Source organism: Micromonospora sp. NBC_00362 (assembly GCF_026342155.1).
Classification (GTDB): Bacteria; Actinomycetota; Actinomycetes; order Mycobacteriales; family Micromonosporaceae; genus Micromonospora; species Micromonospora hortensis.
This window is the reverse complement of the sequence record NZ_JAPENH010000001.1, coordinates 3,208,777-3,265,595: the sequence shown is the minus strand read 5'-3', so window position 1 is coordinate 3,265,595 and position 56,819 is coordinate 3,208,777. Positions and strand designations below refer to the sequence as shown.

Below are 56,819 nucleotides of genomic sequence, written 5' to 3'. Positions count from 1 at the left end.
CTGCTGGTGGGGCCGGCGCTGGTGCTCGCCGCGCTCTGGCCACGACGGCTCTCCCGGCGGGGGCCGACCCGGCTGGCCTGGACCGGCCTCGGTCTGGTGGCCGTCGCCACCCTCGCCGACCTGTGGTTGCAGGTGCCCTACACGGCCGGTGGTGGTCTCTTCGACGTCACCGGCGAGGGGTTCGGCAGTGTGTTCGGCAGCGCCTTCGGCGCCGCCCACCTGGTCCGACTCGGCCTGCTGGCGGCGTCCGTCTTCCTGCTCCGCCCGCTGCTGGCCCGGCCCGCCGGCCGCGCGGACGCGATCATCCTGGCCGTGCTCGGCGTCGCCGCCCTGCTGACCTGGCCGCTGGCCGGGCACCCGGCGGCGTCCCCGGCCCCGGCGGTCTCGGTGGTGGTCGACGCCGTCCACCTGGGCAGCATGGCGGTCTGGCTGGGCGGTCTGCTCATGCTCGCCGTCTTCCTGCTGCGCCAGGCCGACGAGCGGGAGTTGGGCGCGATCCTGCCGATCTGGTCACGCTGGGCGGCGCTCGCCGTCTCGGCGTTGCTGCTGGCCGGCACCGTCCAGGCGCTGATCGAGGTGGCCACCCCGCAGGCACTCTTCGACACCACGTACGGGCGCTTGCTGCTCGCCAAGATCGGGTTGTTCGCGCTGGTCATCGCCGTGGCCGCGTACTCCCGCAAGTTGGTGCGCAGCCGTGTCGCGGCGCAACGCCCGGCACCGGTGCGCCGGGCGGTCCTGGTGGAGTTGGCCGTCACCGTCGTGGTGCTGGCCGTGTCCGCCACGCTCGTGCAGACCACGCCGGCGCGCACCGCCGGAGCCGCCCCATCCGCCGGGGCCGAGGCCGGCCTCTTCAGCACCAGGCTCTCCAGCCCGCTCCTCTCCGTCGAGGTCGAGGTGAGCCCGGCCGAGCGGGGCAACAACTCGGTGCACCTCTACGCGTACGACAAGGCCAACCAGCCACTGCTGGTCGCGGAGTGGAAGGCGACAGTCGCGCTGCCCTCGGCCGGGATCGAGCCGATCGAGGTGCCGTTGCTGCGGTTGACGGACAGTCACGCCTACGGCGACATCAGCCTGCCGACCCCCGGCGAGTGGCAATTGAAGATCACCGCCCGAACGACCGACATCGACCAGGCCACGGTGACCGCCACCGTGCCCATCCGTTAGAAAGGCTCGCGAAACCCATGACCCGATTCCGGCGTACCGCAACCGCCGCTGCCGCCCTGGCGTTCACCGCCGCCGCCACCGCTGTGCTCGGCTTCGCCGGACCGGCGTCCGCGCACGTCACGGTGAACCCGAAGGAGGCGACCCAGGGTGGCTACGCCCGGGTGGCGTTCCGGGTGCCCAACGAGAGCGACACCGCGTCGACCACCAAGCTCGAGGTGGTGCTGCCGGAGAACGCCCCGGTCGGCTCGGTGTCGACGATGCCGGTGCCCGGCTGGACGGTCACCACGGAGAAGCGCAAGGTGGACCCGCCGATCGAGGTGCACGGCAGTCAGCTCACCGAGGCGGTCTCCAAGATCACCTGGACGGCCTCCGGCGACGCGGGGGTGAAGCCGGGTCAGTTCCAGGAGTTCCCCGTCTCGATGGGGCCTCTGCCGCAGGTCGACTCGATGGTGTTCAAGACCCTGCAGACCTACTCGGACGGCAACATCTCGCGGTGGATCGACGACCCGGCGCCGGGTGCCGAGGAGCCGGAGCACCCGGCCCCGGTGCTCACCCTGGCCGCCGCCGCCGCGGCGCCGTCGGGTTCGGCCTCGCCGGCCGCAGCCGTCGCCTCGCCCGACGACGATGACGACGACGACGGCAACGGGCTCGCGGTCGGCCTCGGCGTGGCCGGTCTCGTTGCCGGTCTGGCCGGTCTGGTGCTGGGTGGGCTGGCGTTCACGCGTACCCGCCGGGAGCCGATCGCCAAGGCCTGATCCTGTTCCACCCGCTGGCCCGCCGGATCTTCCGGCGGGCCAGCGTGCTTTCCGGAGCCGATGCCGACCGTGCCGTGGATATCCCCTGATCAGGCGGTGTACGTCGGTAAGGTCGGCCGGGTATTTGGCTACGGAGGGGGACGGTGCGGATGCGGTTCGTGCGGGTGATCGCCGGAGTGCTGCTGTTGGTAGTGGGAATTCCGGCGCTGTTCGCCGGTGGCGGGCTGTGGCTGGTGACCCGACACGCCGACCCCGGCGGGTCCTTCGCCGCCCGCTTCGAGACGGTTCGCACGCCCGGTCACGCGATCGTCGTCACCGACCTCGACCGGTTGCTGCGGCAGGAGGCGCCCTTCGCGCGTACCGCGCAGACCCGGCTGCGCCTGGACGCCCGGACCACGGGTGGGCCGGCCTTCGTCGGACTGGCGCCCACCGCCGAGGTGCGTGGCTGGCTGGAGGCGGTGCCGCACGCCACGGTCCGTCGCGTGGCGCTGGCCCGTGGTCCGCTGCCGGTCCGGCTCGATCCGGCCGGACCGGCCGCCGACACCCCGGGCGTCGCGCCGGCCGACGGGCTGGTCACGCCGCTGGGCCGGCCCTTCTGGGTACGAGAGGGAATCGGCTCGCTGGAGTGGAGCGCGGACGACCTCGCCGGCGAACCCGTGAGCCTGGTGGTGATGCGCCCCGACGGCGAGGACGACCTGGCCCTGGACCTGCACGCCGAGTTGCGGGTCGGGTGGACCGGCCCGGCCACCTGGGGTCTGCTGACCGTCGGCGTGCTGCTGGTGGTGTGCGCGGCGCTGCTCCTGCTACGGCCACTACGGCCACGCGAGGTGATCTTCGTGGTCGAGCCGGATCAGGTGCCGGTGCTCGCCGGCCGGCTCGGGGTCACCTCGCTGAGTGGCCTGGGCCCTCGCCAACCCGATCCGACCTCACCGTTGCCGGCACGACAACTCGCCCCGGTCGGCTCCGGAGCCCCGGAACCCGCGCGGTCGGCGATTGGCGCGGCCCGTGCGGCCACCCTCGCCGACCTGGACGAACCGGTCCGGCTGCCCCGTCCACCGGAGGTGACGCTGAGTCTCGCCTGGCCGCCGGCCGACGTGGACGAGCCGACGGCCGGGCCGGTGGCGGCCGCACCGGGCGACGATCCGGCCCGTGGTGGCCCGGTCGGGTGACTGCCCGGCCGGTGGTGGTGGGTGAGACGGCGAGCGGCCCTCCGCGCTGCCGACGCGGAGGGCCACCCTCACCGGGGGATCGGTGCTACCCGAGCGACGCTTGAGGTAGATGAGGACAGATTAGCGCCGAACATGGCTACTCGGGAGGTCTGTCCAATTGGTGCGATTTTCCGCACCGAGCCCGGAGCGCACCGGCAACGCCACCAGCAGCAGCAGGCTGAGCAGCACATAGGTGTTCTGCACGACGAAGTCCACCGGGTCGTGAGTGCGGACCGGTCCCGCGCCCCAGGCCTGGAACGTCACCACGCCGTAGATGGTCACGGCGGTGATGCCCAGCGCGAGCCCGGCCAGCCACCGACGCCGGCGTGCCTCCTCCGGGCGGTCCGCGCTCAACGCCGCGTCGGCGAGCAGCACCACCGCCGGCACGAACCAGTAGATGTGGTGGGTCCAGGTGATCGGGCTCGCCAGGGAACCGACCAGCCCGGTCAACGTCAGGCCGGCCACCGCGTCGCCGGCCCGCGCCGCACGGGCGGCCCGCCACAGCCCGTAGCCGGCCACCGCGGCGACCAGCAGCAGCCAGAGCAGCCGGTCCGGCTTCTCCGGCTCGGTGAACCGGCTGAGCAGGCCGAACAGCGACTGGTTGCCGACGATGTCGGTGCGTCCCACCCGCTCGGTGGTCCACAGCTCGTGCGTCCAGAACCGCCACGAGTCACGAGGGGCGATCGCCGCCGCGAGCAGGGTCGCCGCCGCCGCTGTCGCGCTTGCCACGGCCGCCGCCCGCCACCGCCGGGTGGCCAGCAGGTACACGATGAAGATGCCGGGGAAGAGCTTGAGTGCCGTCGCCAGCCCCACGCCCACCCCGGCCCAGCGTCGCGCCTGCGGCACCGCGAACAGTAGATCGGCCAGGATCAGCACGACCAGCAACATGTTGATCTGGCCGAAGGTGATCGTCTCGCGGATGCTCTCCACCGCCAGCACCAGCAGTACGGCGGCGATCAGTGTGAACGTTCGGGGCAGGTCGTGTCGGGCGATCACCGGAGTCACCAGCCACCGGGTGGTCAGCACCACGGCCAGCACGGTGAGCGCCGTGAAGATCGCCACGGTGGCGCCGAGCCGCAACAGACCGAACGGCCACAGCAGCAGCGCGCTGAACGGTGGGTAGGTGAAGTACAACTCGCCCTGCACCCGGTCGGGCTGGACGTAGTCGTAGAGCGGGTGGCCGACGCGCCACCAGTCCATCGCGGACATGTAGATCTTGAGATCGAAGAAATCGTGCACGAGGCCGGGCAGGTAGAGCGCTGGCAGCACAGCGCCGAGGGCCACCACCGTGACCAGACGGCGGACCGTACGGCCGCCGGGATCGTCTTCGGTGACGGCGGGCGGTGCGACGGGTTCTGCTGGCACCCCGAAACCCTAGCGGTCCGGTCGGCCGAGAGCGCGCAGCCGCGGGGCGTGGGCTGCGCGTAGGCTGTCCCGGTGGCTGATCTCCTCGTCTGGATCGACTGTGAGATGACTGGGTTGGACCTCGGCAGGGACAAACTGATCGAGGTTGCGGCACTGGTCACCGATCCCGACCTCAACGTGCTGGGTGACGGTGTCGACGTGGTGATCCACGCCGACGAGGCGGCGCTGGAGGGGATGCCGGAGATCGTGCAGACCATGCACGCCAAGTCCGGCCTTACCGAGGAGGTCCGCCGTTCGGCGGTCACCCTCGCCGAGGCCGAAGACCTGGTCCTGGACTACGTCCGCACCTTCGTCAAGGATCCGCGGACGGCGCCGCTCTGCGGCAACTCGATCGCCACCGACCGGGGCTTCATCGCCCGGGACATGCCCCGCCTCGACGCCCACCTGCACTACCGGATGATCGACGTGTCGTCGATCAAGGAACTCTGTCGTCGCTGGTACCCCCGGGTTTACTTCGGTCAGCCGCAGAAGGGTCTGGCGCACCGGGCGCTGGCCGACATCCGGGAGAGCATCCGGGAGCTGGAGTACTACCGGCGCACCGTCTTCGTTCCGCTGCCCGGCCCGGATGTCGAGACCGCCAAGGCCATCGCCGCCGAACTCTGACCGCGCCGGCTCGTCCCGGGGAGCAGGGAACCCGCTGGACGAGGTGCGTCGTGGTGTGGCTATTATTGGTCCGCACCCCGCCCGGAGCGATCGACCGGGCGACGGCGGCATGGTGGCTGTAGCTCAGTTGGCAGAGCACCGGGTTGTGGTCCCGGTTGTCGGGGGTTCAATTCCCCTCAGTCACCCCACTGGTTTCACCGACTCAGGCCCCCTCCTCGGAGGGGGCCTGAGTCGTTGTCGGGGCGAGACAGGGCCTACGCGAAAGCCCCCTCCGAGGAGGGGGCTTTCGTCGGCTGGCTCAGGAGGTCGGCGTGGGGGACGGGGCGCCCGTCCCGTCCGGGGTCGGCGTGGCGTCCGGGTCGGCCGGAGGCTCGTACGGGAGGGCGCTGCCCTTCACGTACTCGTCCCAGCTCATGTTCCAGTCGGTCCAGCCGTTGCCGTTCTGCAGCTTGCGCTCGGTGCCCTTCACCGTGATCGGGTCGCCGATCTGGGTGTTCTTGAAGAGCCAGTCGCCGTTGGCCATCGACACGTTCACGCAGCCGTGCGACACGTTAGTGGTGCCCTGCTGGCCTTCGGACCAGGGTGCCGCGTGAATGAACTCCCCGCCCCAGGTGAGGCGCTGCGCGAAGTCAATCTTGGTGCGGTAACCCTCCTCCGGGCCCAGCTCCTCGAATGTGTCGAAGACCGTCTTGCGCAGCTTCTCGATGACGACCATGGTGCCGCTGGACGACGGGGTGCTCTTCTTGCCCAGGCTCACCGGGATGGTCTTGATCACAGAGCCGTTGCGGGTCACCGTCATCCGCTTGGTCTTGTTGTCCACAGTCATGACCACCGCCGCGCCGATCTTGACGTCCACCGAGAGGTCGGCGCGGCCGTACCAACCCGCGCCCATCGGCAGGCCACCCGCCTGGACCCGGTAGGAGACCTTGCTGCCGGTCTTCCAGAACTCCTTCGGCCGGAACCGGATCTCGGTGGGGCTGACCCAGTGCCAGATCCCCGCCTGCGCCGGCGTCGAGGTGACAGTCATCCGGCGCTGCACGTCGTCGCGGTAGTCCTCCGGGATGCCCCGGCTGAACTTCACGATCAGCGGCATGCCCACACCGACCACCTGGTTGTCGCCGAGGAAGCTGCTCACCCGTACCTGGTTGCCGGGCTTGGCCATCGTGGTGAAGGTGCTCGTCGCGGTGGCCGGGCGTCCGTCGTCGCCCTTGGCGGTAACGGTGGCCGTGTAGCTCGTGCCGTAGGCCAGCGCGCCGGTCGGCAGCCACGACTTGCCGTCCTTGGCGAGGGCGCCCTCGACCACCTTGCCGGCGGCGTCCTTCAGCTCGACAGCGGTCTCCACGGCGTCCTTCGTGGTGAAGGTGACGCCGGTGGACGCCGGCACGTCCTTGGCGTCGGCCGCCGGCTCGCTGATCGTCGCGGCGGCCTTCGGCGCCGGGTTCTCGCCGCCGCCGTGCCACGAGGACGGCTTGCCGCCGTCGCCGTCGGTGCAGGCCGAGGTGAAGGCCAGCGCCACGGCGAGAAGCCCCGCCGCGAACACGCGGCGTCGCCCACCGGGCCTGATCAGCTGGTCCTGGCTAGCTCGCATGAATTCCCTCACAGTTGTGGTCGCTGCCCCATCGTCTCTTACTGACGCGCCAGAGCCGGCCCCGGTTGCCGAGGGTGAACCGAAACACGCCATCAATAGTGCCCGAATCCTGCTACTATCCGGCGTTTCGTGAGCCTGGTTCGTCTCCGTGTCGGGAGCGCGGGGGTCGCCGCGCTGTCATCGAGCGGCGGGAGTGCAAGGGTACGCCGGCCCGGCCAACGGCCGAGCCGGCGCAACGAGGCCGACGGCTCAGACCGCCGGACCGGCCCCACCACTGGGCACCGGCAACGCGCTGCCCTTGACGAACTCCGACCAGCTCAGGCTCCACGCCGTCCAACCGTTACCGGCGGCGATCCTGCGCTCGGTGCCCTTGATCGTGATCGGGTCACCGATCCGGGTCTTGCCGAACAACCACCTGGCGTTCGCCATCGACACGTTCACGCAGCCGTGCGAGACGTTCTGCCGCCCCTGCACGTGCTCCGACCAGGGCGCGGCGTGGATGTACTCGCCACCCCAGGTCAGCCGTTGGGCGAACTGGATGTCGGTCACGTAGCGGTTGGCCGGATCCGGGTCGTCGCGGGTGTCGAAGACAGTGGCTTCCTTCTTCTCCATCACCACCATCGTGCCGCTCGACGACGGTGTGCTCTTCTTGCCCAGGCTCACCGGAATGGTGCGTACCGGCGCGCCGTTCTCGTACACCGTCATCTTCTTGTTGGCGTTGTCGACCTTCATCTCGAACGACCGGCCGATCTTGGCGGTGGCCTTGCGGTCGATGTCGCCGTACTTGCCGTTGCTCAACGGCACCCCCGCCAGCGCGATCCGCACGGTGATGGTGGTGCCCGGCTTCCAGTACTCCGGGGCCCGGTAGTAGGCCTGCGTGCCATTGCTGACCCAGTGCCACGCGCCCGGCTGAGGCGGGTCGGTCCGGACGAACATCCGCTTCTGCACCGCAGCCCGGTCCTTCTTCGGGATGCCCGGGTGGAACTCGGTGACCACCGGCATGGCCACCCCGTAACTCTTGTCGTCGAAGAGGTACAGGCCCGAACCGATTGTCGACTTCGGCTTGGCCATCGTGGTGAAGCTGCTGGTGCCCTGGCTGCTCGTGCCGTCCGACGCGCTCGCCGTCACAGTGGCCGTGTAGCGCGTACCCCACTTCAGCGGAGCTGACGGCACCCAGGACGAACCATCGCTACGCAGTTTGCCCTCGATCGAGCCGCCGCCGTCCGCCGTCAGGGTGACAGCGGACACCTTCCCGCCGTCCGGGAGCTTGGCGCTGATCTCCGTGCTCACCGGCCGATTCTTGGTGCCGTTCGCCGGGCTCAGCGTGAGCGCCGGCCCACTCGGTGTGCTCGGTGTCGAAGGTGCGGCTGAGCCAGGGGTGGCGCTCACGTCCGAGGACGCCCCGCCAACGAATTCCGGCTTCTTCTCGCCGCCGCCGCATCCGGTCAGTGCCAGCGACGCCGCCAGAGTCAGGGCGCCCACCACCGCCCCGGCTCGCGTGAACCGTGCCATGCCCACCTCTGTTCTCGCGTACCTGGCGGACATCGTGCCGCATCACCGCCGCAACCCACGCCCCGATCTTGGCGGCGGTGGTCGGTTTGGGGCTTTTTGCCGGCAAAGCTCGACCGAAGGGGGGACCCGGGGAACCAAATTGGAGCCCGTGTTGGAGGGGTGCTAATGTTCTCTCCGTTGCCGATGAGCGCCGCTAGCTCAACTGGCAGAGCAGCGGACTCTTAATCCGCGGGTTCGGGGTTCGAGTCCCTGGCGGCGCACCAACGATGAAGGTCCTGACCTGGCAGATGTCTGCCGGTCAGGGCCTTTTTCGCGTACGCCAGTGCGACGGGGTACGACGCCGGTGGCTCGACACAGGCGTGGCAGGTCAGCTGGAGGACCGCCTCGGCAGCAACAGCTCCTCGTGATCGAGTTCACGTTCCAGAACACGGAGCTCCTCGTCCGGCAGTCGGCCGGAGTCGCGCCAGCGCACGAGTTCCTCGCGCTGCGCGTCGATGGCTGTCCGCCGGATACGAAGCGCCGCCTCGTACGCCGGCGAGGTGGGCAGCTCGGATGATCCGCTCTGCTCCAGAAGGTCCAGCCGTCCGCGGTAGCGCGCCAGTCGGGCCAGCAGCTGCGTACGAGTGGTGTTGACGGCCACCGCGCTGTCCGGCTCCACCGCGGCAACCTCGTCGAGGCGAGCCAGGGCGGCCTCGACCGCCGCCGAGCGGGCCTCGTTGCGTACGCGGGCCTGGTCGGCTTCGTTGGCGCGCAGGCCCAGCATCCGCACGAGCGGCGCGAACGTCAGGCCCTGCCCGACGAGTGTCACCAGGACGACCACGAAGGTGCAGAACAGCAGGAGGTCACGGTCGGGAAAGGGCGCGCCGCTGTTAGTGGTCAGCGGCAGGGTGAAGATCGCGGCCAGACTGATCACCCCACGGGTGCCGGACCAGCTCAGTGCCACCACCTCGCGGGAGGTGAGTCGGCGGGCGTTGCGGTCGGCACGCTCGATCTGCCGGGCGGTCCCGGGTTCGTCGGGGTCGTCCTGCTCGGAAATGCCGCCCAGCCGGGTGTGCAGCGACCGGGGGAGGGACTGGGTCATCACCAGCCACGCGGGACGCAGCAGGAGCACCACGCCCACGGACACCGCGACCGCGATGACGATGGTCGACGTGTCGTACTGACGCAGGCCCTTGACTACCTCGGGAAGCTGCTGGCCGATGAGCAGGAAGACGAAGCCTTCGAGGAGGAAGTCGACCAACCGCCACACCGCGCTGGTCTGCAGCCGGGCGGCGCCCGAGGTGAGCTGAGGCGTCTTGTGGCCAACGATCAGCCCGGCGATCACCACGGCGAGCACCCCGGAGACGTGCAGTTCCTCGCCCAACAGGTAGGCCACGAACGGTGTCGCGAGCGAGATGGCATTCGACAACAGCGGGTCCGCGGTGAACGGTCGGGCCAGACGTACCAGCCAGGCCACTGCCGCTCCCACGGCGACCCCGCCGACCGCCGCCAACACGAACTGACCAATCGCGGACGGGAACGAGAACTCACCACCCACCGCGGCGGCCACCGCGACGCTGAGCATCGTCAGCGCGGTGGCGTCGTTGAGCAGCCCCTCGCCCTGGATGATCGTGACCATCTTCGGTGGCAGGTTCACTCGGCGGCCCACCGCCAGGGCAGCCACCGGGTCGGGCGGCGCGATGGCGGCGCCAACAGCGATCCCGGCGGCGAGCGTCGCCCCGGCGACGAACAGGTGAAACCCGATACCGACCAGTACCCCGGTGAGGAGCACCAGCAGCACGGACAGGCTGACCACGATGCGGAGGTTCCGGCGGATGTCCAACAGCGAGGAGTCCAGTGCGGCGCTGTAGAGCAACGGTGGCAGCACGATCATGAGCACAAGCTCGGGATCCAGGCCGACGTTGGGGCCGGGGAGCAGCGCGTACGCGATGCCGATGAGCGGTAGAAGCGCCGCGGCCGGCAGACCGGTGCGGGCCGCCACCCACCGCACGACGACGATGACCGCGACAGCGGCGAGCACGAACAACAACATCGAATGGGTGCTCACCTGGCTACTTCCCCCTGGAGCGGCGCGAGGTTCCTCGGATCCACCGCGGGCTCGCGGCCGAGCCGGCCGTTCGGCGCCGTTGACGCCGGTCAGCGCGGCAGGTAGCGGTAACGAGCAAACCCGCTTGATCAACCGGACCTGGCCGACCGCAGCATCCACGGCGTTGGCGTCGGCGCTGCCGTCAAGCCGGCCTCGTCACTGTGGAACCCGGTACGACCACAACTCTAAGCCTGACCCGGGTTTGCCTGCACGTCGGTGAGCACGTCCGACCCGGTGACGCCGCGCTCGGTGGCCGCCTTGGGGAACCGTCCGGCCTGCTGCTAACGTCTCGTCCCGTTGTCAGCGAGCGCCGCTAGCTCAACTGGCAGAGCAGCGGACTCTTAATCCGCGGGTTCGGGGTTCGAGTCCCTGGCGGCGCACCAGCAATATTCAGGGGGCATGACCAATTGGTCATACCCCCTGAATTGCGTCGTCCAGCGGGGCGGTGCGGAGCACGAGTGGACCACGACGTCCGAGCGCCCACACGATGAGCGCGAAGCAGCAGAGCGCCGCCCCCGCGATGGTGACCGCTGTCCAGCCGCCCGCGGTCCAGAGCGCGGTCGCGGCGGCGGAGCCGATGGCGGCGCCGACGAAGTTGCAGGTGGCCAGCGCGGTGTTGAGCCGGCTCCGGGCCTCGTGAGAGAGGGCGAAAAGGCGCGCCCGGTTGAGCAGGGCCTGCGTCTGGAGGGCGACGTCGAGCATGACGATCACGATGATGACGAGGACGACGGACCGTACGGCGAACGCCGCGACGACGAACGCGGTGAGGGCCAGTACCCAGGCCGCGCCGGTGGCCGGGACCGACCAACCGCGATCGTGTAGCCGTCCGCCGCGCAGGCCGGAGAGGACGCCGGCGAGGCCGGCCAACCCGAACAACCCGATCACCGCCACCGGGTACCGGAACGGCGGGCCGCTGAGGAGGAACGTCAGCGCCGTCCAGAACAGCGAGAACGCGGCGAATCCGGTGGCGGCCAGGACCAGCGTCCACCTGACCGCCCGCTCGCGTACGACGACCGCGCCGACCGAGGCGATGAGTTGCGCGTAGGGCATGCGCGTCCGCGGCGCCTGCGGGGGGATCGCGCGGTAGAGCACGATCGCGAGCAGGATGGCGAGAACCGCGGCGAGGGCGAAGATCGTCCGCCACCCGGCGGCGTCGGCGACGAGGCCGCTGATCGTGCGGGAGGCCAGGATGCCGGTGAGGGTCCCCGATCCGACGACGCCGACGATCCGACCCCGCTGGGCGTCGCCGGCAAGGTCTCCGGCGAGCGGGGTGAGGATCTGCCCGGAGATCGTCGTCACGCCGAGCACGCCGAGTGCGAGGAGGAGTACGCCGATCGACGGCGCCAGCGCACACATCAGCAGTGCGGCGGCCGAGGTCAGCAGCATGATCGGGACGAACCGGCGGCGGTCCAGGACGTCACCGAGCGGTACCAGCAGCAGCACGCCGACGGCGTACCCGAGCTGCGTCGCGGTGACCAGCCAGCCGGCCGTCGCGGTCGTGACGCGTAGATCGCCCGCGATGAAGCCGAGCAGTGGCTGGGCCCAGTACAGGTTGCCGACTGCCACTCCCGCCGCCAACGCGAAAAGGAACGTCAGCCGGCGGCTCATCCCTGACGGCGGTGCCATGCGGGGTGCTGCCACCCCGCCACGCTACGGCGGGTCGGGCTTGGCATCAGCGTTGACGTCAGTCTTCAGCCGGACACCGGAACCGACCCCCGCGCTGCGCACCGCCGTCCTGCCCGGCGACACGTCGGCGCGACCGGCCTGACGGCCGGCCGGCAGCGGCGAACGCCGGCCGGCCGTCCTCCGTCACGCCACAATGTCCCAGGTCGTTCGACACTTCTCGTCGGAGCCGCCAGCGCCTTTGCGTTCACAGGCTTCGACATAGACCCTCGTGCCCGGCAGCAGTCTGACGTAGTAAGGCTCGGAGCAGGTGCCACTGCCGTTCGCCGCGTGGAGCGTGACCTTGGCGTAGACGGGCTCCCACCAAATGCGGCCAATGGTACGGCGACCGTCGGCTGCGCCCTCGTCGCAGGCTCTGAACGCCGAATCAATTCCGGAGTTGGTGTAGATGGCGAAGCCGTTGCCGGCGGAGTACGGGTCGGCCGAATACACGATCACGGGGTACCCCGCCGAAGCGGTGCTCGGGGTGGCCACGAGCCCGGTGACCGTGAGCGCCATCGCCATCAGCGTGGCACCGAACCAGCGTGAATTCTTGCGGATCATCGGCAATCTCCTACCGTCGAGAAACGACCGGTGTGGTCGTCACGACCGATGATGGGCGCGATCCGTCGATGCATGACAGACGCGCGGACAGGTCCGAACAGGTCCGAACACTCCGAACACCTCCGGTGCACCTCAGGCGCCGTGGACGGGGACTGTGCGGGACGGTCGTGCGGCGGAACGAGGCTGAGGTCGGCGGAGCGGGGAACGGGCGGACTTAGCCGCCTGCGTTACGCGGCGCGTACATGATCAGGGCGACGCCGATCAGGCAGATGCCGGCGCCGATGACGTCCCACCGGTCGGGCCGGAACTTGTCGACGATCACGCCCCAGGCGAGGGATCCGGCGACGAACACGCCGCCGTAGGCGGCGAGGATGCGCCCGAAGTTCGGGTCGGGTTGGAAGGTGGCGACGAATCCGTACGCGCCGAGGGCGATGACTCCGGCGGCGATCCACCACAGGCCGCGGTGCTCGCGCCAGCCCTGCCAGATCAGCCAGGCCCCGCCGATCTCGAACAGGGCGGCGACGACGAACAGCAGGACAGAGCGGACGACTGTCATCCGTGGACCGTACCGATGTGCCCTCGGACCCCGATCATGCCGGTGACCCGGTCGAACAGGTGCCTCCTGGAGCGATGGTGGCGAAGGCGAGTTCGGCCAGCCGCAGCGGCCGTTGCCCGCTCGGCAGGGTGCACGACTCGAGCAAGCTTGCTGGTCGCGACGTGCCGGATCGGCACCCGGACGGCCAGCGCCAGAGCTAGCGAGCGGCCCTGTCACCGATGGGTCGCGAGTGCCGGAAGGCGGTCAGCAGGGCCGAGACCACCGCAGCCAACAGCAGGACCCTCGCCACGTTGAACAGCACCGTGTCGCCGGTGGAGTGGGGCGGGAAGATGTCCTTGGCGAGCCAGCCGACGCCCGTCCCCAGCCCCAGGCATACGTGCATCATTGCCCGCAGGCGCGGCTGGGGCTGAGGGCGGCCGAAGATCCGGGGCGCCGTCGTGCCGCCACGGCTCTTGTGGAACAGCACAGTGGCGAAAGCCAGGTTGGCTGCGGCGGCGATGACCGCCAAGACCACGTCCACGGATCCCATGGCCCGAACGCTAACTGAACCTGACACCAAGCGTTGCCGGCGTCCGCAGACGCCGGCAACGCGAGTGGATCAGTTGGCGTGGGTCAGGCGCGTGGTGATGCGCAAGCCCAGAAGGGTGTCGTTCATCCACGGCACCCGCTCGCGGTGCAGGCCGGCGGTCATCTGGTCCGCCCAGACCTCGTACCGCTGCATCAGCGTGTTGGCGCGGGACCGCGCGCTGGTGATCAGACAGTCGCCCAGTGGGTCACCGGGCAGGTGGGACGAGTCGACAGCGGGCTCGCAGGGCACCTTGAGGCTGACCTGGTCGCGCAGCGGGCGGCTGGAGTCGGGCGAGCACGGCGTGGGCCCGCAGAGGGCGTAGTTCCCGCTCGCCCTGGCATAGGCGTTACCGATCTTGGCGTCCGTCGGCATGTTCACCGGGATCTGGTACTGCCCGAACAGGTTCGCGGACAACACGTCGTCCGAGTCGAGGGCGTTGGGCAGACCCAACCGGGTGTACGCCTGGAGCAGCCGCGCCGCCGTGTTCAGCTTCTTCAGGGCGGTGGGCACCGGCCCGCTGACCTGGGTGCTCTGGTCCCGTAGCCGGTCGTACATGGACTTCTGCCGTGCCTGGAGGAAACCGCGCAGGGTCGGCGTCAGCGTGGCGTCCAGCGCCGTGTTGTTCACGGCCGTCGCGCCGCCCTCGAAGGCGTACCGTCCGGACGGCCACTTCTGGGTCAGTCCCTGCTCGGGCGTGGTCTCGCTGTCACAGTTGAAGAACTCGCAGTCGACCTGGTAGACCTGCTCGTTCGGCCAGGTGTAGTCGGCGGTGCGCGAGTTCTGCCAGGCCGTGTTCGAGTTCAGCCGGAATCGGCTGTGGATCTGCAACCGCAGCTTGCCGTAGTGGCGGATCACCCCGCTGCCGTAGCCCGTCGTACGCGTGTAGACCCAGCTCGGCGTGTAGCAGTAGCCGACCTCGGGCAACTCCCGTACCCCGGCGGGCGGCTCGTCGTGGCGCGGTGTGTACGCGTACTGGATTGCCCGCACCATGTTCGACGTCAGCTCGTGGCGAACGTTGCTCGGCCGGTCGATCTGCCTGCTGCCCTCGCACGCGGGCACCGTCGCCTCGTCGGCCTTCGCCGGCGCCGCGGCGAGCGGCTTGTCGGTGTCCCAGAACAGGTCGTAGCTCTTGGGCGTCTTCACCTGTACGCCGTTGGCGTCCGGCTCGTAGCGGACCTGGACGTCGTTGGTCCGGAAGGCGGCCAGCGCTGTCGACAGCTCGTTGGTGGCGGCGACGTAGTCGTTGACCAGCCCGGTGATCAGGACGTTGGCGTTGCCGTTGACCGGCCGACCGAAGCTGGCCGCGAGGTCGGCGATCCGGGTGCCCTCCGCCTCGATCTGCGCCGCGCGGCCGGTGCTGACCTGGGCGGCGTACGTCGGGTTCTGCAGCATCAACATGGCGTACGCCTGCGCGCCGAGGTTCCACACCGTCGGGTTGCCGACCGGCGTCGACGGTTCGACCATCGAGGGGTCACGTCCGTTGGCGACCCGAGCCAGGTAGTTGATCGATCGGGCCTCGCCGAAGCTGTTGAGCACCGTGGTCGGGTCGACCGCCGGGTTGTCGGCGTCGGTCCGGGGCACCACGAACGCGGCGCCGCTGGCCAGCTGTGTCGAGGTCAGGTGGAACTCGTTTTCCGGGCCGACGAACTCGCCGTACGTCGGGATCGGTTGACCGAAGTTCTCCAGGTAGCCGACGTACCTGTTGATGTCGGCGCGGGCGTCGTGCAGTGTGGCGTCGCCGATCGCGGCCAGCACCGTGGCGGCGATGTCCTCCAGGCGCAGACCGAGCTGGGCGACCTGCTGCTGGACGAGGGTGATCTGCGCGGTGTTGCCGGCGATCGCGGCGTTCAACTTGTCGAACTGGGCCATCATGTTCGCGTACACCGTGTTGATCTGGGCCTCGACCCGCGCGAAGCTGGCCCGCATCTCGTCGCCGAGGGCCCGCACCTCGTCGCGGAGGGCCTTCACCTGGGCCAGGATCTGTGCGTCCAGCGACGGTCCGCTGCTGCCGAAGAGCCCGACGATCGACATCACCGCACCGAAGACGTTGCCGGTCATCGCCAACGTCGCGGTGCTGAAGATCGAGCCCGCGAGGCCGCGGCCGGTGATCGCCGCCGCGTACTTGGAGATCGCGCTGATCGTGGTGAGGACCGCCTCCCCGATCACCTTGGACTTCTTGCCGGCGGCGGGGTCGGCGAACCCGATGATGGTGGAGACCATGCCCACCCCGGCCTTGATGTCGGAGATCGTCTGCTGTCGAGCCTTGTCCCGGTCCTCGGCGGCCTTCTTGGCCGCCGCGGTGCACGCGGCGCTCGGCGGCCCCTCCGGCGGACACTTCTGGTTGTTCTCGCCGATCTCGAGGCGGATCTCCAGGCTCAGGCCGAGCAGCTCCGCGTGCAGGGAGGCCAGCTGCTGCTTGGCGGCCGCTACGTACGCCGTCGAATCGTCCCGCAGCGCCAGGATCGCGTCGAGGTCGACATGCGTTAGGCCGGGATCCTGCTGGAGCTCCTCGTAGGTGCTGGTGATGTCCACCCCGACCGGCTCACCGAGGACGGCGTTCCAGGCGGTGGCGACGGGCGCGCTGGCGGCCCCCGCCTGCCGGGTCGCGGACCACACCGCGGCGAGAGCGTCATCGCGGCCGCGCAGCCACTGGGCGGTCCGCAGCGCGCCGGAGGCGAGTTCCTCGCGGGTGTCCCACGGTTCGACAGTCTTGCCGATCACGGCCCCGACCAGGCCGGTGATCTCCGGCGAGGTCCGGGTGTCGCCGCCGGGCGCGCCGAGCAGGATGTCGACGGACTTGAGCAGCAGGTCCTGTTCGGGAAGCAGGAGGTCGAACGTGGTCAGCGACTCGTCGAGCACCTGGTGGCGTGTGGTGAGCTGGGCCTGCGCCTGTGCGGCTGTGGCGTTGGGGTGCAGCCGGTGCCACTGGACGAACTCGGCCGACAGCACGACGGTGGTGATCCGAGCGGCGCCCTGGAGATGGAGTTCGGCGACCTGGCCGAAGGCCCGGTCGGTGAGCGCTGCCTGAGGGACGGGGACGGGGACGGGATCGGCCGACGCGGGTTCGCCGAAGAGCACGCTTGCCGCCGTGACCGCGATCATCGCCAGCACGGCGGTCCCGCGCCTGGTGCGCGTGGAACGTTTGACTGTCATGCCGCGAACGTATTGAGCGCCCGGAAAGGGCGCTGAAACCGCGCTGACTCGCGCTCAGCCGGCGGCGGGTGACGCGGCGGGCGCGTCGAGGGCCGGTGCCACGACGGCGAACGCCTGGTCCATCAGCTCGGCCAGGTGCTGCTCGTCGTCGCCCGGCTGCCACCGCTGGAGCACGGTGTCGAGTGCCAGCAGTGCCATCCCGGCGGCCATCCGTGGGTAGGGGTCGGTGTGCGGGTCGAGGCGACGGCGGTTGGCTACCTCTGCGGCCAGCTCGGCGCGCCACTCGATCTGGCGTTCCAGCCAGCGGGCGTGCAGGGCGGGGGTGTCCAGGATCAGGCGGACGACGACCCGGGCTCGCTCGGAGTGCTCCGGGTGGTCGTTGCAGGCGGCGAGCGGCACCCAGAGAGCGTGGCGCAGCGCGACCGACGGTGGCTCGGCGGGCGGCCGGGCGGCGAGTTCGGTGATGATGTCTTCGCTGGTGTCGGCAAGGAACCGAACGACCACGTCCTCTTTCGACGCGAAGTAGCGGAAGAAGGTGCGTCGCGACATGCCGGCCGCCGCCACGATGTCGTCGACGGTCACCACGTCGAAACCCTTTGTGGCGAGCAGCATCAGGGCGGCGTCACGCAGCTCGTCGGCAACGAGCTGGCGTTTGCGGTCGGCCAGGCTGTTGTCCGCACGAGATCTCATCCGCCGATGCTACGTCACCTGCTGCCACACCATGCCCATGTTGGCATCTCGTGCACTTCTTGACACTGAGTGCCACAGATAGCACAGTGGGTCGCATGACCGTCAATGGCTGGTCCACCGAACGGATCCCCGACCTCAGTGGCCGTACCTTCGTCGTCACCGGTGCCACAGCGGGCCTGGGCCTGGCCACGACCAGGGCGCTCGCCGCTCGCGGTGCGCGCGTCGTGCTGGCCGTCCGCGACGAGGAGCGGGGTCGCCGGGTGGCGGCCGACATCACCGCGGCCCGACCCGGCGTCGACCTGGAAGTCCGGCGGATCGACCTCGCCGACCTCGACTCGGTCCGGACGTTCGCCGACGGGATGCACGCCGACCACCGTCGGGTGGACGTGCTGATCAACAACGCGGGGGTGATGGCAGTGCCGCGTACCCTCAGCCCGCAGGGTCACGAGATGCAGTTCGCCACCAACCACCTCGGGCACTTCGCACTCACCGGGCTCCTGCTCGACCTCCTGCTGGCCGGCCGGGATCCACGGGTGGTCACTGTCACCTCGGTCAACCACCGGCAGGCGAAGATGCGCTTCGCCGACCCGACCGGCGAGCGGGCCTACTCCCCGATGGGCTTCTACAACACGTCCAAGCTGGCCAACGCCATCTTCGGCTACGAGCTGCACCGGCGGCTCAGTGCCGTGGCGAGCCCGCTGGGCAGCTTCCTCGCCCACCCCGGCTACACCGCGACGAACTTGCAGACCAGTGCCACCACGCCGGTCTGGCGGCTGCTGCTGGGCCGGATCGGCAACCCACTCCTCGCCCAGCCGGTCGATCGCGGCGTCTGGTCGCAGCTGTTCGCCGCCACCGACCCCGGGGCGCAGCCGGGCCAACTCGTCGCCCCGGGTGGGCCGGGTGAACTGCGCGGTCACCCCGCGCCGGCGAAGCTCTCCACCGCCGCGACCGACCCCGAGCACGGCCGCCGTCTGTGGGAACTGTCCGAACAGGCCACCGGCGTACGGTTCGGCGCGCTGGGACAAACGAGCTGATCGCGGCGCATCCAGCCGTCACATTCCGCAGCGCCAGATCGTCCAGGGGGGCGAGCAACCACGACGGAGGAACAATGTTCGCTGCCTATGTCGCTGTCACCATTCTCGCGTCGGTCTTCACCGGCTTCGCCGCCGTCACCTACCTGATCGGCCACGACTATCCGAAGGCACAGGCGGACATGAAGCGCGTGCCACGGTCGTGGGTGCCGCGGTTGGGCGTGGCGCTGGCGGCAGGCTCGTTGGGGTTGCTGGCCGGCTTCGCCGTACCGCTGCTGGGCACCCTCGCGGCCGCTGGGCTGGTGCTGTATTTCATCGGCGCGCTCATCGCCCATCTGCGCGTCGGCTCCCGTCAGCTGGTGGGATGGGCCGTATTCTTCGTCACCGTGGTGGCCGCACTGGTGGTGAATGTGCTCCACCACTGGTGATCCGTCAGCTACGACGTCAGGCACCCGTCCCGCATCTGGACGGCTCGGTCGCAACGCGCGGCGATAGCGGCGTCATGGGTGGCCATGATGAGAGTCGTGCCCTGCTCGTCGCGCAGCCTCAGCAACAGGTCGACGATCGCGGTGCCGGTCTGACTGTCGAGATTGCCGGTGGGTTCGTCGGCCAGCAACAGGGCAGGTTGGTTGATCAGCGCGCGGGCGATGGCGACCCGTTGCTGCTGCCCCCCGGAGAGCCGCGACGGCAGGGCGGCGGCCCGGTCGGCGAGCCCCACCATCGCCAGCAGCTCATGGGCACGAGCGACCTTGTCGAAGTCGGTGCGGAACGGAATCAGGGGTGCCACGACGTTGTCCACTGCGGTGAGCGTGGGCAGCAGGTGGAACCGTTGGAACACGAAGCCGACCCGTCGCCGGTAGGCGGCCAACCCCCGGCCGGCCAAGCCGGTCACCTCCTGGCTGCCGACCTCGATGGTGCCACCGTCACTTCGTTCGATGGCACCGATGAGGTGCAGGAGCGTCGACTTGCCCGAGCCGCTCGGCCCGGTCAACGCGATCGCGGTGCCGGCGTCGATCGCCAGGCTGACGTCGTTCACAGCGACCAGCGGTGCGCCGTCGGGCAGCGGAAAGGACTTCCGTACCCGGGTGAGACACACCAGCGGCATGGTCACAGTGCTCGACGGCGCAGCTGACGTCTGTTCCATCGGACCTACTCCTTTGCCGCTCACCCCTCGGCGAGCAGGTGGGCGGTGGGCAGTCGGCGGAGCACGGCGATCGGCACCACCACGGACAGGGCGGAGACGGCGACGCCGAACACCAGGGCGGCTGCGGAACACCAGAGGATCGCAGCGGTGACGCCCCCGGCGAAGGCCGCCGCCGCGCCCAGGCCGGCAGCGGCGCCGAGCGTGCCGCCGATGGCACCCATGCCGATGGCCTCGATGATGACCAGCCGGTTCAGCATGGCGTCGGTCCAGCCGACGGCTGCGAACAGGGCGAACTCGGCGGCGCGCTCGGAGATGTTGAGATAGAGCACGTCAGCGACCGACACGATGCCCAGCACGATCGTGACCGCCACGGCGATGTGATCGACGGTGCGGGCCTGGAGGGTGACGGCATCACCGAGCAGGGTGCCGGTGATCGCACCACGGAACGCGAACGTGATCGCCAACAACATGGTCAGCGCGGCCACCCCGATCGTCAGACTCAGCGCGCCGAGCGCGGTCCGACCGGGGGTGCGGGCAAGGTTGGCCAGCGCGAGAGTGCCCAACCGGCGCGGCGCCTGCCGGCGGAGGGCGAAACCCGAGACGGCGGGCCTGATGATCTCGCCGGGATCCGGCCGGGCGGCCCGCCAGGCCGGCCAGCCGCCGGCGAGCAGGGCCAGGGCCACCGCCGCGGGTACGGCGAGCAGTGTGTGGCTCCACGCGATGTTCAGCCCGAGACCGAACGCGATCCCGAGCGCCAGCCCGGTGCCCGCGACGCCTGCGGCGAGGCCGATGCCGACGATCTCGATGAACATCAGTTGGAGGAGGTGCCGGCGGCCCCAGCCGAGGCAGGTGAGGATGCCGAACTCGGTGCGTCTGGCGCGGATGGCGGCGGTGTTGGCGTTGAGCACTGCCAGCGCGCACACCGCGAGCACCAGGAGGGACAGCAGTACGCTCTTGCGGTCGGCCGCGCGGACCAGCACGGACGCGACGCCCTTCTGGACCCAGGGCTCGGCCACGGCGAGGTCGGGCCGGCCGTAGTTGCCCGCCGGGTAGTGCACAGTCATCGCGGTGGGCGACGACCCCAGGGTGATGTCGACCTGGAGGCCGGTGCGTTGCGCGATCTCCTCGGCGATCACCCGTACCCGCTCCCGGGAGACCGGGTCGATGCCGACGTCTCCGGCCAGCCGAACTCGCACCACGCTGATCGGCGCGGTGGTGTTGAGCTGGTACTCCGGGTAGCTGGGCTCGGTGCTGTACGCGCCGGGGTCGAAGATGGCGGGCAGGGCCGCCATGGTGGTGAGCATCAACGGAGGTTGGCTGAGCAGGCCGGTGACGTTCGAATTCGGGGTCAGCCGTCGGCCGCCCAGTGCCTGCCGTGACGCTTCGTCGGCACCCTCGGCGCCCGGGTTGAAGTACGTGTCCATGGGCACCGCTGACAGCGCGCTGCCCAGCGAAACCTTGGCGGGGTCGAAGGTGCCCACCGCGCCCAGCGCGGCGTCGGGCATGCTCACGTCCCCCGGTTGCTCCTCGTAACCGTGCGCCAGGTTCCGATGGACGGCCACCTCGCTGCGCACGCTGGTGTCGGCGAACTCCATCGGCACGTGCCGGGACGACCCACCGTCGTCGGCGCCCTGACCCCAGATCTTCAGGTCGTAGGGATCTGGCTGGGCCCGCAGACCGTCCCCGGCCCGTACCCTCTTCGGCGGTCCGACGGTCCAGAACTGGTCGAGCCACCTGGTGTTCGACGTTGCCAGGTCGTATTCGACACCGAGGTCGTCGGGGCGGAGCATCCGGTCGAGCAGGTTCTGGTACGGCTCTTCGAACGACATCGCCCGTGTGGCGACCGGCGTGCCGGACTCGTTGACCAGAGCGGCGCGGAGCCGCTGGTCGTCGGCGGATCTCCGGACCAGCTCGGGCACGTCGGAGTTCAGGCGCTGCACTGTGACGTTGAGCGTCCTGTCGACCTGGGGTCGGTCCGCGACGAGGATCGGGAGCACCGAGTAGGGGTACGGCATTCCGTCCAGCCGCCGCGAGGCCGGCGCTTCGGCCGAGGTGAAGTATCGGCCCGAGGTGACGGCCTGGTCCAACCCGGCCAGCGTGGCCTCCGACTCCGGGTCGACCGCAGCCATCAGGAACGGCACCGTCCACGCCAACGTGACTGTCGGCCGCGTCGCCTTTCCCTCGCGATCCGTCGAGCCCATGCCGCCGACGCACGTCAACGACGATCGGGCTCGGAGGTCGGTCGGCGCGAGCCAGTCCTCAGCGGTGATGGCCGGAGCCGCTGGGCAGATCTTCACCCGGTGGCCGTCGGCGTCGACCTCCTCCGGCGGTGGCAGGCCCCCGCCGCTCTTCAGCTCGCTGTTCGGCACCACGTCCAGCCGGTTTCGCGTCGCGTAGAGGAACGCCGGCCCGTCCGGGATCTGGCTCAGCCCCGCGTCCGTCGCCCAGGTCGGCTGGACCCGCAACACCTGACGCTCGGCGGTCGGGTCAAGGTGTTCCGACAGGTCGACAGTCACGGGCACTGTGCGCATCACGTACCCGATCATCGCGACCGGTGCCGCCACCGACACCCCGCGCACCGCCTGGATCTCGCGCCACTGATCGTGGGTGATGCCGCCACGCATGCCCGCCAACTGGCCGGACTGGACCAGATTGCGCTCCTGCTCCAGCGGCAGCACCGCGTCCTGGGGGCGTACCAGGAGGTCGTAGACCGGGCGGTAGTTGGCGCTGACCGCGCCCACCGCATCCAGCCGGGAGGTCACAGCGGCCCCGGTGAGCACTGTGAACCCGGCTACCGCGACGGCGATCATCGAGAGCAGGGCCAGTGACCGGCGTAGTCGTACCCGCCATTGCGACGCGGCTATCCCCAGCATCGACGCACCGTGCCCCGCATCGTTGGTCCTCCAGCATGAGGCCGTCGGCCGGATGGTGACATCCGACCGACGGCCGCGAATCGACGATCAGCAGCAGCCCGTGGAGTAGCTCACGTAGGACGCGTTGCAGTCTCTCGCCGTGTTGGCGTAACAGCGGACCTGCCCCGCGACCACCTTGTTGTAGTAGTAGTAGCAGAACGGCCCTCCACACCCGACATAGGCGAGAGAGCAGACGTTGCACGCGGACGCCGTGGCCTTTGGCAGCAGCGTGGCCAATAGCTTGTCCGCCAGCTTGTTGATAATCATACGACCTCTCTCCTTCTCCGTCGGTACGACGGTTTGTCGACAGAGGTCACGATGTCATCGACCACTTACGATTCGCTAACGGTGCGCTAATGCCCCGGCGAGCGACTCCGGGTCGGCATCAGCACTGGTCACGGCCGCCCGACGCACGACGTCGGCGGCCAAGCCGCCGCCTCGTGTGGTGGTCGTCGGTGGCAGGTGGGCGACGGCGCTACCGCTGGCCGCTCGCGCGGATGATGCTGACCAACCGGCCGATTCGTTGACCGGGCGCGACGCCGAGGTCCCCGGCGAGGATCTCGCACAACTGGTCGTGGGCGGCCAGGGCGGACGCGACGTCACCACGCCTCATGTGTGCCTCGATGAGGTGCTCCCAGGCCCGTTCCCGGTACGGCCACCGGCGTACGAGCGGCTCCATCGCGTCGATGACGGAGTTGTTGTCGCCGAGGACGAGTTGCGCCTCGGCGAGGTCCTCCATGGCCCGCCACCGTCGCTCGTCCAGTGATGCCGCCACGACCGCCACCCCAGCGGACCGGGCATCGACGCAGGCGTCCCCCCGCCACAGCCGCAGTGCCGCGGAGAGGGCGGCGACCCGGCGTTCGGCACCTTCGGGGAGCCGAGCGCCGGCACCCCGTTGCGTCAGGTCGTCGAAACGGGCGAGGTCTGTCGACGCGAGGCGGGCGCACAGCAGGTAACCCGGTGGGCGAGTCTGCAGGATGTTCACGGCGTCCGGCCCGCCGAGCCGCACCAGGCTTCGCCGCAGGGAGCAGACGTGGCCCTGCAGCTTCGTCGTCGCCGTCGCCGGCGGGTGGTCGTCCCAGATCACCTCGATGAGACGGTTGACGGCGACCACCGAGCCCAGGTTGAAGGCGAGCGCCGCCAGCAGTGCTCGCCTGCCCAGGCCGCCGACGGCCATCGGCTGCCCGCCGACGGTTGCCTCGATCGGACCCAGCAGTGACACTCTGAGCAGGGTGTTAGCGTTCACATCGAGGTCCGAGTGGTGATCGCGTCGTCGTAACCGGATGCCTGGAGGTGGAACAACTCGGCATAGCGCCCTCCCGATGCCATCAGCTCGTCGTGGCTGCCCTGTTCGAGGATGCGGCCGGCGGCCAGCACGGCGATGCTGTCCGCCTCGCGGACGGTGTTGAGCCGGTGCGAGATGAGCAGGCTGGTGTGTGTGCGGCGCAGCGACATCAGCCGCTGGTTGATCTCGTGCTCGGTCGCCACGTCGAGACCTGACGACGGTTCGTCGAGGATCAACACGTCCGCGCCCTCCCTGAGCAGGGCTCTGGCCAGCGCCAGCCGCTGCCACTGCCCCCCGGACAGCACAACCCCCACCCCGGGCAGATCCCCGTCGCTGAAGGTTCGCGTCAGCATGGTGTCGTACCCGTTCGGAAGCGCAACCAGGGTGGCGTCCATGTCCGCCGTGGCGGCTGCTGCCCGTACGCGGGCCCGGTCGTCCAGCGCGCTGATGTCGCCGACAGCGATGTTGTCGTGGGCGGAGAACTCGTAGGTCATGAAGTCCTGGAATGTCGCCCCGAGACGGGCGCGGAGCGAAGCCGGGTCGATGGTGGTGATGTCGACGCCATCCCACCGGATGACGCCCTTGTTCGGGACGTGGAAGCCGCAGAGGAGCTTGACCACTGTCGACTTCCCGGCGCCGTTGTCGCCCACCAGGGCGAGGGACGAGCCGCAGGGGATCCGCAACGTGAGACCGCGCAGGACCCAGTCGTGCTCGGGGGCGTACCGGAACCAGACGTCGTCGAACTCCAGACCTCGCGTCAGTGGCGGCAGGGCGGGCAGCGGAACGGCACGTCGGGCCTCGCGGATCACCGCGGTGATGTCGACGTAATGGCCGAACACGATCAACGTCTCGCCGAGCATCGCGATCTGTCGGACCAGGCTCGACGCGGACATCTGCAACGCGGTCAGTGCCGCGATCACGAGCACGAGGTCGCCGACGGTGCCGTGTCCGTCGACCACCCGTGCGACGAAGACGGCCAGAGCGACCAGCGAGACGATGCCGGTCAGCGTCGCGAGGGCGCTGTCGACCCACAGGGCCAGTCGGTCCTGGTGACGTTCCTGTCCCTGTGCCGCGCGCAACTCGCGCAGCAGGCGGCCCTGGAAGAACTGGCCGAGCCCGAACAGCCGGATCTCCTTCGCGGCGCGCATGTCCAGCAGCAGTGCCGCGTAGAACGTCTGCCGGCGGAACATCGGTACGGTGCGTTCCATCATCGCCCCGCGCATCCGCGCCAACCGGATCTGGGCCACGAGAGTGGGCAGCACCGCCAGCATGACCAACGCGCTCACCAGGGGAGACCAGCGCACCAGCGTCACGCCGAAGGCGACGATGGTGATCATCTCCTGCCCGATGCCCAGGACCATGCTGTTGAGCTGGGTCGGCGCGAAGCGACTCGCCTCGTGGGCGAGCCGGAGCCGATCATGAAACTTGCTGTCCTCCAACTCGGTCAGCCGAGGGTGCGCCGACACCGCTGTGAACAGTTCCTGCTGCGTGCGTATCGTCACCCGGCGTTCCGCGTCCCGCTGTACGTACTGCGAGACGTGCAGGATGACTGGCGACACGATGGCCAGCGTGCCGAAACCGACGACACCGAGCCAGATCGTCGACGTGGCGTCGGCGGAGAGACCGTCGATGAGGGCTCGGGTGAACCAGGCGGTGGCTACCGCCGTCAGACCACCCACCACCATGATCACGACGCTCACCGCCGCCGCCCAGGGCGCGGCGCCGAAGTAGATCCCGAACGCGCGACGCATCAACGCTGCCGACCGCCTCATCGGCTGCCCAATACCTCGCTCAGGTCATGCCCGCGTGCCGCCAGTCGTCCGTCCGCGCCGAAGAGCACAAACGACGGAGTGCCCTGCACCTGGAAGGCGGCCATCACCGCGCTCGGGCTGTCGTCAATGACGAGGAGGCCGGCCTTCCGTAGCGTCGGGCCAAGCTCGTCGGTCATGCCCTCACCCACAGTGAGGAAGCTGACCACCCGTACGCCTGTGCCGCCGAACTCCTCGGCCCGGTCGGCCAGTTTCTCCGCCTGCGTGGGGCAGTGTCGGCATCCGGCGGAGAAGAACCCGATGAGGGTCGGGCTGCCCGCGAGGTCGGCGCTGGAGACCTGGCCGTCCGGTGACACGAACTCCGGCATGGTGGCGCCGACCGGCAGCCCCGAGGCGGGCGGCGAGTTCATCTCGATGAGTTTCGCCTCCGTCTCGCGTAGCCGCCTGATCACTGCGGCGCTCAGCGCGAGATCGACGAGGACGAGCGCCGCGAGTATGCCGACGGCGGTGGACAGAAATAGCACTGTGGGGCTCCTTGGATCGGGGCGTCGAAGCGCAGCGCACGAGAAGTGCGCGATCGATTGGAGAGATTCAGCGCGCGTGAGACGCTCCACGAAGGAGCCAGGTGAGGTCGTCAAGCCTGACCAGCGTCGTGACGATGAATCCCGCTAGGGAAAGAGCCAATATGAGGTGCGGCGGCTCTAGACTTCTGAGCGATATGGCGGGCAGGGTGATCGCGCCAAGAAGGGCGCCGGCGGCCGTGCTGGCGAGGAAAGCACTGCGAGCGACGTGCCGCCACGCAACGGGCGTGTCCGTCGGGCCGAAACAGTGGCACCCCGCCGTGGACCCTTGTCGGACGGCCCGCGCGAGCACGACGGTGAACGCGCCGAAGAGCAGCACGGCCGCGGCCAGGCCGATGACCGTGCCCTTGGGCCACAGGACAAGCGCCAGTACGGCAACCTCGGACGCGATCGATGCCACCGCCACCGGGCGGGACCAGGGCACGGGGGCGACCCGCAGTTGGGCAATGCCGTCGGCGAACGCGCGGAAACTCATTCGACTACGCACTTTTCCGATGACAGATATCGCAAGAACGCCGGCCAGCGTCAAAATGGACGCGACAACAGCGACACCCACATAGTCCCCCATTCCCCGTGGTGCCCATGTGCCGAGGTGCGAGTCGCACAGACCTCAAGAACCCCGGCTGGGAAACCCGAGATTATCGGCGTGCTTCGATGCTGTCAACGGGTTGATTTGCCGACGGAAAGATGAGAGTAATACCCCTCGAAGGGGGTCTTATGACCGACGAGTCACAATTCCTGCTCACCGTCCTGGGTGGGCTTGCCGCGCTCGCGGCACCCGTCGTCGGCGTTGCCCTGGCGCGCCAGCGGCTGATGATAGTCGATGTGATGGGTGACAGCATGGCCCCCACTCTGGCTCACGGCGACCGCCTCGTGGTGCGCCGAACGCGCCGACTCCGAGCCGGCGGCATCGTCGTCGCGCGCCATCAGGAGGGTGGTCCCCGGGATGTCGTCGCGGGTTCTCCCGCGTCCGGCTGGCTGGTCAAACGCCTCGTGGCGCTGCCGGGCGACGCCGTCCCGGACATGGTCGCCCCGGCCGTCGGCGCCGGGGTGCGGCAGGTGCCGGCCGGCATGGCGGTGCTGCTCGGCGAACATCCGGACAGCGTCGACTCGCGTCGGTGGGGATTCGTGCCGCTGAAAGACATCGAGGGCGTTTTGGTCAAGCGGCTGGGGTCCACCGGCCAGTAGGGCAAACAGGTATTGCCCAGTCATTGGCGTGCATCTATAGTTGCGCGGATCACAACAATCATGGCCGTGGTGACGCGGCCGGGTCGTCGAAGCGCTTCGACGATTCGTCGTTCAGGCCCGTCAGCCGGGTGTCGAGCCTGGTCACGCCGGCCTCGGCGCCCGACTGGGCGTCTGTCGTACGACATGAGGAGAACCGCATGCGGAACTGGCGCCTTCGGCGCGGAATCACCGCGCTCGCGCTCGCCCTGCTAGCCCTACCGGCCGTTCCCGGCACCGCGCTCGCCGAACCCACCTATCCGTTCCGAGATCCCCACCTGCCCGTGAACGTCCGGGTCGACGACCTGCTCGGCCGGCTCACCCAGGACGAGAAGATCTCCTGGCTGCACCAGTACCAGCCGGCCATTCCCCGGCTGGGCATCGGCCTGTTCAAGACCGGGACCGAGGCGCTGCACGGGGTGGCCTGGTCGACCGACATCGACAACAACGGCGCGGTGGTCAAGGCTCGCGGCACCGTCTTCCCACAGCCGGTGGGCATGGCGAGCACCTGGAACACCGACCTGATCCGGCAGGTCGGTTCGGCCGTCGGCGACGAGGCGCGCGGCTACCACGCGCAGAACCCCCGGGTCTGGGGGCTCAACCTGTGGGCGCCGGTGGTCAACCTGCTGCGCGACCCCCGGTGGGGCCGCAACGAGGAGGGCTACTCCGAGGACCCGCTGCTCACCGCCGAGATCTCCACCGCGTACGGCTCGGGAATGACCGGCGGTGACCCCAACCACCTGAAGAGCGCGCCGACCCTCAAGCACTACCTGGCCTACAACAACGAGGTCCGACGCGACGTGACCTCCTCGAACGTCCCGCCTCGGGTGCTCAACGAGTACGACCGCGCCGCCTTCAAGCCGGCCATCGCCGCCGACGCGGCGACCGGGATGATGGCCGCGTACAACCTGGTCAACGGCCGTCCGGCAACAGTGGACCCGGACCTGGCCACAGTGGTACGCGACTGGACCGACCAGCCGCTGATGAACGTCACCGACGCCTGGGCGCCGAACAACCTCGTCGCCTCGCAGGGGTACTACCCGACCCAGGCCGAGGGGAACGCCGCGATCATCAAGGCCGGCCTCAACAGCTTCATCACCGACGACACCAACGCGCAGCCCACCATCACCGCCATCAAGCAGGCCCTCGCCACCGGCCTGCTCACCGAGGCGGACATCGACGCCCGGATCCGCGAGATCCTGAACGTCCGGTTCCGGTTGGGTGAGTTCGACCCGGGCGGCGGCCGGTACGGCGGCATCACCCCGGATGTCATCAACAGCCCCGAACACCAGCGACTGGCCCGGCAGGCCGCCGGCGAGGCGATGGTGCTGCTGAAGAACGAGCGGCAGGCGCTACCGCTGAACCCGGCCCGGACCCGTAAGGTGGCGGTGCTCGGCCCGCTGGCCGACACCCTCTATTCGGACTGGTACGGCGGCGACCTGCCGTACCAGGTGACGGCGCTCGACGGCATCCGCGAGCGCCTGGGCAGCTCGGCCAGCGTGAGCGGGCTCGACGGGGCGGACCGGATCGCCCTGAAGGACGTGTCGACCGGCCGGTACGTCTCGGCCACCGGCACCACCGACGCCGACCGCGTCCTCGGAACCGGCGCCACCCCGGCGCTCGTCGCCCAGTTCGACGTCGTCGACTGGGGGCAGGACGTGGTGACGCTGCGCAACGCCGCCAACGGCCGCTACCTCGGCTACAACTGGGGGCCGTTCCTCACCCGGGACGAACAGCCGAACGGCTGGTACGTCCAGCAGCAGTTCAAGCTGGAGCCGCAGGCCGACGGCACCGTGGTGCTGCGCTACGTCGGCTACGAGACCAAGGAGAGCTGGTTCGGTGCCGACACGTACGTGACGATCGGCGACGACGGCGCCCTCAAGCTCGGCGCCTCGACCCCGACCGCCGCTACCCACTTCAGTCGCGAGCTGATCAGCAACGGAATCCACCGGGCCGTGGCGGCGGCCAAGGCGGCCGACACCGCAGTGCTGGTGGTCGGCAGCAACCCGTTCATCAACGGCCGCGAGGCACACGACCGGACCTCAACGGCGCTGAGCGCCGGCCAGGAGGCGCTGGTCAAGGCAGTGGCCAGGGCCAACCCGCGGACCGTTCTCGTGCTCCAGACCAGCTACCCGGTCACCATCCGATGGGAGCAGGAGCACGTACCGGCCATCGTCTGGACCACCCACGCGGGCGCGGAGACCGGTCACGCCGTCGCCGACGTCCTCTTCGGCGACCGCAACCCGTCCGGCCGGCTCACCCAGACCTGGTACCGCTCGGACTCGCAACTACCACCGGACCTGCTGGAGTACGACATCATCTCGTCCGGGCAGACCTACCTGTACAGCCGCGCGAAGCCGCTCTACCCGTTCGGCCACGGGCTGTCGTACACCCGGTTCCGGTACGGCCAGCTGCGTGCCGGTGCCCAGTCGGTGGCGGCCGACGGCACCATCACGGCCAGTGTCGACGTGACGAACGTCGGCAGCCGGACCGGGACCGAGGTCGTTCAGCTCTACACCCACCAGCGCACCTCACGGGACACCACCCCGATCCGCCAGCTCAAGGCGTTCCAACAGGTGAAACTCGCACCCGGGCAGACCCGTACGGTGACCCTGCGCCTGCCCGCCGCCGACCTGGCGCACTGGGACGTCACCCGCAGCAAGTGGGTGGTCGAGTCGTCGGTCCACGACCTGATGGTCGGGGCGTCCGTCGAGGACATCCGGGCCCGCGCCGCGGTCCGGGTCCGCGGTGAGACCATTCCGGCCCGCGACCTGTCCCGGCCCACCAGGGCGGAGAACTTCGACAGGTACGCGGGTGCCCGGCTCGTCGACGAGACGAAACCCAGCGGTACGGCGGTCGGTGCCACCGCCGCCGGTCAGTGGATCTCCTTCGACGGTTCCGCGCTGCGAGCCGACGCGCGCACCTTCACCGCGAAGGTCGCCAAGGCCGGAGCGGGCGTCGGCACGATCCAGATCCGGTTGGGGTCGCCCACCGGCCGGCTGCTCGGTACGGCCACAGTGCCCAGCACCGGTGACGACTACCGGTACGTCAGCACCAGCACCGAGTTGGCTCGGGCCGTCGGCACTCACGACGTGTACCTGGTGTTCGACTCCCCGCTGCGGCTGGCGGAATTCTCCATCAGGTGACCGAAGCCCCGGGCCGGGTCGAATGTCGACCCGGCCCGGGACGTTGGTTGGTCAGCTCGCCGTGCAGGTCAGCGTCGGTGTGCTGGGCGCGCCGGTGGACGAGCCGAGGAACCCGAACGCGGTGCTCGCGCCGACGCCGAGTGCCCCGTTGTAGGCGACGTTGCGGGCGGTGACCGTCGAGCCCTGGCTCGTGACTGTCGCGTTCCAGGCCTGGGCGACGCTCTGGCCACCGGTGAAGGTCCACGTCACGGTCCAGTTGCTGATCGCCGAGGTTCCGGCGGTGACCCGTACCTCGCCCTGGAAGCCGCCGGTCCACTGGCTGGTCACCGTGTACGTCGCGGTGCAGCCCGCCGCCGGCGGTGGTGTGGTGGGCGGTGGTGTGGTGGGCGGTGGTGTGGTCGGCGGTGGCGTGGTGGGCGGTGGCGTGGTGACGGACCCACCCCAGCCCGCGGTGGAGTCCAGCCAGGCGGCGCGTCGCAGCATCCAGTCCCGCATGACCTGGACCTGCCCCTGCCAGGTGGGCGAGGTCGGGGTGCGGAAGAAGCTGACCGTCGGCGCGGTCAGGTTGGGCCAGCGTTGGAAGTTGCGCTGAGCGGCGTTGGTCAGCGGGGCCGCGAGAGCATTGACCCGGGTCTGAAGCGCGGCGTCGGAGAGCAGGCCCCGTCGCAGCGTCTGCCAGCGCGATCGGGCCTGGTTGACGAACGCGGGGTCGCGCAGCAACTGGGCGAACCAGTCGTTGGCCGACGGTTGCCGGGTCTGCTGGTGCTGCCAGCCCGACACCTGGTCGTTGGCGAAGAATCCACCGACGCCGAAGCTGAGGTCGAAGTCCCACAGCGGACCCGCGAAGATCTTGCTGTCCCGGTCCTTGTAGAAGTGTGAGCTGCGGACGTAGGCGTCCATCTCCCGGCTCAACTCGTTGACGATCATGAGGTTGATGAACGAGTCGACGTCGATGTACTTGCGGTAGCCCGTGGTCGGGTCGGCGAAGTTCGACGAGTGCAACACGTCGTTGAACTCCTGGAGGTGACCGCGCAGCCAGTCCCGTTGCTGCGGTTGCAGGGGCGACGGGTCGGCGACTTCGAGGTAGTTCCAGCAGGTGGCCGCCGGCCCGGTGCACGGCAACGTCGGCTCCTCGGCCGCCATCCACTCGAATTTCCAGATGTACCCGCCCTGGATCTTCGGCAGTGTCACGTCGTCGGCGTCCAACTGCTTCAGGTCGAGGCGGTCCTTGGAGTTCTTGATCGTCTCCATCAACATGTAGACGCCCATGTAGTCGCTGGCACCCACCGGTGCGGCGTCCGCGTTGAGGTAGAACTCGGCGAACGCGTAGCGCGGGGCGGGCAGCCCCATCTCGCGCCCGAGGTCGTAGACGAGCGCCTCACGGATCAGCGCCTTGTCGGGGAACGGGCCGCGCAACACCCAGTCCGAGTCGGCGGGCATGCCCAGCACCGGGTGGTCGGCGTCGTCGTCCTCGTTGTCCCAGAACTCGACGCGGAACGGCGTCTTCTCGAACGTCGCCGACGAGTTGCCGCGCAGCCGGAATCCCGCGCGGGTGCTGAGTGTCGGGGCGGCCGCCAACGATGTGGTGCCGCCGCCCGTCGGTTCGAAGATCATTGTGGTGGCGTCGAAGTACTCACGGTCGGGCCGACCAGCGCCGTACGAGTCGATCAGCACTACCGGCAGGTCGTGGGCGGTGGTGACGTTCTGGGCGGCGTACATGGCGGTGCCGGGCGCACCGGTCGGTGTCTGGCCGACGAACGCCTGAGCCCGCAACTGGGTGGTGCGGGTGAAGCGCAGCGCCGAGCCCGAATAGAGCGACGACTGGGCGGTCGGCGGCTGCCCGTTGGTGGTGTAGCGGATCTGGGCGCCGCTGACGGTGCTGCTCAGCGTCACCGCCACCTCCCCCTGGAAGGTGCCGCTGGGCACCGAGAAGGTGATGTCGCCGACCAGGTCGTCTGCCACGGCCGGTGCGGCGGCGGCATCGGCGGCCGGGGCGCCGGCGAGCAGTTCGGTGACCGGTTGGGCGGCCTGGACAGCGGAGACGGGTTCGGCGCCGGCCGGTGGCGAGGACACCACGAGGAGGCCTGCGACGAACACGGCGGTGGCGGCGATCCCGGCGGCACGAAGGGCCGCCACCGGAAGACCGGTGTTGCGGGTGGTCATGCGCACGATGCCTCCTGTTCTGATCGGGTCGGAACTGTCAACTCCAGGAGCGCCGAGGACGGGTCGGCGCGGAAATGGCGGCGTAACGTCCGTCGCCACGGCACGTCTGGAAGGTCCACGCGCAGGGCCGCGAGACCGGTGGCGTACTTCGAGATGCGTACGGGACGGGTCCCGCGTTGCCACAGCGCGCGGTCGACCAGAGAGGGGGCCGAGCTGGTCTTGGTCTCGACCACGGCGATGCCGGGCAGTCGCAGTGTGCGGTCACCGTCCTGCCAGGTGAGCCCGGTGTCGATGGTGACCCGGCTCGCGGTCGCGGGGAGCAGCAGAGTGGAGCGACGGTAGCTGGTGACCAGCATCGGCTCCAGCGGGCTGCCGGTGAGATTGGACAGAATCGACTCCCGGTCAAGCACCTCGTCGACGAACCCGCGCCCGGACCGGACGGTGCGGCGGTCCTCGGCCAGATACGGCAGTCGGTGCTTGGTGACCCGTCCGCGTGCTCCGCTGATCTTCACTTCGAGCCAGCACTGGGCGGAGTCGAGGTAGGTCCGGGTCCGTACCTTGAAGCGCCTGCGCCGCCGGTACGCGGCGCAGTGGTAGCTGGCCAGGCAGGGCGTGTCGAAGTACACCGACTCGTACCGGAAGCTGCGCTCACCATCGATGTCCAGCACCCGGGCGTACGGGCTGAGCTGGTCCAGCAGGTACGGCAATTCGCCCACCGTCAGGACGTACTTGCGGTCCACCCTGCACTGCAGCGCTGCCCTGTCGATCACCTCGGCCAGTGCGATCGGCGTCAGCGTCGCCAGCGGTGGCGCGCTCATCGGAGCGCCCCGGCCCGTACCGACTTGCTGGTGCCGGCCGCCGCGCTGCGCCGGGCGACCGAGTACCGGACGTCGACCACAGTGGTCTCGTTGACCATGTCGAGCCGCTGGACGATGGCGTTGTGCACCCGGGCGTTGAGCAGCTGCTCCAGCTGGGCGACGAGAGCGACGTGATCGGTGACGGCGGAGTCGAGCACCATGATCTGGTGCCGGTAGTGCCGGAGCAGTCGTCGGTGATCGCCGACGAACATCACCGCGACGATGAGTGCCATCAGGCCTCCGCTGAGCCAGACCGAGGTGGTGCTGAGTGCGCCGAGAATGCCCAGTGCGAGAGCGGAGAAGTAGTACGCGACCTCGTGCTGGTCGAGCTCCGTCGACCGGAGTCGGATGATGGAGAGCACTCCGAACAGCGCCAGCCCCAGCCCGAGCCCGGCACCGACGTCGCTGGCGCTCAGCGCGCTCGCCACCGCGAGGACACCGACGTTGACCCCTAGATAGGCGACGACCAGGTCGCGTCGGCGGTGCCGGGGGAAGTAGAGCCCGAAGACGAGCAGCGCCACCGCGCAGATGTCGATCGCGAACAGGACGAGCTGCGACATCGCTGGGGTTCCTCCTGGTTCACGCCGGAGCGGACCGACGCCAGACCGCCGTCGCTGCGTGGCGACCTGCGGAAGGTGGCCGGACCTCCGGGCTACTTTTCGGTAAACTTTCGGTATTTCGTTGGTGACTGTAAGCAGAACATCAATACAAGTCAATGTGTGATCCGTGTGCACCGGCAGGTCCCCGGGCCGGCTGGCGAGGGTGTGGTGCGTCTGACGTGGGCACGCCCGGGACGCCACCCCGGCTCGCGCGGTCGCCGAAACTTTCGGAGCCTTTCGGGTCGCGCGGCCTCTTTATTGATCGAGTCCTGGGAGTGGGTTGATCGTCGGTCCGGCCGGGGGTCGCTGAGCCCTCTCGCGACCGCTCGGGTCGGCGGGGGCCTAGTACCTGCGGGCGCCTATGGAGCTGATGCCGTAAACGAATCAGGCAAGGGGTCGGTGGTGTGCCCGGCGTCGGGTCCGGTTGGCCTTCCCCGGGCCCGGTCAAGACGAACCGTGCGGGCGAACCGCCTGGCGGCAATGTCGTGGGGATCGCGTGGGGGCCGTGTCGCTGGAGCGGTTCGAGGGGTCGGCTGTCGGTGATGTCGTAGGCGATTCAGCTCCAAAGGGGGACCGGACCAACGGTGTCCCCCGGTCCGGCGTCCCCTGGGGGGCTGTGGTTGCTCGCGACGTTCAGCGCCCTGCGCTGCGGTGCGCAGGCCGAGGCCGCCGTCCAGTTGTCGATCGCCGAGGTGCGTGCGAGTGGTCGCGGGCCTCCACGACGAGCCTCGCGTCGTCCCTGCGGATTCGTCGGACGACGTAGGCAGGGGTGTATGGCCGGCGTGGTTGATCTGCCCGATCCGACGGCATTTCTGCATAGACGCCCTCCAATTGCCGGTTGCATTGGTCAGACGTGTGACCTACGCTCCCAGTAAGAATTTCGGGGCGGTTAACAAAGAGTGCGGTCGGGGCGACGGAAGTCCCCGCCGGCCCTTAGTGGCGTCGCTGTTCCGTACTCGTCGCTCGATACGCACTTTGGGCACCACATCGACGACCAGTGAGAGGAACAGACGTGAAGTCAGCCATATCCACCGCTCGAATGTCAGTGTTGGCGGTGGCGGCGCTTGTCGCCGCCACACTGCCGGCAGTGCTGACAAACCAACTACCGGCCTCGGCCGCAGTCCAGGCGACCTACTATGTCGCCCCGGACGGTAACGACGCCAATCCGGGGACCATTCAATCGCCGTTCAAGACGGTTGAACGCGCGCGGGACGTGGTTCGCACCATCAATTCAACGATGAGCGGCGACATCAACGTGTATCTCCGCGGCGGGAGATATCCGGTCACCAGCACCGTCGAGTTCGGCGCCAGCGACTCCGGAAACAACGGGTTCCGGGTCGCCTACGCCGCCTATCCCGGCGAGACGCCGGTCCTCGACGGCGGCGTCCCGGTGACCGGGTGGAGCCAGCACAGCGGCAACATCTGGAAGGCGCCGCTCGATCGCGCCAACAAGCTGCGGGCGCTCTACGTCAATGACAAGCGCGCGTTCATGGCGTCGAAGACGATCAGCTCGGCGGGCTGCTACGGGACGTACAACATCACTGCCAACCAGGCCGCGTGGGCCTGGGAGTCAGGTTCGCAGTGCGACGGCGCGAAATACAGCCTGAACGATTTCCCTGCCGTCGCCCGCAACCAGGACGACATCGAGATCGAGACCGGAACGACCTGGACCACGGCCATCGTGGGCGTCCGCCAGGTGACCACGAGTTCCGACGGCGCCAACCGGGTGGCCCTCTTCCAGCAACCCGGTGCGGCCATCGCCCAGGGTTCGTTCAACGGCAACGCCCAGGTCGGTGGCACGCACAAGCTCATGAACGCCTACGAGTTCCTGGACGCCCCCGGCGAGTTCTTCTTCGACAAGGGCAGCCGGACGCTCTACTACTACAAGGCCAGCGCCGAGAACATGTCGACAGCGACGGTCTACGCGCCGAACAACGTCTCCACAGTGCTGCGGGTCGCCGGCACCTCGACGAGCAGCCACGCGCGCAACATCACGTTCTCCGGCCTGACGGTGCAGCACTCCGACTGGAACCTGGTCAACGTCGCAGGCTCGGTCCTCAAGCAGGCCCAGCAGGGCAATCTGAGCGCGAACGTGTACGCCAAGGGCAACTTCCACGTCTACCACTACCGCAACGTCGACGTGGTTCCCGGCATCGTCCAGGTGCAGAACGCCGACGGGATCCTCCTGCAACGCAACCGGGTCCAACACACCGGTGCCGACGGGATCAGCATGGTCAACGACGTGCAGGGCACACAGTTGATCGGCAACCACACCAACGACATTGCCGGGTCCGCGATCCTCGTGGGCCATCCGCAGCACGTCTACATCGGGGACGGCACGTCGACCAACCGCGAGAAGTACTCCGCGTCGGTCGAGGGACTACCGAAGAACATCGACATCAAGAACAACTACCTCTACGACAGCGCGGTCCTGTTCAACGGGCACAGCCCCATCTCCGCGTACTTCGTCGACACCCTCACCATCCAGCGCAACCGGATCGAGAAGACCCCATGGTCGGGCATCACGCTCGGCTGGGGCTGGTGGAACTTCGACGGATCGTCGGGCTCGATCGTGCCGAACCGGCCGACCACCACGGCGAGAAACAACACCATCAGCTACAACCACATCATTGACACCGTGCAGCGTCTCAGCGACACGGGCCCCATCTACACGCTCGGAAGCCAGCCCGGGACCACCATCACCAACAACTATCTGCAGGGTGTGCCGTCGGGCCACAAGTACGGACTGCACCCGGATGAGGGATCAGCCTTCATCACGTTCCGCGACAACGTCCTGAGTATCGACAAGAACGTCACCTGGATGATCAACTCGGACGACTTCGGGCGGAAGCACGATCTGAGCATCACGCAGATCTACGGCCCGATCAACAAGGTCTCGAACAAGAATCTGCCGAACAGCACGGTCGCCGACATCCTCGTCTCCTCCGACTATGTCTGGCCCGCTGCGGCGTACGGTATCGCCGCGAATTCCGGCCTTGAGGACGCGTACCGGGACATCGTCCCGGCGAGCACCTTCTCCGCGCCGAACTACGTGCTGCCCGCCAGCACCTTCGTCACCAGTGCCACGGCGTCGATCCCGATCCGCAGCACCGGCGACGCCACCAAGTCGGTCTGGCTGGCGCCGTCCGGCACGACCACCTTCACCGCCGGGGCGACGATGACCAGGGCCGCCGGCAACGCCACGTCCATCGCCGTGCCGGCCACCCAGGGCGAGTACCGGCTGTACGTCGTCGACGCTCAGGGCAACCGGTCGGCGGAGTCGACCTTCATCGTCCGGCAGCAGCAGGGCGGTGGCAGCGGCACGGGGAGCGGGCAGCTCGTGGGTGGCCAGTCCGGCCGCTGTGTCGAGGTGCCGAACTCCTCGACCACCAACGGCACCCAGACCCAACTCTGGGACTGCTCCACGGGCGCCAACCAGCGGTGGGCCCAGACCGCCAGCAAGCAACTGACCGTGTACGGCAACAAGTGCCTGGACGCCTCCGGGGCGGGCACTGCCAACGGCACCGCGGTCATCATCTGGGACTGCCACGGTGGGCTCAACCAGCAGTGGAACGTCAACAGCAACGGCACCGTGACGAACGCCCAGTCGGGGCTCTGCCTCGACGCCAACGGTGCCGCCACCGCCAACGGCACGAAGCTCATCCTCTGGTCCTGTAACGGCGGCACGAACCAGCGGTGGACGCTGCGTAGCTGACCGACCCGACCCCGGGGCCAGGCCGACACGGGCCTGGCCCCGGCTATTTCTGGTAGCCGTAGTTGTCGCAGGTCCGGCGTCCCTGGACACAGTTCTTCGTGCGCTTGTTCATGGTGTCGACGTCCCACATCACGAACGCGTCGCCGTGCATCGACGAGGCGCTCTTGCCCTCCTTGTCGGAGGACAGGTAGTAGCCGGCCGGGGTGCCCTTGGCCGGGTACTGGATGTCGAAGGTGATCGCCGGGATCCGGACCGGGTGACTGGTCGGGCAGGAGTTGCCGCTGCCGTACGCCACATGGTCCTTGTGGTTGGGGCTGTCCAGGTGCTTGCCGTCCCAGCAGTCGGGGAACTGCATCATGAAGTGCAGCGTCGCGTCGCCCCCGCAGATGGGCCAGTTGCCGTTGGTGCTGCGGGCGATGCCGTCGAGGTCACCGGGGCCGTAGAAGGCACAGTAGAACTGGCCGGTCGCGCCGCGCGGGGTCGGCTTCTTCTTCTTGGCGTCGCCGGAGATCATGCGCAGGCCGTTGGGCATCGGCATCTGGCCTGTCGAGTTCTTGGCGAGCGAGCGGTAGTAGACCCGGAACCCGGTGGTCTCGACCGGCTTTCCCGTGGCGTTGTCGTAGAGCGTGGGCACCCAGTAGGCGGAGTGGTCCTGGACGGGCTTGCAGGAGGTGGCAGTGAACTTCGTCAGGTCGCCGGCGACGGTGTTCGCGTCGACGGCCTTGTTGCCGACGAACGAGTGCATGTGTGACGCGCCCGGTAGGCCGGGCGCGACGATCGGGTCGTCCGGTAGCCGGTGGCTGTACTGGCAGTCCGCCCGGAACTCCGGGAGGTTGCCCACTCCGGACGGGACGGGGTCGACCTTCAACGCCCGGTACGCGTCGGCCTGCGCCTTCCAGGTAGCCCGGTCGACCGGAATCCAGCCGGTCGCCGGGACCTTCGGCGCGGCAGCGGTCGACGGTGCCGCGCCGGTCGACGGGGTCGTGGAGGCCGACGGCGTCGTGGAGGTCGACACCGCCACGCCGGGCGACGCCGGCTGCCCGGCCGGTGGTGACGGGTATTCGAGGGCGTTGGCCGCGTTCGACGGCTTGGGCTGCGCCGCGCCGTTGCCCAGGTACACGCCCCCGGCCGCGATGACGAGTACGGCCGCCGCGCCGACGGCCACGCCGAGCCTGTTGCGGCCGAGCCAGCCAGGAACGCGATGACGGGGCGGCTGCGGGCTTTCGTAGGACACGGGGTCTCTCCCAACGAGTGGACGCCAGGATGACCCGAACGGCCACGGCCGCCGAATGGTAGGCGCTTGCGGCTCGCGCTCGGAAGGTCTTTAAACCTTCCTTAAAGTACGCGGCCTGGCCGCGTACGTGGGCACTGTCCGCCGGATCCGACGGACGGCGCCCACGCCCGATCTCGGGTCGGCGACGTCGCTAGGGGGCGGCGTGCGGCGTGGTGTCGGCCGGCTCGGCGGCCTCGTCGTCCTTCGAGGGCTCCTCCTCGTCCGCCACCTTGACGCGCGCGGGCTCGGTCCAGGAGAACTCGATCTCGACGGACACCTCCGTCTCGCTCTCTCGCTCGATCTCCAGCTCGCACCGCACCGTGTCCGCGACCGTCACCGCACCCGCCGCGCCGTAGAAGAGCCGCCCGTCAGACTCCAGCTGGTTCGCCAGTTGGCGCAGCCAGGCGGCCAGGTCGGAGCGTGACACCGTACGGGAGTCCTCATAGATATCCATGCCGGCCATGCTCGCACTCCACAAAGGACGACGTGTGCAGGGCTTCGGCCTCGACCCGAGGTGTCGGCATGATATGGATCTTGCCGGTGGCGGTGGTCGGGGAAATGTCGGCTTCGGAGGTGCTGCCGGACGGCGTGCGGGTAATGCTGGACGATGACATCAACCTGGAAGCCCCACGAGAAGCACGGCGGCCTGTCGGACAAGGACAAGCGTGAGCTGCCGGAGACCGTCTTCGCGTTCCCCGGCAAACGCAAGGAACCGATGACCGATGCCAGCCACGTCCGCAATGCCGTCGCCCGGTTCGATCAGGTGCAGGGCGTCACCGACAAGGACCGGGACCTGGCCTTTCAGAACATCCTCGCCGCCGCCAAGCACTACGGTGTCGACGTCGCCGAGACGAACTGGCGCCAGCTCGGCAAACTCCCGCACACGCCGAACCCCGCCCACTGACGGGGATCCGCACGATTCGGCTCGCTGGCCGGATAGGTCCGTATCCGCTGGGTAAGCGGCGCGGATGCCCGCCAAGCAGGATCCGGCAGCCGACAACGACCCGCCCCCGCACGGGGTGTCCCGGGTCGGCCGAACCTGGGCCGGTCTGCGCGAGCGGGTGCGGCACGGGCTGGGCTCCCGCGCCTGGCGGTTCCGCCTCTACGGGCTGCTCGCCGTGCAGGCCGGCGTCGCGGCGACGATAGCCTGGTTCGTGGGGGCCCAGTTCCTGGACAATCCCGCCCCGGTGCTCGCGCCCACCACAGCGGTCGGCATCGTGGCCGCCTCGATGGGCACACGCCTGCGGCGCACCATCGAGCTGCTGGTCGGGGTCGTTCTCGGGCTCGCCGTCGGTGACGCGGTCATGCCGCTGTTCGGCATCGGGCCCTGGCAGACCGGCCTGGTCGTCGTACTGGCGATCATCGTCGCCATCCTGCTCAAGGGCGGTGGCTCCCTGCTCACCCAGGCCGGTGGCACAGCGGTGCTCATCGCCACACTGGAACCGCCAGTGCGTGACCTGTCCGTTCCTCGCTTCGTCGATGCCGCGGTCGGCGGCCTGGTCGGCTTGGCGGTCGGTCTGTTGGTGGTGCCCATCCACCCGCAACGGACGGTGCAGCGGCTGGCCGAACCGGTCCTCGACCCGGCTATCGACGCCCTGCACAACCTCGGCGCGGCGCTGCGCCGTCGGGACCTTGACGGCACCGAGCAGAGTCTGACCGGCCTGCGGATCCTCGGGTCGCGGGTGACCGCGCTGGACGAGGGGCTCGGGGCTGCCCAGGAGGTGGTGCGACTGGCGCCACTACGGTGGCACCAACGTAGGTTGCTGGCCCGCTCCACCCAGGCCATCCGACATCTCGAGCGCAGCCTCTACGGCTGTCGGGCCGTCGCGCGAAGACTCACCAAGGCTCTCCGGGAGGATGAGCCGATACCGGAGGAGTTCGCGGCAGCCATCGAGCTGCTGGCCACCAGCATGCATACGCTGAGACGCACCACCACTCCCGAGCGGGCGGATCCGCAAAAGGCGCGCCAGCAGATCCTGACCGCTCTCGAGCTGGTCGGAGAGGCGCAGGGGCCAGCCGCCCCGGATCCCACCCGTCCCCACTCCCACCGGTTGGGCTACTCGGGAATGATCGCCGCGGGTGAATTCCGCATGGCCGCCCAGGACCTGCTCATCGCCAGTGGGTTGGACACCGACGAGGCGGCAGCGTTGGTGCGGCGGACGTCGGGTCGGGACGAGTGGGACTGAACGGCCCGGGCACCCGTCAGGTCGCCTTCAGCGAGGCGAGGACGTCGAGGTAGTGCGGGTTCTTCATGACCCCCAGCACGTTGCCGAACGGGTCGACCACCGCCGCGGTGATGAACCCCTCGTCCCCGTGCGGGGTGATCGGCTGGTACTCCGTGGCACCCAACGCCAGCAGCCGCTCGACTGTCGCGTCGAGGTCGTCGACGCACCAGTGCATGACCACCCCGCCGGGCCCGGTCGCCGGGCCGGCCGGTGCGTACCTGCTGTCGATGATGCCCAGCTCGGCCTGGTAGTCCCCGATGCGGAACTCGGTGTAGGCCGGGCGTCCGTCGGGGCCGGGGCGCATGAAGTACGCCTCGATGCCGAGGAAGTCCGCGTACCAGGCGGTGGCCGCTTCCACGTCGTCCGCCCAGATGTTCAGGGTGGCGAATCCTCGCAGGCTCATCAGGTGTCCTCTCGTCGATGTCGTTGATGTCGACGCTATCGACGATTGCGGAAGGTTTGCTTCCGCAATAGCCGGTGGTCTTGACCGTGTCGAGCCGCGGGCCGCATCTTTCGCCGGTGCCCGGGTAGTCGCCGCCATTGCCAGTACTCATGGCGGGGGATGGCGTGGACAGCTACCCGGCAGTCGAGGACCACGGTCTGATCGGTGATCTACAGACCGCGGCACTGATCAGCACGGACGGTACGGTCGACTGGTTCTGCGCGCCCCGCTTCGACTCGCCGAGCGTCTTCGGCGCGCTGCTGGACCGCCGCAACGGCGGCCACTTCCAACTCTCGCCCGAGAATGTCGACTACACGAGCAAGCAGCTCTACCTGCCCGGTACGCCGATCCTGATCACCCGCTTCCACAGCGCCGACGGTGTCGGCGAGCTGTTGGACTTCATGCCGGTCACCGGTGCGGAGGCCACCGATCGGCATCGGTTGATCCGGCTGGTGCGGATGGTTCGGGGGAGCATGCGTTTCCGCTTCCACTGCCACCCACGGTTCAACTACGGGCGAGACTCGTACGAGCTGGAGGTGCACCCCGAGGGCGACGTCTTCCGGAGCCCGACGATGGACCTCACCCTGGCCGCCTTCAAGAACTCGCTCCACGAGTTCGACGCGAGGGACATCAAACGGGACACCGACGGCGTGTCCGCGTCGTTCACCCTGCACGCCGGCGACATCGGCGGGGTGGTCCTGGAGACTGCCTGTCCGCACGCGCCCCGAGCACTCAGCACCGACGAGGCGTGCGATCTGCTTGCCGAGACCCGCGACTACTGGCGGCGGTGGGTGAGCGGTTCCCGCTACAAGGGCCGTTGGAGGGAGGTGGTCGAGCGGTCGGCGATGACCCTCAAGCTGATGACGTACGCACCCACCGGCGCCCTGGTCGCCGCGCCCACCGCGGGGCTGCCCGAGCAGATCGGCGGGCAGCGGAACTGGGACTACCGCTACACCTGGATCCGGGACGCGTCCTTCTCCGTGCACGCGCTGCTGCGCCTGGGCTTCACCGAAGAGGCCGAAAAGTACCTCCTCTGGCTCGACGCCCGCATCCGTGAGGCACGGGACGGCAACCTTCCCCTGCAGATCATGTACCGCATCGACGGCTCACCGGACCTCCCCGAAGAGGTGCTGGGTCACCTGGAGGGATACCGCGGCTCCGCGCCGGTGCGGATCGGCAACGGCGCCGCGGGCCAACTCCAACTCGACATCTACGGCGAGGCGCTCGTCTCGTTGGAACTCGCGGACCGCAACGGGCTGATCGCGCCGTACGAGGGTTGGCGCAAGACGGCCGGGCTGATGGACTGGCTCTGTGCGCACTGGGACCAGCCCGAGGACGGCATCTGGGAGACCCGTTCCGGTCGGCAGGACTTCACCTACGGTCGGGTGTTGTCCTGGGTCGCGCTGGACCGGGCCATCCGCATCGCGCGACGCCGGGGCCGACCCGGTGACATCGCCCGCTGGTCCGCCGAACGTGACGCCATCTACGAGCAGGTGATGACTCGTGGGTTCAACCAGGAACGTCGCGCGTTCGTGCAGCACTACGGGTCCGACATCCTGGACGCGTCGCTGCTGGCGATGCCGGGGCTGAACTTCATCTCGCCGACCGACCCGATGTGGGAGTCGACGCTGCGGGCGATGGACACCGGCCTGGTCTCCGACAGCCTGGTCTACCGCTACGACCCGAAGGCCTCGCCGGACGGTCTCGCCGGCACCGAGGGCACCTTCAACATGTGCACCTTCTGGTACGTGCAGGCGCTCGCCCTGGCCGGCCGGATCGACGACGCCCGGTTGACCTTCGAGAAGATGCTCACCTACAGCAACCCGCTCGGCCTCTACTCCGAGGAGATCGCGCCGACCGGTGAGCAGATCGGCAACTTCCCGCAGGCGTTCAGCCACCTCTCGCTGATCAGCACGGCGGCCCACCTCGACGACCTGCTCGACCAGCAGGGTTGACCGGTCCGGTCAGAACAGCGTCAGCGGCTCGACGGGGATCGGCTCGGGCAACGCGTCGAGCCCGGGTACGCGTGCTCGTACCTCGTTGTGGAACCGGCGGGCGAGCGCCGGCGCGTCGGCGTTGTCCGGGGTGTGGATGAACATGGTCGGCGAGCGCCCCTCGCGGAGCCAGGTGACTGTCACGTCGACCCAGCGCTGCCACCCCTCGGCAGTGCGCGTCGAGTCGTCACGACCGAGGTAGCGGACGATCGGCCGGTCGGTCAGCGCGAGGGACCGGAGCGGCACGCGGGGCTTCTTGGTCCAGGCGTCCCGCTCCGCGTCACTGGTCGGCGGGCTCGCGAAGAAGGCTGTCGTGTCGAAGGGGATCCACTCGGCGCGGGCGGCCGCGAGGGTCGCCCCGAGCAGTCGGGCCGCGCGGGCGTCGGTGAAGAACGCGGGATGGCGGACCTCCACCGCGTACCGGTGGGACCGCGGGAGCTGTTCCAGGAAACGGCTCAGGGTTGGGACGTCGGCGGGCGCGAACGAGCCGGGCAGTTGGATCCAGAGGGCGTGGGCGCGCGGGCCGAGCGGTTCGATGGCGTCCAGAAAGACGCGCAGCGGTTCGTCGACGGTGGTGAGCCGGCGTTCGTGCGTGATGACTTTGGGAAATTTGAGGACGAACCGGAAGTTGGGACCCGTCTGGGCTGCCCACGAGGCCACGGTGTCCCGGGCCGGGGTCGCGTAGAACGTGGTGTTGCCCTCCACGGCGTCGCACCAGCTGGCGTAGTGCCGCAGGCGCTCGGCGGGCGGCAGCCGCTGGCCCGGCCACGACCGGTGACTCCACATCGCGCACCCCACGTGCAGACGCATGACCGCCCTTCCCGCCGGTGACCGCGCTCGACCGGAGCCCACCGTATACGGGCCGGCGGACCCGGCCTGGCCCCGGTGTTGCAGGTAGGGTCCGACGCCATGCGTGTGCTGTTCGCCAGTCTTGCGTCCGTCGGTCACACGTACCCGCTGATCCCGCTGGCGATCGCCACCCGAGAGGCCGGGCACGAGGTCCACTTCGCTGCCGGTCCAGAGGTGCACCCACCGCTCGCCGCGCACGGCCTGCGGCCGTTCCGGCCCGGCGACGCCTTCTACGAGGTGTACGCCGAGGATCTCGCTCCAGAGCTGGCGCGGCTGCGGCCCGACCTGGTGGTGCACGAGTGGGGGCTGCCGGGTGCGGCCGTGGCGGCTCACCGGGCCGGGATCCCAGGCGTGTGGCACGGCTTCGGCCGGATGTTTCCCGAGGGCATCGGCCTGGAACTGCCCACCAGGAACCCCGAGGTCGTCGGCCGGCCGCACCTGGACATCTGGCCGCCCTCGCTCCAGGACAAGAGCTTCCTCGCCACCGAACGTCGGATCGAGCTGCGACCGGTCGCCTTCTCCACACCGGCCCCGCTGCCCGAACGGGTGAGCCGTCGAACGTCCCGGCCGTTGATCTACCTGACCCTCGGGACCGCGTTCGGTACGCCGGAGCTGCTGCGCACCGCCATCGCCGGCCTGGCGGCGCTGGACGCCGAGGTGGTGGTCGCGGCGGGCCGGGTGCCCCCGGAACAACTGGGCGAGATCCCTGACCACGTCAGCGTGCACCAGTGGGTGTCGCAGGCGGAGCTGCTGCCGCTCGTCGACCTGGTGGTGCACCACGGAGGTAGCGGCACCACCCTCGGCGCGCTCGCGGCCGGCGTACCGCAGTTGCTGCTGCCGCAGGGCGCCGACCAGTTCGCCAACGCCGACACGCTCGCCGCCGCCGGTGTCGCAATGCGGCTCCTTCCCGGCGAGGTGGATCCGAGCGCCGTCGCCGAGCAGGCGCACCGCCTGCTGCCGCAGCACGGCAACGCCGAGCAGCGCGACGCGGTCCGGGCGGTCGCCGAGGAGATCGCGGCCATGCCCTCGCCGGGGGCCGTCGCTCGACTGCTGCCGGAGTACGCCGCCTGATCTGACGCAACATCGTCAACTCAGGGTTGACGCGAGGAGTGCGTCAACCTATGGTTGACGCATGACAGATCCTCTTCAGATGGGTAACACCGTCAAGCTCGACGACCTGATCCAGGCGATCAAGACGGCGCACACCGACGCGCTCGACCAACTCACCGACGCGGTCATCGCCGCCGATCACCTCGGCGAGGTCGCCGACCACCTGATCGGGCACTTCGTCGACCAGGCACGACGCTCCGGCGCCTCCTGGACCGACATCGGCCGCAGCATGGGGGTCACCAAGCAGGCCGCCCAGAAGCGCTTCGTGCCGAAGGCGACCGAGGCGGCAGCGCTCGACCCCAACGCCGGCTTCAGCCGGTTCACCCCGCGTGCCCGCAACGTGGTGATGGCCTCGCAGGAGGAGGCCCGAGCCAGCGGCAACGCCGAAATCGGCCCCGAGCACCTGGTGCTGGGCCTGCTGGCCGAGCCGGAAGGGCTGGCCGCCAGGGTGATGGCCGGTCGCGGCGCCACCCCCGAGGCGGTACGGGAGGCGGTCGACGCCGTCCTCCCACCACGGGCCGAGCAGGTTCCGGACCTCATCCCGTACGACGTGCGCGGCAAGAAGGCGCTGGAGCTGACCTTCCGGGAGGCGCTGCGCCTCGGGCACAACTACATCGGCACCGAGCACATGCTGCTCGCACTGCTGGAGCAGGAGGACGGCGCCGGCGTGCTCACCAACCTCGGCCTGAACAAGACGACGGTCGAGGCCGACCTGGCCGCCGCCCTCGCCGCCGCCGTCGGAAAGAAGTGAGAACCCGGGGTCAGGACGCCTCAGGAAAGCCGTAACGCAGGGCGTGCTCCGGATCGGCAGGGTCGATCTGGCGTACGCCCGCGTCGGCGAGGCGCTTGTTGACCTCGTCGAGTTGCTCGCGCACCAGGCGGGCCTCCTCCTCGGTGACCCGGCCCCGGTGTGGCTTGCCGGCGTGCTCCAGCGTGCCGTAGTCGATCTTTTCGGTGGTCTTCCGGGCCTTGGGTGGGCGGACCCGCTCGGCCGTCTTCAACAGCTGCGCCATCGGCACGTCGGTGGCCATCGCGTCGAACTCGCTGGCGGTCAACACCACCCGGCGGGGCTCGCCGCCACCGTGCCGATCGTGGATCTCCACCACCGCCACGTCCAACGCGGCGTCGTCGATGTTCTCCACCTCGCCCGGGGTGGCGTCCAACTGCACGGGCCCGGCGACCAGGTCCGGGTGCTCCAGCACGACGACGCGGACCACCTCGTCGTCCTGCTGCAGAACCGTGCCGGTGAAGTCGGAGACGTGGATCGTCTTCTTGCCCATGCGCGGAGCTTCTCCTGTCGTAGGCCGGGATGGCGGACCACAAGAAATTACCCGACAGGTGTGCGAAAGCCGCCGCTGGACCTCCTCCGGTGTGTCGCCCCGGGCGAACGTCAGAGGCTTCCCTTCGGTGCCACCCACTCGGTGGTGGGTCAGTGGTTGTTCAGGCGGTGCCGACTGGAGCTTCCGATGGGCAGCTTGTTCAGCCCGGCCCACGACAGGGCGCCGCCGCCGATCGTCCGCGGGTTCCGGTAGCGCGGCTGGGGCGGATTGCCTCCGACGGCTTCCCCCGCCTGCCAGAGTCGCTCGGGGTCCTGCTGGTAGTGGTCGCTCGGCTGAATCGGCATGGGTTCACCGTCCCAAATAAAGGTGTCCAGATATGGAAATACATATGACGGTCGATTCATGTGCCTGGTTCCCGGACCCCTGGCCCACTCGGCCCTGACGTATCCCGCGCCCGGCCCCGCCGTCCGGCGTACGGTGATCGACGACGGGTCGGGTGACGGGGAGGTGCGCATGCTCGACCGGCGACTTCACCTGCACCTGGCCACCTGGCTCGGCCAGTGGCCGGCCGGGCCGGGGTTGCACGTGGTCGCCTCGCAGCGGCGGGCCGAACCAGCCTGGGACGGCCGGCTACGCCCCGCGCTCGCCGTGGACACCGGGCAGAGCGCCGTGCTCTCGGTGGCGCCGGACCGCGTGGCGGCGATCCGCGCGTTGGTGGGCCGTACGCCGACTCGGCTGCTCGCCGCGCTGCCGGAGGCCGTCGGCCGGCCCGAATTCTCCGTGCATGACGGTCCGTTCCGGTGGAGCCTGGCCCCCGCGCCACTGCCCGACGTGGGGGAGTGGACCGAGCCGACCGCTCCCGGGCTGCCGCCGTGGCTGCGACTCTTCGACCGGCCGGTGCTCGTGGTCCGGGACCCGGACGGCGTCTACCTGGCCGGTGCCGGGATCAAACGGCACGACGCGTACGGGCACGAGTTGGCCGTCGGCACCGTACCGGCAGCCCAGGGGCGCGGCCTCGCCCGTCGACTGGTGGCCCAGGCCGCACGGCGGGTGCTCGACGAGGGAGCCGTCCCCACCTACCTGCACGAGCGGGACAATCACGCCTCGGCCCGGGTCGCCGAGGCGGCCGGCTTCCCGAACCGGGGCTGGCGCGCGTACGGCGTCTATCCGCGCTGAGCGGGGCCCGAAGCCGCAGCGGGCCCGCGATCTTGCACTTTCTGTCGCGACATGGCGGGCATTCCACGCATCTCGACGACCGAAACTGCAAGATCGGCGCGGGCGGGGCGGGGCGGGGCGGCGGGTGGGGCGGGGTGGGGCGGGGTGGCGGGGCAATCGGCGCGGACCGTGGATCCCGGGCCGGATCCACGGTCCGCAACCTCCCCCCAGGCCCCGGTACCGGGTGTAACGGCCTCGCCGGGGACGAGCCGCTACGTGTCGATCACGCTACGTATCGAACAGGCTCGGGGCAAGGTTGAAGCTGTCGGTTCGGAGTGTCGAAAAGCGGACTTGACCTGCTGCTTAGCCGGCCGCAGGGGTCGGCCGGATCAGTGACGGAGCGTGCGAATCAGGTCGAGCACCTGTCGGGTCACCGGCCGCAGGACCCGGAGCCGGGACAGCGCCACGAGCCGGTCGATCAGTGGTACGGCCCCGTCGATCAGCTGGCGGGTCTTGGTCTGGCCCGGCGATCGGTCGTGCACCCAGTAAAGGATCACGCCCATGTACGCGAGCCAGAGCAGCTCGGGCAGCTGTGGGCGCAGCTCGGCGTCGACCTTGGCCGTCGAGCCGCTCACCACCTCGCCGAAGAGGTCGATGGCCGCCTGTCGGGGGCCGGAGGACTCCGCGGAGAAGGGGCTCAACGGGGAGGTGGGCTCCGCCGCCGTCTTGAAGAAGGTCGCCGCGAACCCGTGTGAGGGCGTCAACACGTCGATCCCCGCGTGCAGCACTCCGGCGAGCCGTGGACCGAACGCCTCCTCCCGATCGAGCACTGGCTGCGCGGCGGCCCGGTGCTCGACCTGGGACTGGGCGTAGAACTCCTGAATCAGATGGTCCTTGGAGCCGAAGTAGTAGTAGGCGTTGCCGACCGCCACGCCGGCCTCCTGCGCGATGGCCCGCATGGTGGTCTGGGCGTATCCGCGTTCGCGGAACAGCCGCATCGCGGTGTCCCGGATCAGCTGCCGGGTCTGCTCGCCTCGGGCGGTGGCTGGGTCACCCGCAGTGGTCGTCTGCGCAGGCTGTTCGGTCATCGGGGTCACCGTATCCCGCCGGTTCGTCGGTCGGCTCGGCCCACGGGTCGCGGATCCGCTCCCGAATCGCCGAGGCGGCGGCCACCGTCTGCCGGGCGAGGGGCAGCAGGTGCGGTCGGGCCAGCCGCTCGGCGGTGGACCGATGGTCGGTCAGCGCCCAGAGGCAGGCGAACCAGGCGCCGTCGCCCGCGTACACCTCGCCGGTGTCGGCGATCACGGTGAGGTCGCGCAGCGTCGCGTCGTGGTTCAGGCCGGGGAAGCGCCGCCTGGCCTCGGCGGACCCGGCTGGCACGAACTCCAGGGGTACGAGCTGGGCGCGGGACGACAACCAGCGGCGGGCGGCGCGGCAGATTGGGCAGGCCGCGTCGAAGAGGACGGTGAACCCCCGGATCCCACCGCCGGAGTGGGCGGTGGGATCCGGGAGTCGACCGACGCCGTCGGTCGGGGGCATTGTCATCGGCTCGGCGGGTTCGGGCCGACGCCCGGCTGCGGACCGGCCGGGTGGGGTCCGGCCGGGTGCGGGTTGGCCGGGTGGGGTCCGGCCGGGTGTGGGCCGGTCGGCTGGGGTCCGGCCGGGTACGCGCCGACCAACGGCGATCCGGGTGGGGCGGACTGCATGGGGAGGCGGCCGATCGGGGCGAGCGGGGGGTGGGTGGCGAGCTGGCGGAGTCGGTTTCGGCGGTAGCGGCCGAGTGCGAAGACGTTGAAGAAGTGCAGCGCGCCAAGCACCAGCAGCACCAAGCCGATCTTGAGTGACAGTTCCTCCATGGCCTGGCTTGTCGAACCCACCGGGTCGGAGTGCTTCATCGCCACGGTGACGTAGCCGAGGTTGAGCAGGTAGAAGCCGACCACGAGGAGGCTGTTGACCGCCTGGGCGAGTCGCTTCTCGGCGAACACCTCCTCCAGGAAGACCAGCCCGTTGCGGGACAGCGCTCGAGCCACCCAGATGGTCAGCCCGACGCTGACCGCGAGGTAGACCACGTACATCCAGACCTTGATGTCCATGTGGACGCCCTTCTTGAACGTGTTCAACTACCGACGTCATCAGACTAGAGCCGATATTGAACATGTTCAAGAAGTGGCGACGAGTGACTGTGGACACTTCTGGCGCGGTGCTCAAAGGCGCGGCGTCCGGCCGAGCGTTTCAGCTCGGCCGGAGAACGCCGGGGTTCAGCCGGCCAGGCCGAGCACCTCGGCCGCCGCGCGACCGTTGGCGTGGCTCGCGCCGTAGGTGGTGACGAAGGCGCGGACACCCGCGGGCCGCCACTGTGCCGGCCAGCCCATCTCCACCACTGTCACCGGGTGCTGGGCCGCCAGGTCGGCGATCAGCTCCGGACCGCCGGGCAGCCGGTGCAGGTGTCGCCCGACCAGCACGATGGGACGGTCGCCCGCCAGTCCGCGCAGCGTGGCCGGGTCGGTCTCGGTGGCGATCACCCGGATCTCCGGCACCGCGTGCAGGTGCGGTCCGAGGCCCCACGGCACCCGACCCTCGGCGATCGTCGACTCGGTGTGCAGTTGCACCACCAGTGGCTGGTCCAGGCCGCTGAGCACACCGTCCACCCGTACCGCTCGACGTGCTGCCGCGTACCCCAGCTCGGGATCGCCGGTGGCCGGCGACCCGCTGGCGGCCCGGGTCCAGGCGGCGAGATCGGTGGCGCGGCCGGCCGCCTCCTCGACCCGCGCTCTCGCCAGCCGGCCGTCGGCGAGCGCGTCGACGATCTCGGCGGCCACCCGCTCGACCAGTCCGGCGTCGACCTTCGCGCCGATGCAGAGCAGGTCGGCACCCGCGCTCAGGGCCCGGACCGCGGCCGGCCCGACCCCACCGGCTGCCACCGCGGCACCCTTCATCTCCAGCGCGTCGGTGATGACGGTGCCGGTGAAGCCGTACTCGGTGCGCAGCAGGTCGACCAGGACGGCTCGGCTGAAGGTGGCCGGGTCGGCGCCGGTGAGCGCCGGCACCCGGATGTGCGCGGTCATCACGGCGCGCGCCCCGGCGGCGACGATGGCCGCGAACGGCGGTAGGTCCCGCTGGCGGAGCAGGCTCAGCGGAGCGTCCACAGTGGGCAGTTCGTGGTGGGAGTCGGTGACTGTGGCGCCGTGCCCGGGGAAGTGCTTGGCGCAGGCGGCCACGCCGGCGGCCTGCAACCCCGCCACGGCGGCGGCCGAGTGGGCGGCCACCCGCACCGGATCCGCGCCGAAGGACCGGGTGCCGATCACCGGGTTGTCGTCGGCGGTGTTGACGTCGACAGTGGGCGCGAGGTTGACGGTGATGCCGAGCGCTGCCAGTTCGGCGCCGATCGACTGGTAGACCCGTCGGGTGAGGGCCACGTCGCCGATCGCGCCCAGGGCGGCGTTGCCGGGGTACGGGCTGCCGGTGGCGTGCGCCAGCCGGGTCACGTCGCCGCCCTCCTCGTCGATCGCGATCAGCGCGTCCGGCCGACCGGCGCGCAGCGCGGCGGTGCTCGCCGCCACCTGCGCGGGGTCGTGCACGTTGGTGCCGAACAGGGTGTGCCCGGCCAGCCCGTCGGCCAGCAGGTCGACCGCCCAGTCCGGCGGGACCGGTCCCGGGTACGCGCCCAGCAGCGTGCCCAGCGCGAGCCGGCGCAGTCCTGGATCCAACCCCACGTGCTTCCCCCTTCGGTGCCCCGCGGGTACGAAACGTCGTACCGGTGGTGGTCTTGGCCCTGCCGACTCGGCGGAGCGTCCCACCGTCGAGTGGCCGTTACGCTACGGCTACCCGTTCGCAGGTCGGTTTACAGTTAGCAAAGTTTACTAAAACTAGAGGACGTGTCATGAGTGCGACCCGGCTGCCCGGCACCCCCCGTCTGTTGCGGGCGCTCAACGACCGTGCCGCGCTGGAGCTGCTCCTCGAACGCGGCCCGCTGACCCGAGCTCGACTCGGCGAGCTGACCGGGCTGTCGAAGGTCACCGCGTCGCAACTTGTCGAGCGGCTGGAGGAGCGCGGCCTCGTCGCGCGGGTCGGCGAGCAGGCCGGCGGGCGAGGGCCGAACGCCCAGCTCTACGCCGTCCGCCCGAGCAGCGCCCACGTGGTCGGTGTGGACGTCGGGCCGGACCGGGTGGTGGCGGCGTGCGCCGACATCACCGGTGCGGTCATCGGCCGCGTGGAGCAGTCGACCCGGGACACCGACGACCCGGTGGGCGTGGTGCACAACGCCGTCGTGCAGGCGGCGAGCAGCGCCCAGGCGCAGCTGAGCAGCGTACGACGGATCGTGCTCGGCACGCCGGGCCTGGTCGACCCCGGCACCGGCGACATCACCTTCGCCTTCAACCTGCCACGCTGGCACAGCGGTCTGCTCGCCGCGTTGCGGGACGACCTGCACACGCCTGTGGTCTTCGAGAACGACGTCAACCTGGCCGCGGTGGCCGAGGCGCAGTCCGGCGCGGCGCAGGGGCTGTCGGACTTCGTGCTGGTCTGGGTGGGCGCCGGCGTCGGCCTGGCGATCATGCTGGGCGGGCGGTTGCACCACGGCAGCAGCGGCGCCGCCGGCGAGATCGGCTACCTGCCGGTGCCTGGCGCGCCCATCCCGCGCGATGTCTCCCGTCGTGCCAAGCCGGCCTTCCAGCAGCTGATCGGTGCGGACTCGGTGCGCGCTGTGGCCCGCGAGCACGGCTACCCGGACGCCGATGCCGCCGAGGCGGTCCGCGCGGCCGTCGCGGCCGGCGCCGACGGCGGCCCGATGCTCGACGAACTGGCCCGTCGGCTCGCGCTCGGCGTGGCCAGCACCTGCGTGGTGCTGGACCCACCGCTGGTAGTGCTCGCCGGCGAGGTCGGCCAGGCCGGTGGCGCGGCGCTCGCCGACCGGGTGCAGCAGGAGGTCGCGGCGATCACCCTGGTCCAGCCGCGAGTGGTGCCGACCGGGTTGACCGAGGAGCCGATCCTGCAGGGCGCGTTGCGCACCGCCCTGGACGCGGTGCGCGACGAGGTGTTCGGCTCCACCGTCGGCTGAGCCCGCTGCGGCGGTCATGCGAAGGAATATTTCACCGCGTGCCCACGGCTTGCAAGCTCTTGCCGGGCGCCGGCCTGGCCGTTCCGTCGGGCCGCCCGCAGCCGGGCGACCCGACGGTCTCGATTCAGATCAGGTCACGGCGACGGAACACGGCGAACGCCGCCGCGGTCAACCCGCCGGTGAGGCCGAGCAGCACCAACAGCGCCGGCAGCCAGGGCAGGGTGTAGAAGCCCTCGCAGTAGGAGCCGTAGTTGTTGCCCCGGCACAGCTGCTCGTCATAGAAACGCGCCCCGCCGTTGAGCCACGCCCCGATGTGGCTGGAGAGCATGAACAGGTCCGACTTCCGCGCGTCGATGATCTCCAGCACCAGCCGGCCACCCAACTCCCACAGCACCGCGTACGCGGCGAACGCGCCCAACGCCGCCGACGTGTGCCGACCGAGCGTGGCGATCGCGAAGCCCAGCGTGGAAGCCAGCAGCACCAGCACCAGGCCACGGCCGTGCACCGCGCCGAGCGAACTCCAGAAGTCGCTGTTCAACCGGCCCGGTAGGCCGGCGGTCTGACCGATCACCCAGAACGTGGCGAGGTAGGCCAGCGACGCCAGCAGGGCAAGCACCAGCACAGTGCCGAGCAGGGTGCCCAACTTGGTCGCGAGCACCGTCATCCGGCGCGGTCGCCAGAGCAGCAGGTTCACCACCCCGCCGGAGTTCAGGTCGGCGCCGATGTAGGAGGCGCCGACCAGGAACCCGAACAACACCAGGAACGCGATGAGGAAGTACAGCAGCGACTCGGCCTGCTCGGCGAAGCTGAACACACCCGGCAGGAAGTCGGCGGCGATCGGTAACCGGTCCTGCCGGATCGGGTCGATCTCCGAACAGTCTGTGGAAAAGTAGTCGTCCGGGTCGGGTTGGATGGTGCCGTCCTGGCGGGCCAGGCACTCCTGGTGCCTCGCCTCCATGCTCTGCCTGGCCTCGGCGGCCTGCGCCCGCGCCGAGTTCAGCTCACTGACGCTCGGCTTGTGAGAACCGGCCAGCGTGGTCGCCGCCGTGACGGCGAACGCCAACACCAACAGGACGAGCATGAGCTGCACGAAGCGACGCGCCGACAGTCGCTCCAACTCGGCACGCACCAGGTTCACGCGTCCACTCCCCGATCGAGGTCGATCACAGCTTCGCCCTGCGGCAGCGACGAGTCGCCGCCCTGCCGGGGCACCGACGGATGCTCGTACGCGCCGGTCAGCTCCAGGAAGACGCTCTCCAGATCCGGCCGCAGCGGCGTCAGCTCGCCCACCCACAGGCCCTGCTCACCGAGCACCCGGCTGATCGCCGTCGGGTCGTCCACCCCGCTCACCACCAACGCTCCGCCGTCCACGACCGCCGTCAGCTCGGCAGCCTGCAGCAGCTCGACGGCCCGCTCCGGTTCGGCCACCCGGACCAGGAACTCGTGCCGGTCGTGGCCCGCCAGCACCTCGTCCACCCGACCGGTCGCGACCCGCCGGCCCCGAGAGATGATCGTGACGTGATCGCAGATCAGCTGGATCTCGCCCAGGATGTGACTGGACACCAGCACTGTCACCCCGTTGGCCGCCAGCGACCGCATCAGGTCCCGCATCTCCCGGATGCCCGCCGGGTCCAGCCCGTTCGCCGGCTCGTCCAGGATGAGCAGGCGCGGGTCCTTCAACAGCGCGGACGCCACCGCCAGACGCTGCTTCATTCCCAGCGAGTAGCCCTTCACCCGCTCATCGCCCCGGTCGTGCAGGCCCACCAGATCCAGCACCTCGTCCACCCGAGAGACCGGCACACCACCGGCGCGGGCCAACAACCGTAGCGTCCGGTAGCCGGTGAAGTTGCCGAAGAACTGCGGGCTCTCCACGATGGCGCCGACCTGGCCCGCCACCCGGGGCAGTAGCTCCGGCGACGGCTCGCCGAGCACTGTCATCCGGCCGCTGTCGGCGCTCACCAGCCCGAGCAGGGCCCGCAGGGTGGTGGTCTTGCCCGAGCCGTTGGGGCCCAGGAAACCGTGGACCTGGCCCGCCTCGACCAACAGGTCGAACCCGTCCACCGCCACCCGTCGACCGCTGTGCAGGCTGCGGAAGGTCTTGCGCAGACCCTCGATCTCGATGACCGCGCTCATCTGCGCGGCTCCGTACGTCGGCGTGGCATGGGTCGTCCTTCGGGCTTGGTGATCAATGACACGGCGCTTCACCCTATGGCTGAGGTGCCGCCCATGGGGGGTACCCCGGCGCTGCGTGGTTGGATGGTGTGGTGACTGGTGACCTGATCCCCGGCGCTGCCGGCGCCACGCCTGCCGCCGCTTTCGTGGACCCGGATCTGGTGGTCAGCCTCGACGGCGTCGGCGTACGCCGCTCTGGCACCGCCCTCCTACAGGACCTGACCTGGCGCGTCGAACTGGACGAGCGGTGGGTGGTGCTCGGCTCCAACGGTGCCGGCAAAACCACGCTGCTCAACCTCGCCGCCGGTCGGCTGCACCCGACCACGGGCGTCGCGCACGTGCTGGGCGAGCGGATCGGCCGCACCGACGTCAACGAGCTGCGTACCCGGATCGGGCTCACCACAGCGGCGATCGCCGAGCGGCTGCCCGCCGACGAGCGGGTCAGCGACGTGGTGGTGACCGCCGCCTGGTCGGTGGTCGGCCGCTGGCGGGAGAACTACGACCGTGGCGACGAGGCGCGGGCGCGAGCGCTGCTGAGTCAACTCGGCGTCGGTGGCCTCGCCGAACGCCGCTACGGCACCCTCTCCGAGGGCGAGCGCAAGCGGGTGCAGATCGCCCGTGCCCTGATGACCGACCCGGAGCTGCTGCTGCTCGACGAGCCCGCCGCCGGGCTCGACCTGGGTGGTCGGGAAGACCTGGTCGCCCGCCTGGCCGAGCTGGCGTACGACCCGGACGCCCCGGCGATGGTGCTGGTCACCCACCACGTCGAAGAGATCCCGCCCGGGTTCACCCACGCCATGCTCCTGCGCGAGGGTGGGGTGGTCGCCCAGGGCCTGCTCGCCGAGACGCTGACCGGTGACAACCTCTCCAAGACCTTCGGGCTGCCACTTGTGGTCGAGCGGTCGGGCGACCGCTTCACGGCTCGCGCCGCCTGAGCGTCGGACAGGCGGAGACGGCCGTGCCGCAGACCCGGGTTGCCGTGGTGGGCAGCGCCAACATGGACCTCGTCGCGATGGCACCCGCGCTGCCTCGACAGGGCGAGACCATGCTCGGCACCGACTTCGTGATGGTGCCCGGCGGCAAGGGGGCCAACCAGGCCGTGGCCGCGGTCCGGGCCGGTGCCTCCTGCGCCTTCCTCGGCGCGATCGGCTCGGACGCCTTCGGCGTCACCCTCAAGGCCCGCATCACCGCTGCCGGCGTGGACACCAGTCAGCTTCGCGTGGTCTACGGCGCCTCGGGGGTGGCGCTGGTGATGGTCAACGCCCAGGGGGAGAACGCCATAGTGGTCACCCCCGGAGCGAAC

General features: G+C 69.7%; 49 protein-coding genes, 3 tRNA genes and 2 pseudogenes (2 of these 54 only partly in view). 21 read left to right on the top strand and 33 right to left on the bottom strand.

Translation table 11 applies throughout. The features are described from left to right. From OG992_RS14830 to OG992_RS14820, 3 genes and pseudogenes are all read left to right on the top strand, one after another. Positions 1 to 1,164, top strand: partial view of a copper resistance CopC/CopD family protein gene (locus OG992_RS14830; RefSeq protein ID WP_266305208.1) — the 3' portion only. 504 nt of this gene lie to the left of the window's left edge; only the last 1,164 of its 1,668 coding nucleotides appear in the window; its start codon lies beyond the left edge, outside the window; its stop codon occupies positions 1,162 to 1,164. Between the two features lie 17 nt (positions 1,165 to 1,181). Beyond that, the gene (locus OG992_RS14825; RefSeq protein WP_266303520.1) at positions 1,182 to 1,919 is read left to right on the top strand and encodes a YcnI family protein; all 738 of its coding nucleotides are present in this window, start codon (positions 1,182 to 1,184) and stop codon (positions 1,917 to 1,919) included. Positions 1,920 to 2,611: 692 nt separating this feature from the next. Then, a pseudogene (locus OG992_RS14820) lies at positions 2,612 to 2,824 on the top strand (hypothetical protein); the annotation flags it as partial. A 384-nt stretch (positions 2,825 to 3,208) separates the two neighbouring features. Here the strand turns inward: OG992_RS14820 and OG992_RS14815 are convergent. Then, on the bottom strand, positions 3,209 to 4,492 hold the full coding sequence (locus OG992_RS14815) for a glycosyltransferase family 87 protein (RefSeq protein ID WP_266303519.1): 1,284 nt from the start codon (positions 4,490 to 4,492) through the stop codon (positions 3,209 to 3,211). 72 nt (positions 4,493 to 4,564) lie between these two features. Between OG992_RS14815 and orn the strand changes: the two genes are divergently transcribed. Continuing rightward, positions 4,565 to 5,155, top strand: a complete 591-nt coding sequence (gene orn, locus OG992_RS14810) for an oligoribonuclease (protein ID WP_091393455.1) — start codon at positions 4,565 to 4,567, stop codon at positions 5,153 to 5,155. 112 nt (positions 5,156 to 5,267) lie between these two features. Next, positions 5,268 to 5,343: transfer RNA gene (locus OG992_RS14805), tRNA-His, on the top strand. A 110-nt stretch (positions 5,344 to 5,453) separates the two neighbouring features. Here OG992_RS14805 and OG992_RS14800 read toward each other — a convergent pair. Together OG992_RS14800 and OG992_RS14795 are read right to left on the bottom strand one after the other, a co-directional pair. Then, on the bottom strand, positions 5,454 to 6,743 hold the full coding sequence (locus tag OG992_RS14800; protein WP_266303518.1) for an Ig-like domain-containing protein: 1,290 nt from the start codon (positions 6,741 to 6,743) through the stop codon (positions 5,454 to 5,456). 249 nt (positions 6,744 to 6,992) lie between these two features. Beyond that, a complete protein-coding gene (locus tag OG992_RS14795) occupies positions 6,993 to 8,255 on the bottom strand; it encodes an Ig-like domain-containing protein (RefSeq protein ID WP_238684745.1) in 1,263 nt (420 codons plus the stop codon). Between the two features lie 187 nt (positions 8,256 to 8,442). Here OG992_RS14795 and OG992_RS14790 point away from each other — a divergent pair. Next, positions 8,443 to 8,518 (top strand) — tRNA-Lys (locus tag OG992_RS14790). Positions 8,519 to 8,622: 104 nt separating this feature from the next. Here OG992_RS14790 and OG992_RS14785 read toward each other — a convergent pair. Then, positions 8,623 to 10,287 (bottom strand): Na+/H+ antiporter, encoded by a 1,665-nt coding sequence (locus OG992_RS14785; protein ID WP_266305207.1) that lies wholly within the window; start codon positions 10,285 to 10,287, stop codon positions 8,623 to 8,625. A gap of 361 nt (positions 10,288 to 10,648) precedes the next feature. Here OG992_RS14785 and OG992_RS14780 point away from each other — a divergent pair. After that, positions 10,649 to 10,724: transfer RNA gene (locus OG992_RS14780), tRNA-Lys, on the top strand. A gap of 28 nt (positions 10,725 to 10,752) precedes the next feature. On the opposite strand, the gene OG992_RS14775 is transcribed toward OG992_RS14780, so the two are convergent. The 6 genes from OG992_RS14775 to OG992_RS14750 form a co-directional block, all read right to left on the bottom strand. Further along, positions 10,753 to 11,982, bottom strand: coding sequence for an MFS transporter (locus OG992_RS14775; protein ID WP_266303517.1), 1,230 nt, complete (start codon positions 11,980 to 11,982; stop codon positions 10,753 to 10,755). Between the two features lie 168 nt (positions 11,983 to 12,150). Continuing rightward, a complete protein-coding gene (locus tag OG992_RS14770; protein ID WP_266303516.1) occupies positions 12,151 to 12,567 on the bottom strand; it encodes a hypothetical protein in 417 nt (138 codons plus the stop codon). Between the two features lie 214 nt (positions 12,568 to 12,781). Continuing rightward, on the bottom strand, positions 12,782 to 13,123 hold the full coding sequence (locus tag OG992_RS14765; RefSeq protein ID WP_266303515.1) for a YnfA family protein: 342 nt from the start codon (positions 13,121 to 13,123) through the stop codon (positions 12,782 to 12,784). Between the two features lie 196 nt (positions 13,124 to 13,319). Next, on the bottom strand, positions 13,320 to 13,652 hold the full coding sequence (locus OG992_RS14760) for a hypothetical protein (RefSeq protein WP_266303514.1): 333 nt from the start codon (positions 13,650 to 13,652) through the stop codon (positions 13,320 to 13,322). Between the two features lie 69 nt (positions 13,653 to 13,721). Then, entirely contained in the window at positions 13,722 to 16,844 is a 3,123-nt protein-coding gene (locus OG992_RS14755; protein ID WP_266303513.1) for a hypothetical protein, read from the bottom strand. Positions 16,845 to 16,898: 54 nt separating this feature from the next. After that, the gene (locus OG992_RS14750) at positions 16,899 to 17,534 is read right to left on the bottom strand and encodes a TetR family transcriptional regulator (protein WP_266303512.1); all 636 of its coding nucleotides are present in this window, start codon (positions 17,532 to 17,534) and stop codon (positions 16,899 to 16,901) included. 95 nt (positions 17,535 to 17,629) lie between these two features. Between OG992_RS14750 and OG992_RS14745 the strand changes: the two genes are divergently transcribed. Together OG992_RS14745 and OG992_RS14740 are read left to right on the top strand one after the other, a co-directional pair. Then, positions 17,630 to 18,568: an oxidoreductase gene (locus tag OG992_RS14745; protein WP_266303511.1), complete on the top strand. Its 939-nt coding sequence runs from the start codon at positions 17,630 to 17,632 to the stop codon at positions 18,566 to 18,568. Between the two features lie 74 nt (positions 18,569 to 18,642). Continuing rightward, the gene (locus OG992_RS14740; RefSeq protein WP_238684737.1) at positions 18,643 to 18,993 is read left to right on the top strand and encodes a DoxX family protein; all 351 of its coding nucleotides are present in this window, start codon (positions 18,643 to 18,645) and stop codon (positions 18,991 to 18,993) included. Positions 18,994 to 19,001: 8 nt separating this feature from the next. Here OG992_RS14740 and OG992_RS14735 read toward each other — a convergent pair whose 3' ends face one another. The 7 genes from OG992_RS14735 to OG992_RS14705 form a co-directional block, all read right to left on the bottom strand. Beyond that, entirely contained in the window at positions 19,002 to 19,670 is a 669-nt protein-coding gene (locus tag OG992_RS14735; RefSeq protein ID WP_323181949.1) for an ABC transporter ATP-binding protein, read from the bottom strand. 59 nt (positions 19,671 to 19,729) lie between these two features. Next, entirely contained in the window at positions 19,730 to 22,582 is a 2,853-nt protein-coding gene (locus OG992_RS14730; protein WP_266303509.1) for an FtsX-like permease family protein, read from the bottom strand. Positions 22,583 to 22,669: 87 nt separating this feature from the next. Beyond that, positions 22,670 to 22,888, bottom strand: a complete 219-nt coding sequence (locus tag OG992_RS14725) for a hypothetical protein (RefSeq protein ID WP_210781026.1) — start codon at positions 22,886 to 22,888, stop codon at positions 22,670 to 22,672. A gap of 208 nt (positions 22,889 to 23,096) precedes the next feature. Further along, the gene (locus OG992_RS14720) at positions 23,097 to 23,843 is read right to left on the bottom strand and encodes a BTAD domain-containing putative transcriptional regulator (RefSeq protein WP_266303508.1); all 747 of its coding nucleotides are present in this window, start codon (positions 23,841 to 23,843) and stop codon (positions 23,097 to 23,099) included. A gap of 20 nt (positions 23,844 to 23,863) precedes the next feature. Further along, complete coding sequence (locus tag OG992_RS14715; protein ID WP_266303507.1) at positions 23,864 to 25,657, bottom strand: ABC transporter ATP-binding protein; 1,794 nt, start codon at positions 25,655 to 25,657, stop codon at positions 23,864 to 23,866. 17 nt (positions 25,658 to 25,674) lie between these two features. After that, entirely contained in the window at positions 25,675 to 26,199 is a 525-nt protein-coding gene (locus tag OG992_RS14710) for a TlpA disulfide reductase family protein (protein ID WP_266303506.1), read from the bottom strand. A gap of 67 nt (positions 26,200 to 26,266) precedes the next feature. Beyond that, on the bottom strand, positions 26,267 to 26,824 hold the full coding sequence (locus tag OG992_RS14705) for a MauE/DoxX family redox-associated membrane protein (protein WP_266303505.1): 558 nt from the start codon (positions 26,822 to 26,824) through the stop codon (positions 26,267 to 26,269). 119 nt (positions 26,825 to 26,943) lie between these two features. Here OG992_RS14705 and OG992_RS14700 point away from each other — a divergent pair, with 119 nt between their 5' ends. Both OG992_RS14700 and OG992_RS14695 read left to right on the top strand, forming a co-directional pair. After that, positions 26,944 to 27,444 carry a S26 family signal peptidase gene (locus OG992_RS14700; protein ID WP_323181861.1) on the top strand — a complete coding sequence of 167 codons (501 nt, stop codon included), beginning with the start codon at positions 26,944 to 26,946 and terminating at the stop codon, positions 27,442 to 27,444. Positions 27,445 to 27,641: 197 nt separating this feature from the next. Then, positions 27,642 to 30,626, top strand: coding sequence for a glycoside hydrolase family 3 protein (locus tag OG992_RS14695; RefSeq protein WP_266303503.1), 2,985 nt, complete (start codon positions 27,642 to 27,644; stop codon positions 30,624 to 30,626). Positions 30,627 to 30,677: 51 nt separating this feature from the next. Here OG992_RS14695 and OG992_RS14690 read toward each other — a convergent pair whose 3' ends face one another. The 4 genes and pseudogenes from OG992_RS14690 to OG992_RS14675 all read right to left on the bottom strand — a co-directional run bounded on the left by OG992_RS14690 (position 30,678) and on the right by OG992_RS14675 (position 34,206). Then, the gene (locus OG992_RS14690) at positions 30,678 to 32,240 is read right to left on the bottom strand and encodes a CotH kinase family protein (protein ID WP_266305206.1); all 1,563 of its coding nucleotides are present in this window, start codon (positions 32,238 to 32,240) and stop codon (positions 30,678 to 30,680) included. Positions 32,241 to 32,369: 129 nt separating this feature from the next. Beyond that, positions 32,370 to 32,789 (bottom strand): annotated as a pseudogene (locus OG992_RS14685) (chitobiase/beta-hexosaminidase C-terminal domain-containing protein); the annotation flags it as partial. After that, positions 32,786 to 33,607, bottom strand: a complete 822-nt coding sequence (locus OG992_RS14680; RefSeq protein WP_266303502.1) for a polyphosphate polymerase domain-containing protein — start codon at positions 33,605 to 33,607, stop codon at positions 32,786 to 32,788. The gene OG992_RS14680 and the pseudogene OG992_RS14685, both read right to left, overlap by 4 nt. Then, complete coding sequence (locus tag OG992_RS14675; RefSeq protein ID WP_091393400.1) at positions 33,604 to 34,206, bottom strand: DUF4956 domain-containing protein; 603 nt, start codon at positions 34,204 to 34,206, stop codon at positions 33,604 to 33,606. Before OG992_RS14675 ends, OG992_RS14680 begins: the two co-directional genes overlap by 4 nt. Positions 34,207 to 35,284: 1,078 nt before the next feature. Here OG992_RS14675 and OG992_RS14670 point away from each other — a divergent pair. Then, positions 35,285 to 37,960 (top strand): RICIN domain-containing protein, encoded by a 2,676-nt coding sequence (locus OG992_RS14670; protein ID WP_238684728.1) that lies wholly within the window; start codon positions 35,285 to 35,287, stop codon positions 37,958 to 37,960. Positions 37,961 to 38,003: 43 nt separating this feature from the next. On the opposite strand, the gene OG992_RS14665 is transcribed toward OG992_RS14670, so the two are convergent. Continuing rightward, positions 38,004 to 39,194 (bottom strand): DUF1996 domain-containing protein, encoded by a 1,191-nt coding sequence (locus OG992_RS14665; protein ID WP_266303501.1) that lies wholly within the window; start codon positions 39,192 to 39,194, stop codon positions 38,004 to 38,006. Between the two features lie 190 nt (positions 39,195 to 39,384). Beyond that, positions 39,385 to 39,687, bottom strand: a complete 303-nt coding sequence (locus OG992_RS14660) for an amphi-Trp domain-containing protein (RefSeq protein WP_238684726.1) — start codon at positions 39,685 to 39,687, stop codon at positions 39,385 to 39,387. A 153-nt stretch (positions 39,688 to 39,840) separates the two neighbouring features. On the opposite strand from OG992_RS14660, the gene OG992_RS14655 reads away from it, so the two are divergent. Continuing rightward, positions 39,841 to 40,137 carry a DUF6582 domain-containing protein gene (locus tag OG992_RS14655; RefSeq protein ID WP_210781038.1) on the top strand — a complete coding sequence of 99 codons (297 nt, stop codon included), beginning with the start codon at positions 39,841 to 39,843 and terminating at the stop codon, positions 40,135 to 40,137. Between the two features lie 64 nt (positions 40,138 to 40,201). Further along, positions 40,202 to 41,419 (top strand): aromatic acid exporter family protein, encoded by a 1,218-nt coding sequence (locus OG992_RS14650; RefSeq protein ID WP_238684725.1) that lies wholly within the window; start codon positions 40,202 to 40,204, stop codon positions 41,417 to 41,419. Positions 41,420 to 41,435: 16 nt separating this feature from the next. On the opposite strand, the gene OG992_RS14645 is transcribed toward OG992_RS14650, so the two are convergent. Next, the gene (locus tag OG992_RS14645; protein ID WP_238684724.1) at positions 41,436 to 41,861 is read right to left on the bottom strand and encodes a VOC family protein; all 426 of its coding nucleotides are present in this window, start codon (positions 41,859 to 41,861) and stop codon (positions 41,436 to 41,438) included. Between the two features lie 164 nt (positions 41,862 to 42,025). On the opposite strand from OG992_RS14645, the gene OG992_RS14640 reads away from it, so the two are divergent. Continuing rightward, positions 42,026 to 43,855, top strand: a complete 1,830-nt coding sequence (locus OG992_RS14640; protein WP_238684723.1) for a glycoside hydrolase family 15 protein — start codon at positions 42,026 to 42,028, stop codon at positions 43,853 to 43,855. A 9-nt stretch (positions 43,856 to 43,864) separates the two neighbouring features. Here the strand turns inward: OG992_RS14640 and OG992_RS14635 are convergent, their stop codons facing one another. Beyond that, a complete protein-coding gene (locus OG992_RS14635; RefSeq protein WP_238684754.1) occupies positions 43,865 to 44,680 on the bottom strand; it encodes a DUF72 domain-containing protein in 816 nt (271 codons plus the stop codon). Positions 44,681 to 44,803: 123 nt separating this feature from the next. Here OG992_RS14635 and OG992_RS14630 point away from each other — a divergent pair, with 123 nt between their 5' ends. Further along, complete coding sequence (locus tag OG992_RS14630) at positions 44,804 to 45,814, top strand: glycosyltransferase (RefSeq protein ID WP_266303500.1); 1,011 nt, start codon at positions 44,804 to 44,806, stop codon at positions 45,812 to 45,814. A 61-nt stretch (positions 45,815 to 45,875) separates the two neighbouring features. Continuing rightward, positions 45,876 to 46,604 carry a Clp protease N-terminal domain-containing protein gene (locus OG992_RS14625; protein ID WP_266303499.1) on the top strand — a complete coding sequence of 243 codons (729 nt, stop codon included), beginning with the start codon at positions 45,876 to 45,878 and terminating at the stop codon, positions 46,602 to 46,604. A 10-nt stretch (positions 46,605 to 46,614) separates the two neighbouring features. Here OG992_RS14625 and OG992_RS14620 read toward each other — a convergent pair whose 3' ends face one another. Both OG992_RS14620 and OG992_RS14615 read right to left on the bottom strand, forming a co-directional pair. Further along, a complete protein-coding gene (locus OG992_RS14620) occupies positions 46,615 to 47,133 on the bottom strand; it encodes a hypothetical protein (RefSeq protein WP_203122260.1) in 519 nt (172 codons plus the stop codon). Positions 47,134 to 47,282: 149 nt separating this feature from the next. Further along, positions 47,283 to 47,477: a DNA repair protein gene (locus tag OG992_RS14615; protein WP_238684719.1), complete on the bottom strand. Its 195-nt coding sequence runs from the start codon at positions 47,475 to 47,477 to the stop codon at positions 47,283 to 47,285. A gap of 169 nt (positions 47,478 to 47,646) precedes the next feature. Between OG992_RS14615 and OG992_RS14610 the strand changes: the two genes are divergently transcribed. After that, positions 47,647 to 48,309 (top strand): GNAT family N-acetyltransferase, encoded by a 663-nt coding sequence (locus OG992_RS14610; RefSeq protein WP_266305205.1) that lies wholly within the window; start codon positions 47,647 to 47,649, stop codon positions 48,307 to 48,309. 368 nt (positions 48,310 to 48,677) lie between these two features. On the opposite strand, the gene OG992_RS14605 is transcribed toward OG992_RS14610, so the two are convergent. From OG992_RS14605 to OG992_RS14590, 4 genes are all read right to left on the bottom strand, one after another. Beyond that, a complete protein-coding gene (locus OG992_RS14605) occupies positions 48,678 to 49,376 on the bottom strand; it encodes a TetR/AcrR family transcriptional regulator (RefSeq protein ID WP_266303498.1) in 699 nt (232 codons plus the stop codon). After that, on the bottom strand, positions 49,339 to 49,827 hold the full coding sequence (locus tag OG992_RS14600; RefSeq protein ID WP_238684717.1) for a thiol-disulfide oxidoreductase DCC family protein: 489 nt from the start codon (positions 49,825 to 49,827) through the stop codon (positions 49,339 to 49,341). Before OG992_RS14600 ends, OG992_RS14605 begins: the two co-directional genes overlap by 38 nt. Before the next feature lie 2 nt (positions 49,828 to 49,829). Continuing rightward, positions 49,830 to 50,408 (bottom strand): hypothetical protein, encoded by a 579-nt coding sequence (locus tag OG992_RS14595; RefSeq protein ID WP_266303497.1) that lies wholly within the window; start codon positions 50,406 to 50,408, stop codon positions 49,830 to 49,832. 138 nt (positions 50,409 to 50,546) lie between these two features. Then, positions 50,547 to 52,001, bottom strand: coding sequence for a glycoside hydrolase family 3 N-terminal domain-containing protein (locus tag OG992_RS14590; protein ID WP_266303496.1), 1,455 nt, complete (start codon positions 51,999 to 52,001; stop codon positions 50,547 to 50,549). 167 nt (positions 52,002 to 52,168) lie between these two features. Here OG992_RS14590 and OG992_RS14585 point away from each other — a divergent pair, with 167 nt between their 5' ends. Next, a complete protein-coding gene (locus OG992_RS14585) occupies positions 52,169 to 53,344 on the top strand; it encodes an ROK family transcriptional regulator (protein ID WP_238678372.1) in 1,176 nt (391 codons plus the stop codon). A gap of 124 nt (positions 53,345 to 53,468) precedes the next feature. On the opposite strand, the gene OG992_RS14580 is transcribed toward OG992_RS14585, so the two are convergent. Together OG992_RS14580 and OG992_RS14575 are read right to left on the bottom strand one after the other, a co-directional pair. Next, positions 53,469 to 54,482, bottom strand: coding sequence for an ABC transporter permease subunit (locus tag OG992_RS14580; RefSeq protein WP_238684714.1), 1,014 nt, complete (start codon positions 54,480 to 54,482; stop codon positions 53,469 to 53,471). Then, a complete protein-coding gene (locus OG992_RS14575) occupies positions 54,479 to 55,477 on the bottom strand; it encodes an ABC transporter ATP-binding protein (protein WP_266303495.1) in 999 nt (332 codons plus the stop codon). The genes OG992_RS14580 and OG992_RS14575 overlap by 4 nt, the downstream gene beginning before the upstream one ends. A 131-nt stretch (positions 55,478 to 55,608) precedes the next feature. Between OG992_RS14575 and OG992_RS14570 the strand changes: the two genes are divergently transcribed. Together OG992_RS14570 and OG992_RS14565 are read left to right on the top strand one after the other, a co-directional pair. Next, a complete protein-coding gene (locus tag OG992_RS14570) occupies positions 55,609 to 56,451 on the top strand; it encodes an ABC transporter ATP-binding protein (RefSeq protein WP_238684712.1) in 843 nt (280 codons plus the stop codon). Positions 56,452 to 56,474: 23 nt separating this feature from the next. Beyond that, positions 56,475 to 56,819, top strand: partial view of a ribokinase gene (locus tag OG992_RS14565; RefSeq protein WP_266303494.1) — the 5' end (the start) only. The gene runs 552 nt beyond the window's last position; 345 of the gene's 897 nt are visible here — the first part of the coding sequence; its start codon is at positions 56,475 to 56,477; its stop codon lies beyond the right edge, outside the window.

Bases quoted from the DNA above. Each gene is read 5' to 3' on its own strand.
- OG992_RS14730 (WP_266303509.1), bottom strand. From the start codon at position 22,582: ATGCTGGGGATAGCCGCGTCGCAATGGCGGGTACGACTACGCCGGTCA.
- OG992_RS14750 (WP_266303512.1), bottom strand. From the start codon at position 17,534: ATGAGATCTCGTGCGGACAACAGCCTGGCCGACCGCAAACGCCAGCTC.
- OG992_RS14625 (WP_266303499.1), top strand. From the start codon at position 45,876: ATGACAGATCCTCTTCAGATGGGTAACACCGTCAAGCTCGACGACCTG.
- OG992_RS14700 (WP_323181861.1), top strand. From the start codon at position 26,944: ATGAGAGTAATACCCCTCGAAGGGGGTCTTATGACCGACGAGTCACAA.
- OG992_RS14610 (WP_266305205.1), top strand. From the start codon at position 47,647: ATGCTCGACCGGCGACTTCACCTGCACCTGGCCACCTGGCTCGGCCAG.
- OG992_RS14825 (WP_266303520.1), top strand. From the start codon at position 1,182: ATGACCCGATTCCGGCGTACCGCAACCGCCGCTGCCGCCCTGGCGTTC.
- OG992_RS14755 (WP_266303513.1), bottom strand. From the start codon at position 16,844: ATGACAGTCAAACGTTCCACGCGCACCAGGCGCGGGACCGCCGTGCTG.
- OG992_RS14655 (WP_210781038.1), top strand. From the start codon at position 39,841: ATGACATCAACCTGGAAGCCCCACGAGAAGCACGGCGGCCTGTCGGAC.
- OG992_RS14770 (WP_266303516.1), bottom strand. From the start codon at position 12,567: ATGATCCGCAAGAATTCACGCTGGTTCGGTGCCACGCTGATGGCGATG.
- OG992_RS14725 (WP_210781026.1), bottom strand. From the start codon at position 22,888: ATGATTATCAACAAGCTGGCGGACAAGCTATTGGCCACGCTGCTGCCA.
- OG992_RS14650 (WP_238684725.1), top strand. From the start codon at position 40,202: ATGCCCGCCAAGCAGGATCCGGCAGCCGACAACGACCCGCCCCCGCAC.
- OG992_RS14605 (WP_266303498.1), bottom strand. From the start codon at position 49,376: ATGACCGAACAGCCTGCGCAGACGACCACTGCGGGTGACCCAGCCACC.
- OG992_RS14705 (WP_266303505.1), bottom strand. From the start codon at position 26,824: ATGGGGGACTATGTGGGTGTCGCTGTTGTCGCGTCCATTTTGACGCTG.
- OG992_RS14585 (WP_238678372.1), top strand. From the start codon at position 52,169: ATGAGTGCGACCCGGCTGCCCGGCACCCCCCGTCTGTTGCGGGCGCTC.
- OG992_RS14745 (WP_266303511.1), top strand. From the start codon at position 17,630: ATGACCGTCAATGGCTGGTCCACCGAACGGATCCCCGACCTCAGTGGC.
- OG992_RS14680 (WP_266303502.1), bottom strand. From the start codon at position 33,607: ATGAGCGCGCCACCGCTGGCGACGCTGACGCCGATCGCACTGGCCGAG.
- OG992_RS14575 (WP_266303495.1), bottom strand. From the start codon at position 55,477: ATGAGCGCGGTCATCGAGATCGAGGGTCTGCGCAAGACCTTCCGCAGC.
- OG992_RS14740 (WP_238684737.1), top strand. From the start codon at position 18,643: ATGTTCGCTGCCTATGTCGCTGTCACCATTCTCGCGTCGGTCTTCACC.
- OG992_RS14635 (WP_238684754.1), bottom strand. From the start codon at position 44,680: ATGTGGAGTCACCGGTCGTGGCCGGGCCAGCGGCTGCCGCCCGCCGAG.
- OG992_RS14670 (WP_238684728.1), top strand. From the start codon at position 35,285: ATGTCAGTGTTGGCGGTGGCGGCGCTTGTCGCCGCCACACTGCCGGCA.
- OG992_RS14630 (WP_266303500.1), top strand. From the start codon at position 44,804: ATGCGTGTGCTGTTCGCCAGTCTTGCGTCCGTCGGTCACACGTACCCG.
- OG992_RS14760 (WP_266303514.1), bottom strand. From the start codon at position 13,652: ATGGGATCCGTGGACGTGGTCTTGGCGGTCATCGCCGCCGCAGCCAAC.
- OG992_RS14715 (WP_266303507.1), bottom strand. From the start codon at position 25,657: ATGCGTCGCGCGTTCGGGATCTACTTCGGCGCCGCGCCCTGGGCGGCG.
- OG992_RS14615 (WP_238684719.1), bottom strand. From the start codon at position 47,477: ATGCCGATTCAGCCGAGCGACCACTACCAGCAGGACCCCGAGCGACTC.
- OG992_RS14660 (WP_238684726.1), bottom strand. From the start codon at position 39,687: ATGGATATCTATGAGGACTCCCGTACGGTGTCACGCTCCGACCTGGCC.
- OG992_RS14695 (WP_266303503.1), top strand. From the start codon at position 27,642: ATGCGGAACTGGCGCCTTCGGCGCGGAATCACCGCGCTCGCGCTCGCC.
- OG992_RS14645 (WP_238684724.1), bottom strand. From the start codon at position 41,861: ATGAGCCTGCGAGGATTCGCCACCCTGAACATCTGGGCGGACGACGTG.
- OG992_RS14800 (WP_266303518.1), bottom strand. From the start codon at position 6,743: ATGCGAGCTAGCCAGGACCAGCTGATCAGGCCCGGTGGGCGACGCCGC.
- OG992_RS14620 (WP_203122260.1), bottom strand. From the start codon at position 47,133: ATGGGCAAGAAGACGATCCACGTCTCCGACTTCACCGGCACGGTTCTG.
- OG992_RS14735 (WP_323181949.1), bottom strand. From the start codon at position 19,670: ATGCCGCTGGTGTGTCTCACCCGGGTACGGAAGTCCTTTCCGCTGCCC.
- OG992_RS14785 (WP_266305207.1), bottom strand. From the start codon at position 10,287: ATGTTGTTGTTCGTGCTCGCCGCTGTCGCGGTCATCGTCGTCGTGCGG.
- OG992_RS14795 (WP_238684745.1), bottom strand. From the start codon at position 8,255: ATGGCACGGTTCACGCGAGCCGGGGCGGTGGTGGGCGCCCTGACTCTG.
- OG992_RS14765 (WP_266303515.1), bottom strand. From the start codon at position 13,123: ATGACAGTCGTCCGCTCTGTCCTGCTGTTCGTCGTCGCCGCCCTGTTC.
- OG992_RS14675 (WP_091393400.1), bottom strand. From the start codon at position 34,206: ATGTCGCAGCTCGTCCTGTTCGCGATCGACATCTGCGCGGTGGCGCTG.
- OG992_RS14600 (WP_238684717.1), bottom strand. From the start codon at position 49,827: ATGCCCCCGACCGACGGCGTCGGTCGACTCCCGGATCCCACCGCCCAC.
- OG992_RS14690 (WP_266305206.1), bottom strand. From the start codon at position 32,240: ATGATCTTCGAACCGACGGGCGGCGGCACCACATCGTTGGCGGCCGCC.